54 protein-coding genes (1 of these 54 only partly in view) are annotated in these 55,932 nt (G+C 64.0%); 32 read left to right on the top strand and 22 right to left on the bottom strand.

Annotated elements, in window-relative coordinates; translation table 11 throughout:
- From AC25MA_RS19935 to tldD, 5 genes are all read left to right on the top strand, one after another.
- A protein-coding gene (locus AC25MA_RS19935; RefSeq protein ID WP_028689642.1) for a Maf family protein crosses the window boundary here: on the top strand, window positions 1-70 show its 3' portion. 530 nt of this gene lie to the left of the window's left edge; the window shows 70 of its 600 coding nt (coding positions 531-600); its start codon lies off the left edge, out of view; it ends in the stop codon at window positions 68-70.
- A gap of 81 nt (window positions 71-151) precedes the next feature.
- Window positions 152-1,609 (top strand): ribonuclease G, encoded by a 1,458-nt coding sequence (gene rng / locus AC25MA_RS19930; protein ID WP_028689643.1) that lies wholly within the window; start codon window positions 152-154, stop codon window positions 1,607-1,609.
- Between the two features lie 82 nt (window positions 1,610-1,691).
- A complete protein-coding gene (locus AC25MA_RS19925; RefSeq protein ID WP_197866931.1) occupies window positions 1,692-5,507 on the top strand; it encodes a YhdP family protein in 3,816 nt (1,271 codons plus the stop codon).
- 12 nt (window positions 5,508-5,519) lie between these two features.
- Window positions 5,520-6,371: a carbon-nitrogen hydrolase family protein gene (locus tag AC25MA_RS19920; RefSeq protein ID WP_028689645.1), complete on the top strand. Its 852-nt coding sequence runs from the start codon at window positions 5,520-5,522 to the stop codon at window positions 6,369-6,371.
- Window positions 6,372-6,373: 2 nt separating this feature from the next.
- A complete protein-coding gene (gene tldD / locus AC25MA_RS19915; RefSeq protein ID WP_028689646.1) occupies window positions 6,374-7,813 on the top strand; it encodes a metalloprotease TldD in 1,440 nt (479 codons plus the stop codon).
- 77 nt (window positions 7,814-7,890) lie between these two features.
- Here the strand turns inward: tldD and yjgA are convergent, their stop codons facing one another.
- Window positions 7,891-8,412 (bottom strand): ribosome biogenesis factor YjgA, encoded by a 522-nt coding sequence (gene yjgA / locus AC25MA_RS19910; protein ID WP_028689647.1) that lies wholly within the window; start codon window positions 8,410-8,412, stop codon window positions 7,891-7,893.
- 109 nt (window positions 8,413-8,521) lie between these two features.
- Between yjgA and pmbA the strand changes: the two genes are divergently transcribed.
- The 6 genes from pmbA (at window position 8,522) to AC25MA_RS19880 (ending at window position 13,863) form a co-directional block, all read left to right on the top strand.
- Window positions 8,522-9,868: a metalloprotease PmbA gene (gene pmbA / locus AC25MA_RS19905; protein WP_028689648.1), complete on the top strand. Its 1,347-nt coding sequence runs from the start codon at window positions 8,522-8,524 to the stop codon at window positions 9,866-9,868.
- Between the two features lie 219 nt (window positions 9,869-10,087).
- Window positions 10,088-10,489 (top strand): hypothetical protein, encoded by a 402-nt coding sequence (locus tag AC25MA_RS19900; protein WP_028689649.1) that lies wholly within the window; start codon window positions 10,088-10,090, stop codon window positions 10,487-10,489.
- Complete coding sequence (locus AC25MA_RS19895; protein WP_182322516.1) at window positions 10,482-11,858, top strand: class II fumarate hydratase; 1,377 nt, start codon at window positions 10,482-10,484, stop codon at window positions 11,856-11,858. Before AC25MA_RS19900 ends, AC25MA_RS19895 begins: the two co-directional genes overlap by 8 nt.
- A 25-nt stretch (window positions 11,859-11,883) precedes the next feature.
- On the top strand, window positions 11,884-12,345 hold the full coding sequence (locus AC25MA_RS19890; RefSeq protein WP_028689651.1) for a DUF2753 family protein: 462 nt from the start codon (window positions 11,884-11,886) through the stop codon (window positions 12,343-12,345).
- A gap of 1 nt (window position 12,346) precedes the next feature.
- Window positions 12,347-12,958, top strand: a complete 612-nt coding sequence (locus AC25MA_RS19885; RefSeq protein ID WP_028689652.1) for a superoxide dismutase — start codon at window positions 12,347-12,349, stop codon at window positions 12,956-12,958.
- 11 nt (window positions 12,959-12,969) lie between these two features.
- Window positions 12,970-13,863, top strand: coding sequence for a ZIP family metal transporter (locus AC25MA_RS19880; RefSeq protein WP_088852393.1), 894 nt, complete (start codon window positions 12,970-12,972; stop codon window positions 13,861-13,863).
- A 45-nt stretch (window positions 13,864-13,908) separates the two neighbouring features.
- On the opposite strand, the gene AC25MA_RS19875 is transcribed toward AC25MA_RS19880, so the two are convergent.
- The 10 genes from AC25MA_RS19875 to AC25MA_RS19830 all read right to left on the bottom strand — a co-directional run bounded on the left by AC25MA_RS19875 (window position 13,909) and on the right by AC25MA_RS19830 (window position 20,913).
- Window positions 13,909-14,181, bottom strand: a complete 273-nt coding sequence (locus tag AC25MA_RS19875) for an HPr family phosphocarrier protein (protein ID WP_028689654.1) — start codon at window positions 14,179-14,181, stop codon at window positions 13,909-13,911.
- Between the two features lie 20 nt (window positions 14,182-14,201).
- Window positions 14,202-15,056 carry an RNase adapter RapZ gene (gene rapZ / locus AC25MA_RS19870; RefSeq protein WP_028689655.1) on the bottom strand — a complete coding sequence of 285 codons (855 nt, stop codon included), beginning with the start codon at window positions 15,054-15,056 and terminating at the stop codon, window positions 14,202-14,204.
- Window positions 15,057-15,058: 2 nt separating this feature from the next.
- A complete protein-coding gene (ptsN, locus tag AC25MA_RS19865; RefSeq protein WP_028689656.1) occupies window positions 15,059-15,523 on the bottom strand; it encodes a PTS IIA-like nitrogen regulatory protein PtsN in 465 nt (154 codons plus the stop codon).
- Between the two features lie 12 nt (window positions 15,524-15,535).
- Entirely contained in the window at window positions 15,536-15,844 is a 309-nt protein-coding gene (hpf, locus tag AC25MA_RS19860) for a ribosome hibernation-promoting factor, HPF/YfiA family (protein WP_011532415.1), read from the bottom strand.
- A 78-nt stretch (window positions 15,845-15,922) separates the two neighbouring features.
- Entirely contained in the window at window positions 15,923-17,422 is a 1,500-nt protein-coding gene (locus tag AC25MA_RS19855; protein ID WP_028689657.1) for an RNA polymerase factor sigma-54, read from the bottom strand.
- Between the two features lie 173 nt (window positions 17,423-17,595).
- Complete coding sequence (lptB, locus tag AC25MA_RS19850; protein WP_088852373.1) at window positions 17,596-18,321, bottom strand: LPS export ABC transporter ATP-binding protein; 726 nt, start codon at window positions 18,319-18,321, stop codon at window positions 17,596-17,598.
- Window positions 18,322-18,846 (bottom strand): lipopolysaccharide transport periplasmic protein LptA, encoded by a 525-nt coding sequence (gene lptA / locus AC25MA_RS19845; RefSeq protein ID WP_011532418.1) that lies wholly within the window; start codon window positions 18,844-18,846, stop codon window positions 18,322-18,324.
- Window positions 18,833-19,405, bottom strand: coding sequence for an LPS export ABC transporter periplasmic protein LptC (gene lptC, locus AC25MA_RS19840; protein WP_028689658.1), 573 nt, complete (start codon window positions 19,403-19,405; stop codon window positions 18,833-18,835). The genes lptA and lptC overlap by 14 nt, the downstream gene beginning before the upstream one ends.
- 8 nt (window positions 19,406-19,413) lie before the next feature.
- Window positions 19,414-19,938, bottom strand: coding sequence for a KdsC family phosphatase (locus AC25MA_RS19835; protein WP_028689659.1), 525 nt, complete (start codon window positions 19,936-19,938; stop codon window positions 19,414-19,416).
- Window positions 19,939-20,913: a KpsF/GutQ family sugar-phosphate isomerase gene (locus AC25MA_RS19830; RefSeq protein ID WP_028689660.1), complete on the bottom strand. Its 975-nt coding sequence runs from the start codon at window positions 20,911-20,913 to the stop codon at window positions 19,939-19,941. It lies immediately after the preceding gene.
- A gap of 244 nt (window positions 20,914-21,157) precedes the next feature.
- On the opposite strand from AC25MA_RS19830, the gene AC25MA_RS19825 reads away from it, so the two are divergent.
- The 10 genes from AC25MA_RS19825 to hisC all read left to right on the top strand — a co-directional run bounded on the left by AC25MA_RS19825 (window position 21,158) and on the right by hisC (window position 29,080).
- The gene (locus AC25MA_RS19825) at window positions 21,158-21,967 is read left to right on the top strand and encodes an ATP-binding cassette domain-containing protein (RefSeq protein ID WP_028689661.1); all 810 of its coding nucleotides are present in this window, start codon (window positions 21,158-21,160) and stop codon (window positions 21,965-21,967) included.
- On the top strand, window positions 21,967-22,764 hold the full coding sequence (mlaE, locus tag AC25MA_RS19820) for a lipid asymmetry maintenance ABC transporter permease subunit MlaE (protein ID WP_028689662.1): 798 nt from the start codon (window positions 21,967-21,969) through the stop codon (window positions 22,762-22,764). The genes AC25MA_RS19825 and mlaE overlap by 1 nt, the downstream gene beginning before the upstream one ends.
- Window positions 22,764-23,249 (top strand): outer membrane lipid asymmetry maintenance protein MlaD, encoded by a 486-nt coding sequence (gene mlaD, locus AC25MA_RS19815; protein WP_028689663.1) that lies wholly within the window; start codon window positions 22,764-22,766, stop codon window positions 23,247-23,249. Before mlaE ends, mlaD begins: the two co-directional genes overlap by 1 nt.
- 9 nt (window positions 23,250-23,258) lie before the next feature.
- Entirely contained in the window at window positions 23,259-23,912 is a 654-nt protein-coding gene (locus AC25MA_RS19810; RefSeq protein WP_028689664.1) for an MlaC/ttg2D family ABC transporter substrate-binding protein, read from the top strand.
- Window positions 23,909-24,211, top strand: a complete 303-nt coding sequence (locus AC25MA_RS19805; RefSeq protein WP_213883497.1) for an STAS domain-containing protein — start codon at window positions 23,909-23,911, stop codon at window positions 24,209-24,211. Before AC25MA_RS19810 ends, AC25MA_RS19805 begins: the two co-directional genes overlap by 4 nt.
- 118 nt (window positions 24,212-24,329) lie before the next feature.
- A complete protein-coding gene (locus AC25MA_RS19800; protein ID WP_028689666.1) occupies window positions 24,330-24,569 on the top strand; it encodes a BolA family protein in 240 nt (79 codons plus the stop codon).
- Window positions 24,570-24,592: 23 nt separating this feature from the next.
- Complete coding sequence (gene murA, locus AC25MA_RS19795; protein ID WP_028689667.1) at window positions 24,593-25,858, top strand: UDP-N-acetylglucosamine 1-carboxyvinyltransferase; 1,266 nt, start codon at window positions 24,593-24,595, stop codon at window positions 25,856-25,858.
- 85 nt (window positions 25,859-25,943) lie between these two features.
- Window positions 25,944-26,579, top strand: a complete 636-nt coding sequence (hisG, locus tag AC25MA_RS19790; protein WP_011532429.1) for an ATP phosphoribosyltransferase — start codon at window positions 25,944-25,946, stop codon at window positions 26,577-26,579.
- A gap of 126 nt (window positions 26,580-26,705) precedes the next feature.
- On the top strand, window positions 26,706-28,028 hold the full coding sequence (hisD, locus tag AC25MA_RS19785; protein WP_028689668.1) for a histidinol dehydrogenase: 1,323 nt from the start codon (window positions 26,706-26,708) through the stop codon (window positions 28,026-28,028).
- 2 nt (window positions 28,029-28,030) lie between these two features.
- Window positions 28,031-29,080: a histidinol-phosphate transaminase gene (gene hisC / locus AC25MA_RS19780; protein ID WP_182322518.1), complete on the top strand. Its 1,050-nt coding sequence runs from the start codon at window positions 28,031-28,033 to the stop codon at window positions 29,078-29,080.
- Window positions 29,081-29,787: 707 nt separating this feature from the next.
- Here hisC and AC25MA_RS19775 read toward each other — a convergent pair.
- From AC25MA_RS19775 to AC25MA_RS19740, 8 genes are all read right to left on the bottom strand, one after another.
- Window positions 29,788-32,835, bottom strand: a complete 3,048-nt coding sequence (locus tag AC25MA_RS19775) for a multidrug efflux RND transporter permease subunit (protein WP_207853185.1) — start codon at window positions 32,833-32,835, stop codon at window positions 29,788-29,790.
- A 13-nt stretch (window positions 32,836-32,848) separates the two neighbouring features.
- A complete protein-coding gene (locus tag AC25MA_RS19770; protein ID WP_088852372.1) occupies window positions 32,849-33,991 on the bottom strand; it encodes an efflux RND transporter periplasmic adaptor subunit in 1,143 nt (380 codons plus the stop codon).
- Between the two features lie 220 nt (window positions 33,992-34,211).
- Window positions 34,212-35,309 carry a DUF1513 domain-containing protein gene (locus tag AC25MA_RS19765; protein ID WP_084941930.1) on the bottom strand — a complete coding sequence of 366 codons (1,098 nt, stop codon included), beginning with the start codon at window positions 35,307-35,309 and terminating at the stop codon, window positions 34,212-34,214.
- 2 nt (window positions 35,310-35,311) lie between these two features.
- A complete protein-coding gene (locus AC25MA_RS19760) occupies window positions 35,312-36,376 on the bottom strand; it encodes an imelysin family protein (RefSeq protein ID WP_028689673.1) in 1,065 nt (354 codons plus the stop codon).
- A gap of 19 nt (window positions 36,377-36,395) precedes the next feature.
- Window positions 36,396-37,817: a di-heme oxidoreductase family protein gene (locus AC25MA_RS19755; protein WP_028689674.1), complete on the bottom strand. Its 1,422-nt coding sequence runs from the start codon at window positions 37,815-37,817 to the stop codon at window positions 36,396-36,398.
- Between the two features lie 200 nt (window positions 37,818-38,017).
- Complete coding sequence (locus AC25MA_RS19750) at window positions 38,018-39,355, bottom strand: imelysin family protein (protein WP_028689675.1); 1,338 nt, start codon at window positions 39,353-39,355, stop codon at window positions 38,018-38,020.
- A gap of 148 nt (window positions 39,356-39,503) precedes the next feature.
- Entirely contained in the window at window positions 39,504-41,555 is a 2,052-nt protein-coding gene (locus AC25MA_RS19745; protein WP_486972326.1) for a putative bifunctional diguanylate cyclase/phosphodiesterase, read from the bottom strand.
- A 321-nt stretch (window positions 41,556-41,876) separates the two neighbouring features.
- Entirely contained in the window at window positions 41,877-42,473 is a 597-nt protein-coding gene (locus tag AC25MA_RS19740; RefSeq protein WP_028689685.1) for a superoxide dismutase, read from the bottom strand.
- A gap of 332 nt (window positions 42,474-42,805) precedes the next feature.
- Here AC25MA_RS19740 and AC25MA_RS19735 point away from each other — a divergent pair, with 332 nt between their 5' ends.
- A complete protein-coding gene (locus tag AC25MA_RS19735) occupies window positions 42,806-44,050 on the top strand; it encodes an MFS transporter (RefSeq protein ID WP_186597324.1) in 1,245 nt (414 codons plus the stop codon).
- Between the two features lie 92 nt (window positions 44,051-44,142).
- Here the strand turns inward: AC25MA_RS19735 and AC25MA_RS19730 are convergent, their stop codons facing one another.
- Together AC25MA_RS19730 and AC25MA_RS19725 are read right to left on the bottom strand one after the other, a co-directional pair.
- Complete coding sequence (locus AC25MA_RS19730) at window positions 44,143-45,690, bottom strand: AmpG family muropeptide MFS transporter (RefSeq protein WP_028689687.1); 1,548 nt, start codon at window positions 45,688-45,690, stop codon at window positions 44,143-44,145.
- Between the two features lie 44 nt (window positions 45,691-45,734).
- Window positions 45,735-46,040 (bottom strand): MGMT family protein, encoded by a 306-nt coding sequence (locus tag AC25MA_RS19725; RefSeq protein ID WP_050703864.1) that lies wholly within the window; start codon window positions 46,038-46,040, stop codon window positions 45,735-45,737.
- Window positions 46,041-46,240: 200 nt separating this feature from the next.
- On the opposite strand from AC25MA_RS19725, the gene AC25MA_RS19720 reads away from it, so the two are divergent.
- From AC25MA_RS19720 to groL, 5 genes are all read left to right on the top strand, one after another.
- On the top strand, window positions 46,241-47,248 hold the full coding sequence (locus AC25MA_RS19720) for a DUF481 domain-containing protein (RefSeq protein ID WP_062364493.1): 1,008 nt from the start codon (window positions 46,241-46,243) through the stop codon (window positions 47,246-47,248).
- A gap of 231 nt (window positions 47,249-47,479) precedes the next feature.
- Window positions 47,480-48,211, top strand: a complete 732-nt coding sequence (locus AC25MA_RS19715) for a HugZ family pyridoxamine 5'-phosphate oxidase (protein WP_062364491.1) — start codon at window positions 47,480-47,482, stop codon at window positions 48,209-48,211.
- Window positions 48,212-48,277: 66 nt separating this feature from the next.
- Window positions 48,278-48,739: an FxsA family protein gene (locus AC25MA_RS19710; RefSeq protein WP_028689691.1), complete on the top strand. Its 462-nt coding sequence runs from the start codon at window positions 48,278-48,280 to the stop codon at window positions 48,737-48,739.
- Window positions 48,740-49,023: 284 nt separating this feature from the next.
- On the top strand, window positions 49,024-49,317 hold the full coding sequence (locus AC25MA_RS19705) for a co-chaperone GroES (RefSeq protein ID WP_028689692.1): 294 nt from the start codon (window positions 49,024-49,026) through the stop codon (window positions 49,315-49,317).
- Window positions 49,318-49,365: 48 nt separating this feature from the next.
- The gene (gene groL, locus AC25MA_RS19700; RefSeq protein ID WP_028689693.1) at window positions 49,366-51,006 is read left to right on the top strand and encodes a chaperonin GroEL; all 1,641 of its coding nucleotides are present in this window, start codon (window positions 49,366-49,368) and stop codon (window positions 51,004-51,006) included.
- 99 nt (window positions 51,007-51,105) lie between these two features.
- On the opposite strand, the gene AC25MA_RS19695 is transcribed toward groL, so the two are convergent.
- Window positions 51,106-51,837: a phosphatase PAP2 family protein gene (locus AC25MA_RS19695; protein WP_028689694.1), complete on the bottom strand. Its 732-nt coding sequence runs from the start codon at window positions 51,835-51,837 to the stop codon at window positions 51,106-51,108.
- Window positions 51,838-52,016: 179 nt separating this feature from the next.
- Here AC25MA_RS19695 and colR point away from each other — a divergent pair, with 179 nt between their 5' ends.
- The 5 genes from colR to AC25MA_RS19670 all read left to right on the top strand — a co-directional run bounded on the left by colR (window position 52,017) and on the right by AC25MA_RS19670 (window position 55,741).
- Complete coding sequence (colR, locus tag AC25MA_RS19690) at window positions 52,017-52,700, top strand: two-component system response regulator ColR (RefSeq protein ID WP_028689695.1); 684 nt, start codon at window positions 52,017-52,019, stop codon at window positions 52,698-52,700.
- Window positions 52,690-54,018: a sensor histidine kinase gene (locus tag AC25MA_RS19685; RefSeq protein WP_028689696.1), complete on the top strand. Its 1,329-nt coding sequence runs from the start codon at window positions 52,690-52,692 to the stop codon at window positions 54,016-54,018. Before colR ends, AC25MA_RS19685 begins: the two co-directional genes overlap by 11 nt.
- Window positions 54,019-54,125: 107 nt before the next feature.
- Window positions 54,126-54,806: a class I SAM-dependent methyltransferase gene (locus AC25MA_RS19680; protein ID WP_028689697.1), complete on the top strand. Its 681-nt coding sequence runs from the start codon at window positions 54,126-54,128 to the stop codon at window positions 54,804-54,806.
- A gap of 6 nt (window positions 54,807-54,812) precedes the next feature.
- Window positions 54,813-55,514: a lipopolysaccharide kinase InaA family protein gene (locus AC25MA_RS19675; protein ID WP_028689698.1), complete on the top strand. Its 702-nt coding sequence runs from the start codon at window positions 54,813-54,815 to the stop codon at window positions 55,512-55,514.
- Window positions 55,511-55,741 (top strand): hypothetical protein, encoded by a 231-nt coding sequence (locus AC25MA_RS19670; RefSeq protein WP_028689699.1) that lies wholly within the window; start codon window positions 55,511-55,513, stop codon window positions 55,739-55,741. The genes AC25MA_RS19675 and AC25MA_RS19670 overlap by 4 nt, the downstream gene beginning before the upstream one ends.
- Window positions 55,742-55,932: the final 191 nt, after the last annotated feature.

Here is a 55,932-nt window from a genome sequence, read left to right as displayed (position 1 = left end):
GACTGCCGAGCTGCTCGAACAGTTCGCCATCCCCTGTTGGCAGCAGCAAGAGGACACGACACCGCGCTAGGGCCTTTACATTTCGTACCGAGCCTAGCCAGCCATCCCGCAGCGATCCATCATTACCCAAGACCTTTGACGAGAGCCTGCCATGAGTGAAGAGATCCTGATCAACATCACCCCGATGGAGTCACGCGTGGCGGTGGTGGAGAACGGCGTCCTGCAGGAGGTGCACGTTGAGCGCACCCAACGCCGTGGCATCGTCGGCAACATCTACAAGGGCAAGGTGGTGCGGGTCCTGCCGGGCATGCAGGCGGCATTCGTCGACATCGGCCTGGAACGGGCGGCGTTCATCCATGCCTCGGAGATCTCCCAGCGCGAAGGCTCGGCGGTGGAGAACATCACCGCGCTGGTGCACGAAGGCCAGGCGCTGGTGGTGCAAGTCACCAAGGACCCCATCGGCAGCAAGGGCGCGCGCCTGACCACCCAGCTGTCGATTCCGTCGCGCTACCTGGTGTACATGCCACGCAGCAGCCATGTCGGCATTTCCCTGAAGATCGAGGAAGAAGCCGAGCGCGAGCGCCTCAAGCAGGTGGTCACCGACTGCATGGCCCAGGAAGACATGAAGGACGCCGGTGGTTTCATCCTGCGCACCGCCGCCGAGGGCGCCCGCGCCGAGGACATCCTCCAGGACATCCGCTACCTGCGCCGCCTGTGGGAGCAGATCGGTTCGCAGATCAAGACCTGCGGGGCGCCCGTGGTCATCTACGAGGACCTTGGCCTGGCCCTGCGCACTCTGCGTGACCTGGTCAACCCCAAGATCGAGAAGATCCGCATTGACTCGCGGGAAACCTTCCAGAAGACCACGCAGTTCGTCGCCGAGCTGATGCCGGAGATCGCCGATCGCCTGGAGCATTACCCCGGCGAGCGGCCGATCTTCGACCTGTATGGCGTGGAAGACGAGATCCAGCGCGCCCTCGAGCGCAAGGTGCCGCTCAAGTCCGGCGGCTACCTGGTGGTCGACCCGGCCGAGGCGATGACCACCATCGACGTCAATACCGGGGCGTTCGTCGGTCATCGCAATCTCGAAGAAACCATCTTCAAGACCAACCTCGAGGCTGCTACCGCCATTGCCCGACAACTGCGCCTGCGCAACATCGGCGGGATCATCATCATCGACTTCATCGACATGGAAGATGAAGAGCACCAGCGTCAGGTCCTGCGCACCCTGGAAAAGCAGCTCGAACGCGACCATGCCAAGACCAACATCATCGGCATCACCGAGTTGGGCCTGGTGCAGATGACCCGCAAGCGCACCCGCGAAAGCCTCGAGCAGGTGCTGTGCGAGCCCTGCGCGGCGTGCCAGGGGCGCGGCAAGCTGAAAACCCCCGAGACGATCTGTTACGAAATTTTCCGCGAGATCCTGCGCGAGGCCCGCGCCTATCAGGCCGAGGGCTATCGGGTACTGGCCAACCAGAAAGTGGTGGACCGCCTGCTCGATGAAGAGTCGGGCAACGTCGCCGAGCTGGAAGCGTTCATCGGGCGAACCATCCGCTTCCAGGTGGAGTCCATGTATTCCCAGGAACAATATGATGTGGTGCTGCTCTGACCTTCGCTAAAGGCGGTCGCCCCATGGACGGGCTGGCAAATCGCTATTCACCGGCCATAGTTAAGGGACGACTTGGAGGGCCATGGCCATGGAACGTCTGACCCGCGTTCTGGGCGCCTTGACCCGCTGGGGGCTGGGGATCTGCGCCCTGCTGGCGGTGCTGGTGGCGCTGTATGTCAGCCTCGGTCGGCAACTGGTACCCCTGGTCGCCGAATACCGTGCCGACGCCGAACTCAAGGCCGAACAGGCCTTGGGCATGCCCGTGCACGTCGGTGCCCTGGAAGGGCGCTGGAGTGGCCTGGCGCCGGTGTTGCGCGTGCGCGACCTGCAGCTGGGCGAAGGCAAGGCGGCCTTGCGCCTGGACGACGTCAAGCTGGTGCCCGACCTGTGGGCCAGCCTCAAGGCCCGCGAAGTGCGCCTGGCGCGCATCCAGCTCAGTGGGCTGCAACTGATCCTGCGCGAACGCGAGCAGGGCGCCTGGACCCTCGAAGGCCTGCCGCAGCAGGATGATGCGCCGCTCGACCCGGCCGATGTGCTCAAGCGCCTGCGCCAACTGGGGCGGATCGATGTATTCGACAGCCAGGTCACCCTGCATCCGTGGCAGCGCGATCCTCTGACCCTCACCTATGTCAGCCTGGGATTGCAGGCCGGAGCGTCGCGCCAGAGCGTCGACCTGCGCGCCACGCTGCCCGATGGCCAGCCCCTGGCCCTTAGCCTGAACAGCCGCGCCACCGCCAGGACCTGGCGCGACGGCCGCGTGCAGGCCTACCTGAGCCTGCCACAAAGCGATTGGGCGCGCTGGCTGCCGCCGCAGCTGCTGGGCCAGTGGCAGGCCGACACCCTGCGTGCCGGTGGCGAGTTCTGGATCGACTGGAGCAAGGGGCAGTTGCAGCAGGCGATGGTTCGCCTCAACGCCCCGCAGCTCAAGGGCGCCTACACCGGGCGCAAGGCCATTACCCTGGACAACCTGGCCTTGTCGGCCTGGTTCCAGCGCCAGGACCAGGGCTTTGACGTCGTCGTCGACTCCCTGGCCATGAGCCTGGGCAAGACCCGCTGGGAGTCGCACCTGCAACTGGCGCAGCGTCCTGGCCAGAGCCCGGCCGAGGAAAGCTGGCAGGTGCAGGCCGATCGCCTCGACCTGACCCCGCTGACCCCGGTGATCGACGCCCTGGCGCCGTTGCCGGACAAGCTGATGACGGTGGTCGACGCGCTCAAGGTGACCGGCGCCCTGCGCAACGTGCGCCTGGACATCCGCCCCAAGGCCGAGGGCGACCAGCGCCTGCAGTTCGCCGCCAACCTGGAGAAAGTCGGCTTCGACGCCTATCACGGCGCGCCGGCCGCCGGCAACGTCAGCGGCGCCATCAGCGGTGATCTCGGGCACGGCGAACTGCGCCTGGATACCCAGGCCTTCATGCTGCATCTGTATCCGATCTTCGGCAAACCCTGGCATTACCCGAAAGCCAACGCGCGGCTGACCTGGACCCTGGACAAGGAAGCCTTCACCCTGGTCGCCCCCTACATCAAGGTGCTGGGTGACGAGGGCAAGATCGCCGCGGACTTCCTGATTCGCATCCATCTGCAACCGGGCCATGAAGACTACATGGACCTGCGCGTCGGCCTCACCGAGGGCGACGGTCGCTACACCGCCAAGTACCTGCCCGAGGTGCTCAGCCCGGCCCTGGACGAATGGCTGCGCAGCGCCATCGTCAAGGGCAATGTCGACGAGGGCTACTTCCAGTACCAGGGCTCGCTGCACCACAATGCGCCGCCCCATGCCCGCGATATCAGCCTGTTCTTCAAGGTCCACGACGCCGCGCTGGATTTCCAGCCGGGTTGGCCGCAGGTGCAGCAGGTCGACGGCAATGTCTACATCGAAGACACCGGCGTGCGCATCCACGCCCGCAAAGGGCTGCTGCTGGACACTCGGGTCAGCGATGTCAGTGTCGACATTCCCCATGTCGAGGGCGACCAGCACAGCCACCTGTTCCTCGACGGAGACTTCGACGGCAGCCTTGGCGATGGCCTGAAGATCCTCAAGGAGGCGCCCATCGGCACGGGAGAGATCTTTGCAGGTTGGGAGGGTGAAGGCCCGCTCAAAGGCAAGGTCAAGCTCGATATCCCCCTGGCCCATGGGCAACGGCCCAAGGTGCTGGTGGACTTCTCGACCAGCGACGCAACCCTGAAAGTGGCGCCGCCAAGCCTGGAACTGACCCAGCTCAAAGGCGATTTCACGTTCGATTTCGACAAGGGCCTTAGCGGCAACGGCATTAGCCTGCATGCCTTCGGCAAGCCGGTGACCGCGCAGATCACCGCCGAAGGACAGGGCGGGCAGATCCAGACCCGCATCAACGCCAATGGCCAGGTCGGCCTTAAGGTCCTGACTGACTGGTTGCAGTACCAGCAGCCGCTGCCGGCCTCGGGCGAGTTGCCCTATCAGTTGCAGGTGACATTCGGCGGCCGAGACAACCGCTTGAGTGTCAGCTCCTCGCTCAAGGGCCTGGCCATCGACTTGCCGGCCCCCTTTGGCAAGGCCGCCGGGGAAACCCGTGACAGCCGCTTCGGCCTGACCCTGCAAGGCCCCGAGCGGCGCATCGACGCCAGCTACGCCGACCTTGCCCGCTTCGCCTACGCCGCGCCCGCCGACAAGCTGGCCCAGGGGCGTGGCGAACTGTTGCTGGGTACGGGCGACGCCAGCCTCCCAAGTGGCCAGGGCCTGCGTGTGCGTGGCCGGCTCGAGACCCTGGACCTGGCGCCCTGGCAGCAACAGATGGAGCGCCTGGCCGGCAAGGACCCGGGCGGCAGCGCCCGGCAGAACCTGCAGAGCGTGGACCTGAGCATCGGCCAGCTCAAGGCCTTCGGCATGGACCTCAACCAGGCGGTGATCCGCCTGATGCGCGGCGGTCCGGCCTGGGACCTGCGCCTGGACAGCAAGGAAGTCATCGGCAACGCGCGCATTCCCGATGCCAAGGTCACGCCCATGACCATCCGCCTGCAGAGCCTGCGTCTGCCGCCCGCCGACCCGAACGAAGCCCAGGACGAACATGCGCCGGATCCGTTGGCCGGGGTCGACCCGCGCAAGGTGCCGCCGCTGGACCTGACCATCGACAAGCTGTACCGCGGTGACGACCTGTTCGGCAGCGCCAACCTGAAGCTGCGCCAGACGCCCAAAGGCATGGCCATGAACGATATCGACCTGGACCTCAAGGGCCTGCACATCGATGGCAGCGGTGGCTGGGAAGGGGAGCCGGGCAGCAGTTCGAGCTGGTACAAGGGCCGGCTGGATGGCAAGAACCTGGGGGATGTGCTCAAGGCCTGGGGCTTCGCGCCTACCGTCACCAGCCGCGACTTCCGCATGGACGTGGACGGCCGCTGGCCGGGCTCGCCGGCCTGGGTCAGCCTCAACCGTTACTCCGGCAGCCTCGACGCGGCGTTGCGCAGTGGCCAGTTCGTCGAGGTCGAGGGCAGCGCCCAGGCCTTGCGGGTGTTCGGGCTGCTCAACTTCAACTCCATCGGCCGGCGCCTGCGCCTGGACTTCTCCGACCTGTTCAGCAAGGGCCTGGCCTATGACCGGGTCAAGGGGTTGCTGGTGGCCAGCGAAGGGGTCTACGTGACCCGTGAGCCGATCACCGTCACCGGGCCGTCGAGCAACTTCGAGCTCGACGGCACCATGGATTTTGTCCGTGATCGGATCGATGCCAAGCTGTTGGTGACGCTGCCGGTGACCAACAACTTGCCGCTGGCCGCGCTGATCGTCGGCGCGCCGGCGATCGGTGGCGCGTTGTTCCTGGTCGACCGCCTGATCGGTGACCGGGTGGCGCGTTTCGCCAGTGTGCACTATCGCGTCGAAGGTCCGGTCAAAGAGCCTAAAATCACCTTTGTGAAACCTTTCGACAAATAACCTGGGGTGGTCATGACGTCAGCTGTGATCCAGATGGTCAGCCAGGACGATGTGCTGGCCAACCTGCAACGTGCCACGGCACTGCTCGAGCAGGCCGCCGCAGGTGGCGCGCGCCTGGCGGTGCTGCCGGAGAACTTCGCCGCCATGGGCCGTCGCGACGCGGCGGCCATCGGTCGGGCCGAAGCGCTGGGCGAGGGGCCGATCCTGCCCTGGTTGAAACGCACCGCCCGCGACCTCAGGTTATGGATAGTCGCCGGTACCTTGCCGCTGCCCCCGGTCGGCCAGCCGCAAGCCAAGGCCCACGCCTGTTCGCTGCTGGTCGATGAGCACGGCGAGATCGCCGCCCGCTACGACAAGCTGCACCTGTTCGATGTGGATGTGGCCGACAACCGCGGTCGTTACCGCGAGTCGGACGACTACGCCCACGGCAGCCAGGTGGTGGTGGCCGACACGCCCGTGGGCCGGCTGGGCCTGTCGGTGTGCTACGACCTGCGCTTCCCTGAGCTGTACAGCGCCTTGCGTGCCGCCGGGGCCGAACTGATCAGCGCGCCGGCGGCGTTCACCGCGGTGACCGGAGCGGCGCATTGGGAAGTACTGATTCGCGCACGGGCCATCGAGACCCAGTGCTATGTATTGGCGGCCGCCCAGGGCGGCCTGCATCCGGGGCCGCGGGAAACCCACGGCCAGGCGGCGATCGTCGACCCCTGGGGGCGGATCGTCGCGCAACAGGCGCGGGGCGAAGCGGTATTGCTCGCCACGCGCGACAGTGAAGAACAGGCGTCCATCCGGGCGCGCATGCCGGTGGTTACGCACCGGCGCTTTTTCTCGCAGGACGCCTTGCGGCCTGCGCACACCTCGGAGTGACTATGAGCGAGATTTTATCCACCGTCAGCGAGCAGCTCCTGGTCCCGGGCGGCCTGACCCTCGACAGCCTGCAGACGGTGCTGGGCGAGCTGGCCGGCCCCGGCATCGATGCCGCCGACTTGTATTTCCAGGGCCAGATCTCGGAAACCTGGGCGCTGGAGGACGGCATCGTCAAAGAGGGCAGCTTCAACCTCGACCAGGGCGTGGGCGTGCGCGCCCAGTCCGGCGAGAAGACCGGCTTCGCCTACAGCAACGCGATCAACCTCGAAGCCCTGACCTCGGCGGCCCGCGCCGCCCGTTCGATCTCCCGTGCCGGGCAGGATGGCAAGGTGCAGGCGTTCCGCAGCCAGGATGTGACTGCCCTGTATGCGTCTGACAATCCCCTGGATGTGCTGAGCCGCGCCGAGAAGGTCGACCTGCTCAAGCGCGTCGATGCCGCCACCCGCGCCCTCGATCCGCGCATCCAGCAGGTCAGCGTGAGCATGGCCGGGGTCTGGGAGCGGATCCTGGTCGCCGCCGCCGATGGCAGCCTGGCCGCCGATGTACGTCCGCTGGTGCGTTTCAACGTCAGCGTGATCGTCGAGCAGAACGGTCGTCGCGAGCGCGGCGGGCAGGGCGGTGGCGGGCGTACCGACTACCGCTACTTCACCGAGGAGCGGGTGATGGGCTATGCCCGCGAGGCGTTGCGCCAGGCGCTGGTCAACCTCGAGGCCATTCCGGCGCCGGCCGGCACGCTGCCGGTGGTGCTTGGCCCGGGCTGGTCCGGGGTGCTGCTGCACGAGGCGGTCGGTCACGGTTTGGAAGGCGACTTCAACCGCAAGGGCAGTTCGGCGTTCAGTGGGCGTATCGGCGAGCAAGTGGCCTCGAAGCTGTGCACCATTGTCGACGACGGTACCCTGGAGGGCCGCCGCGGCTCGCTCAGCATCGACGACGAAGGCACCCCGACCGAATGCACCACGCTGATCGAGAACGGCATCCTCAAGGGCTACATGCAGGACAAGCTCAACGCCCGCCTGATGGGCATGGCGGTGACGGGCAACGGCCGGCGTGAATCCTACGCCCACCTGCCGATGCCGCGCATGACCAACACCTACATGCGTGCTGGCGACAGCGACCCGGAGGAAATCATCCGCTCGGTGAAGAAGGGCATCTATTGCGCCAACCTTGGCGGTGGCCAGGTGGACATCACCAGCGGCAAGTTCGTGTTCTCCACCAGCGAGGCCTACCTGATCGAGGACGGCAAGATTACCGCGCCGGTGAAGGGCGCGACGCTGATCGGCAATGGTCCGGAGGCGATGAGGGGTGTGTCGATGGTCGGCAACGACCTGGCGCTGGACAGCGGCGTGGGTACGTGCGGCAAGGATGGGCAGTCGGTGCCGGTAGGCGTTGGCCAGCCGACCCTGAAGCTGGATGCGATCACTGTCGGTGGTACAGGGGCTTGATGATCAATCGCGGGGCAAGCCCGCTCCCACAGATGCCTGCAAAGGCAGCGTGGGAGCGGGCTTGCCCCGCGATGGCCTCAACGCAGACCGCGCTGGACCTCGTCGAGGTCGCGGATGTACTTGAACACTTTACGCGCAGCCGCAGGCGGCTTGTTCCGCGCCTTCTCGTGCTGGGCATGACGGATCAGCGAGCGCAGGTGCTGGCGATCGGTGTCGGGGAACTCGTTGACGAAGCGTTCGAGGTCCTCGTCGTTGCCGTCGATCAGGCGATCGCGCCAGCGCTCGAGGCCGTGAAAGCGCTCGTTGTACTGGCGGGTCGAGCTGTCGACCTGCTCGAGCACGGCATGGATGGCGTCAAGGTCCTGCACGCGCATCAGCTTGCCGACGAACGACATGTGGCGTTTGCGGGCGCCGTGGGCGGTGTGCTTGCTGGCCTCTTCCAGCGCCTTGCGCAGCTCGTCGGTCAACGGCAGGCGGGCCAGGGTGTCGGCCTTGAGGGTGGTGAGGCGCTCACCGAGCTCGACCAGCGCATGCAGCTCGCGCTTGATCTGGGTTTTGCTTTTTTCGCCGTCGAAGGCGTCGTCGTAAGAATCAACCATGGGGGCAGTCCGCAGGAAATCGCCGCCATGATAACCAGTCGGGGGCCGCTTGTCCGGCCCGGTCGTAGAATGACCCACGCCGTACGCAGAATTTTCAGTGGAGAGAACCATGAGTGCAGTCCAGAGCGTAGGCCCCAAGGACCTGCCGGCGTTGCAGGAACAGGTCGAGGCGATCGTCGCCGAGGCGCGCCGCCAGGGCGCCAGCGCGTGCGAAGTGGCGGTGTCGCTGGAGCAGGGCCTGTCCACCACGGTGCGCCAGCGCGAAGTCGAGACGGTCGAGTTCAACCGCGACCAGGGCTTCGGCATCACCCTCTACGTTGGCCAGCGCAAGGGTTCGGCCAGCACCTCGGCCAGCGGCCCTGAGGCGATCCGCGAGACCGTCGCGGCGGCCCTGGCAATCGCCAAGCATACCTCCGAGGACGCGTGTTCGGGGCTGGCCGATGCCGCCTTGATGGCCCGCGAGATCCCTGATCTGGACCTGTACCACGACTGGGACATCGAGCCGGAGAAGGCCATCGAGATGGCGCTGGCCTGCGAGGCGGCGGCGTTCGACGCCGACAAGCGCATCCTCAACGCTGATGGCACCACCCTCAATACCCATCAGGGCGTGCGGGTCTATGGCAACAGCCACGGCTTCATCGGCGGCTACGCGTCTACCCGGCACAGCCTGAGCTGCGTGATGATCGCCGAGGCCGAAGGGCAGATGCAGCGCGACTACTGGTACGACGTCAATCGCCAGGGCAACCTGCTGGCCGACCCGCGCAGCATCGGCCAGCGCGCCGCGCAACGCGCCGCCAGCCGTCTGGGCGCGCGTCCGGTGCCGACCTGCGAGGTGCCGGTGCTGTTCTCGGCGGAGCTTGCCGGCGGCCTGTTCGGCAGCTTCCTGTCGGCGATTTCCGGCGGCAACCTGTACCGCAAGTCGTCGTTCCTCGAAGGCACCCTCGGCCAGCGCCTGTTCCCCACCTGGCTGACCCTTGATGAGCGTCCACACATCCCGCGTGCGCTGGGCAGCGCGGCGTTCGACGGCGATGGCCTGGCCACCTACGCCAAGCCGTTCGTCGACAAGGGCGAGCTGGTGTCCTACATCCTGGGCACCTATTCCGGGCGCAAGCTGAGCCTGCCGAGCACCGCCAACGCCGGGGGCGTGCATAACCTGTTCGTCACCCACGGTGTGGAAGACCAGGCGGCATTGATTCGCCGCATGGGTCGCGGCCTGCTGGTGACCGAGCTGATGGGGCATGGCCTGAACATGGTGACCGGTGACTATTCTCGTGGTGCGGCGGGCTTCTGGGTCGAAAACGGCGAGATCCAGTTCCCGGTCCAGGAAGTGACCATCGCCGGCAATATGAAGGATATGTTCCAGCAGATCGTGGCGATCGGCAGCGATATCGAGACCCGCAGCAATATCCACAGTGGCTCGGTGCTGATCGAACGGATGACGGTGGCAGGCAGCTGATCGGCGCTCTGTCATCAGCAGGGAATTAGCGGTGCGTGCGAGCGGGCTTGTCCCGCGGTAATCTTACCTGCAATCGCGAGGCAAGCTCGCTCCCACGCTGCCCTGCTCATACCTTGTAAAAGACCCGGCCATCGCGCCGGGTTTCTTTTGCCCATTGCTCGACTTGAACTGATTCTAGTTATCACATAATAATGAATATCATTATCCAGTAACCCGGCGATGATGTTCATGAAATCCGTCCTCCACGAACTGCCTTACCTGGAAAACTGGCGCTGGCTCAGCCGGCGCATCCGCTGCGCGCTCGAACCCGACGAGCCGCGTCTGATCGAGCATTACCTGGCCGAAGGCCGCTACCTGGTGTGCTGCACCGAAACCTCGCCCTGGACCGTGGCGCTGACCGCCTTCCGCCTGCTGTTGGATACCGCCAACGATCGCATGCTGCCGTGGCATTGGCGCTGCCTGTGCCTGGACCAGGCCTGGCGGCCCTTGCTCGACCTGCGCAACCTCGATCGCCGCGAACAAAACCTGCGCTGGCAGCCCTACGCGATGCAGCTCGCCAACAGCGTGCTGCTGCCGTCGATTTCTCCCGAAGAACTGATGCAAGGACTTGAAGATGAGTGATACCCGTATCGAGCGTGACAGCATGGGCGAACTGCAGGTGCCGGCCCAGGCCCTGTACGGTGCCCAGACCCAGCGCGCGGTCGACAACTTCCCGGTCAGCGGCAAGCCGATGCCGGCCCAGTTCATCCGTGCCTTGCTGCTGGCCAAGGCGGCTGCGGCCAAGGCCAACGTCGAGCTGTCCCAGCTGAGCGCGGGGCAGGGCGAGGCCATCGTCAGGGCGGTGGAGCAACTGCTGGCCGGCGACTTCATCCAGCACTTCCCGGTGGATGTGTTCCAGACCGGTTCCGGCACCAGTTCGAACATGAACGCCAACGAGGTCATCGCCACCCTGGCCAGCCGCGTGCTGGGCGAGCCGGTCAATGCCAACGACCACGTCAACTGTGGCCAGAGCAGCAACGACATCATCCCCACCACCATCCACGTCAGCGCCGCCCTGGCCCTGCACGAGCAATTGTTACCGGCCCTGCGCCACCTCACCCAGGTGATCGAGGCCAAGGCGGTCGAAGTGCACAAGCACGTGAAGACCGGCCGCACCCACCTGATGGATGCCATGCCGGTGCGCATGAGCCAGGTGCTCGAAGGCTGGGCCGCGCAGGTCAAGGGCGCCCAGGCGCATATCGAAGCCACCCTGCCGAGCCTGCAGGCCTTGGCTCAGGGCGGTACTGCCGTGGGCACCGGCATCAACGCCCACCCGCAGTTCGCCGCAGGCTTTGCCCGCCAGTTAAGTGGCCTGACCCAGGTCAAGTTCACCCCCGGCGAGAACCTGTTCGCCCTGATCGGCTCCCAGGACACCGCCGTGGCCCTGTCCGGCCAGCTCAAGACCGCCGCCGTGGCGCTGATGAAGATCGCCAACGACCTGCGCTGGATGAACTCCGGCCCGCTCGCCGGCCTCGGTGAAATCGAGTTGCAGGGTCTGCAGCCGGGCTCGTCGATCATGCCGGGCAAGGTCAACCCGGTGATCCCGGAGGCCACCGCCATGGTCGCGGCCCAGGTGATCGGCAACGATGCCACCATCGCCGTGGCCGGGCAGTCGGGCAACTTCGAGCTCAACGTGATGCTGCCGGTGATCGCCCGCAACCTGCTGGAAAGCATCGAGCTGATGGCCAACGTCAGCCGCCTGCTGGCCGACAAGGCCATCGCCAGCTTCAAGGTCAACGAAACCAAGCTCAAGGAGGCGCTGTCGCGCAACCCGATCCTGGTCACTGCGTTGAACCCGATCATCGGCTACCTCAAGGCCGCCGAGATCGCCAAGACCGCCTACAAGCAGGGGCGCCCGATCATCGACGTGGCGCTGGAGCACACCGACTTGTCGCGTGACCAGCTCGAGGCGCTGCTGGATCCGGAAAAACTCACTGCCGGCGGCATCTGAGCCCGGGCCGCCCAGGAGACACGTCATGCAGCACTGGAAACACACCACGCAAGACGCCAACCGCCTGTTCGAGCAGGGCGAGCTGGTCGATGCCCGAGAACACTACCTGCAAGCCCTGGCCCTGGCCCAGGTGCTGTTCGAGCGCTGGCATGACGTCGACGAGGCGGTGGCCGCACTGGTCATCGCCCATCACAACCTGGCCGACCTGCACCTGCGCCTGAACCAGCCGCAGGAAAGCGCCGACTATCTGTGCGCGGCGCACCAGCGGCTGCTCCAGGCCAGTCAGGACCCGCGCCTGCCCCAGGCCCTGCGCGACGCCGCGTTACGCCATAGCGGGCGCACCTACACCGAGTTGCTGAGCTTCATCGCCGAATACGGCCAATACCCGCGTACCGAGCGCCTGCTCAATCGGCAGGCTCCGGTGACCAGCGAGCTGGTCGTATATACGGATATCACTGATCGCACACCTGCCTACGGAATCCACTGACATGCCGCATACCTTGCCTGCGTTGCCCTATGCCTACGATGCGCTGGAGCCGCACATCGACACCCAGACCATGGAGATTCACCACAGCAAGCATCACCAGACCTATATCAACAATCTCAACGCCGCCATCGAGGGCACCGAGTGGGCCGAGTGGCCCGTGGAGCAGTTGGTGGGCGCGGTCAGGCAACTGCCCGAGAAGCTCCAGGGCGCGGTGATCAACCAGGGCGGTGGGCATGCCAACCACACCCTGTTCTGGACCGTCATGTCGCCCAAGGGCGGCGGCCAGCCGGCAGGGCAGGTGGCCAAGGCCATCGATGCGCAGCTCGGCGGTTTCGAGGCGTTCAAGGAGGCCTTCACCAAGGCCGCGCTGACCCGTTTCGGCAGCGGCTGGGCCTGGTTGAGCGTGACCCCGCAGAACACGCTGGTAGTTGAGAGCAGCGGCAACCAGGACAGCCCGCTGATGCACGGCAACACGCCGATCCTTGGCCTGGACGTGTGGGAGCACGCCTACTACCTGAAGTATCAGAACCGTCGTCCGGAATACATTGGCGCTTTCTACAACGTGGTCGACTGGGCCGAAGTGGAACGTCGCTACCTTGAAGCCCTGAAGTGAGCCTGACCGGTATGCGTGCCGAGGTGATGTCTGTCAGCAGTGTGCGCCTGTTCCGCCTGGCGCTTGGGACCATGCTGTTGCTGGTTGGCACCGCATTGTTGGTGGCACGCGGCATCGCCTGGCTGGACCTGGAACCGCGCATGTTGCGTGCCCTTGAGGGCGGCGCATTGTGCGCACTGGGGACGGCGTTGGGCGCGGTACCGGTGCTGGTGATCCGCAACATGCCGGTGGCCGTGGCCGATACCTTGCTTGGCTTCGGTGCCGGCGTGATGCTGGCGGCCACCGCGTTCTCGCTGATCATGCCCGGGCTGGATGCGGCCCAATCCATCGGTTTCAGCCCGTGGGGCGCCGGTGGCCTGATCAGCGGCGGCCTGCTGTTCGGCGCGCTGTGCCTGTTCCTGGTCGACCTCAAGGTCTCTGGTGCTTCGCCAGAAGCCCTGGTCGGCAGCGATCAGCAACCGGTGATCGCGGCGCGAATCTGGTTGTTCGTCATCGCCATCATTGCCCATAACATCCCCGAAGGCATGGCCATTGGCGTGTCTGCTGGCGGTGGCATGCCCGATGCCGACAGCCTGGCCATGGGCATCGCGCTTCAGGATGTGCCGGAGGGTCTGGTAATCGCGCTGGTGCTGGCCGGGGCCGGCATGTCGCGGTTCAAGGCGTTCCTGATCGGCGCGGCGTCCGGGTTGGTCGAACCGCTGGCCGCGGTGATCTGCGCCTGGCTGGTGAACATCGCCGAACTGTTGCTACCGCTGGGCTTGGCCTGTGCGGCGGGGGCGATGCTGCTGGTGGTGACCCAGGAGATCATTCCCGAATCGCGCAGCAACGGGCATCACCGCCTGGCGAGCCTGGGGCTGTGTGCCGGGTTCTGCCTGATGATGGTGATGGACACGGCGCTGTCTTGAGCCCGGCACATTCCCTGTAGGAGCGTGCGCAGTCGTTAACGGCGCTTACTCGCCTTCGTCGAAGAAGTTCTCGATCAACGCGACCAGTGCATCCATGGCCTCACCGTCCTGTTCGCCCTCGGTGTGCAGGTGCACCGGCGTGCCCTTGCCGGCGGCGAGCATCATCACCGCCATGATGCTCTTGCCGTCCACCAGCTTGTCCGGTGCGCGGCCGACCCGTACCTGGCAGGGAAAGCGACCGGCCACGCCGACGAACTTGGCGGCCGCCCGCGCATGCAGGCCCAGCTTGTTGATGATGGTGATTTCGCGGGCGGGCATCGTGGGGCGGATCCTGTGGGCTAGAGGTCGCGGTGGCGGACCTGGACGTTTTTCAGGGATTGCTGGAGCAGTTGGCCAAGCCGTTCGGTGATGTACACCGAGCGGTGGTGGCCGCCGGTACAGCCGATGGCGATGGTGACGTAAGCGCGGTTGCTGGCGGCGAAGCGCGGCAGCCACTTGAGCAGGTAGCCGGAGATGTCCTGGAACATTTCCTCGACGTCCGGCTGGGCGGCCAGGTAATCAATTACCGGCTGTTCGAGGCCGGAATGCTCACGAAGTTCCGGCTTCCAGTACGGATTGGGTAGGCAGCGCACGTCGAACACCAGGTCGGCGTCCACCGGCATGCCACGCTTGAAACCGAATGACTCGACCAGGAACGCGGTGCCTGGCTCGGGCTGGTTGAGCAGGCGCAGCTTGATCGAATCGCGCAGTTGATAGAGGTTCAGGCTGGTGGTGTCGATCTTCAGGTCGGCGAGGTCGGCGATCGGGCCGAGCAGCTCGCTTTCCACGCGGATCGCCTCGGCCAGCGAACGGCTGTCGTTGGTCAGCGGGTGGCGGCGGCGGGTTTCCGAGAAGCGCTTGAGCAGGGTGTCTTCGTCGGCGTCCAGGTACAGCACGTCGCACTGGATATGGCGCGAACGTGCATCTGTCAGCAGTTCGGGGAAGCGTGACAGGTGGCTGGGCAGGTTGCGCGCATCAATGGACACAGCGACCTTCGGTTGCAGCAGCTCGGTGTTGAGCAGCGCGTTTTCCGCCAGCTGCGGCAGCAGCCCGGCGGGCAGGTTGTCGATGCAGTAGTAGCCGTTGTCTTCCAGCACGTCGAGGGCGGTACTCTTACCGGAGCCGGAGCGGCCGCTGACGATGATCAGGCGCATGTTCAGTGCTCGTTCTGTACGTCCAGGACGACCTGGTAAAGGGTCTCGCTGCTGTCGGCGGCACGTAGGCGATCGCGGACCTCCTTGCGATCTAGCATGCTGGCGATCTGACGCAGCAGTTCAAGGTGGGCATCGGTGGCAGCTTCCGGGACCAGCAGGACGAACAGCAGGTCGACCGGGGCACCATCGATGGCGTCATAATCAATGGGGGCATCCAGGTGCAGCAGGGCGCTTACTGGCGCGCTGCAACCCACAAGCCGGCAGTGCGGAATGGCGATGCCATTGCCAAAACCGGTGGAGCCGAGTTTTTCCCGAGCGATGAGCTTGTCGAAGACATCTTGCATCTCCAGCTCGGGTACTTGCTCGGCGATCAGGGTGGCGACCTTTTCCAGGGCGCGCTTCTTGCTGCCGCCCGGCACGTTCACGAGTGAACGGCCGGGGGTCAGGATGGTTTCAAGTCGGATCATGGATGAGGGGGATCAGCGGGCGGCTGCGCCTTGCAGCAGGCTTTGCTGTTTTTCCTTGTGTTTTTTCAGTTGGCGATCGAGTTTGTCGGCCAGGGCGTCGATCGCCGCGTACATGTCTTGGTGTTCGGCGTTGGCGACGACTTCGCCACCGGGAATCTGGAGTGTGGCTTCCACCTTCTGCTGCAGCTTCTCGACCTTCATGATCACCGTCGCATTGGTGATCTTGTCGAAATGACCCTCCACGCGGGCGAGCTTCTCGAGCACGTAATCGCGCAGTGGTTGGGTGACTTCTACATGCTGTCCACTGATGTTGACTTGCATACAGCTTCTCCTTTGTTGCCCGTGCATAAAGAGGCAGGTCTTGCACCTGCCACTGAAACGCTGTGGCACATCCTGGGGCTACATCAGTCGCTTGCGCTCGCTTGATGGGGCGATGCCCAACGATTCGCGGTACTTGGCGACGGTGCGACGGGCTACCTGGATGCCTTGTGCCTCCAGTAAACCAGCGATCTTGCTGTCACTCAATGGCTTTTTCTGATTTTCCGCCGCCACCAGTTTCTTGATGATCGCGCGAATCGCCGTGGACGAGCATTCGCCGCCTTCGGCGGTGCTCACGTGGCTGGAGAAAAAGTATTTCAGTTCGTAGATGCCGCGCGGGGTGTGCATGTATTTCTGCGTGGTCACCCGGGAAATGGTCGACTCGTGCATGCCCACCGCCTCGGCGATATCGTGCAGCACCAGCGGCTTCATGGCCTCGTCGCCATGGTCGAGGAAGCCGCGCTGGTGCTCGACGATCTGTGTCGCCACCTTCATCAGCGTCTCGTTGCGGCTCTGCAGGCTCTTGATGAACCAGCGCGCTTCCTGCAGCTGGTTGCGCATGAAGGTGTTGTCGGCGCTGGTGTCGGCGCGGCGAACGAAGCCGGCGTACTGCGGGTTGACCCGCAGGCGCGGTACCGCTTCCTGGTTGAGCTCGACCAGCCAGCGCTCGCTGTCCTTGCGCACGATGACGTCGGGCACGACGTACTCGGGCTCGCTGGACTCGATCTGCGAGCCGGGGCGCGGGTTGAGGGTCTGCACCAGTTCGATGACCTGGCGCAGCTCGTCTTCCTTGAGCTTCATGCGGCGCATCAGCTGGCTGTAGTCGCGGCTGCCGAGCAGGTCGATGAAGTCGGTGACCAGGCGCTGGGCCTCACCCATCCAAGGCGTCGAGGCCGGCAGTTGGCGCAGTTGCAGCAGCAGGCATTCGCCCAGGGAGCGGGCGCCGATGCCGGCGGGTTCGAACTGCTGGATGCGGTGCAGCACCGCCTCGACCTCGTCCAACTCGATGTCGAGTTCCGGGTCGAAGCCTGCGCAGATTTCCTCGAGGGAGTCCTCCAGGTAGCCCTGGCCGTTGATGCTGTCGATCAGGGTGACGGCGATCAGGCGGTCGGTGTCGGACATCGGCGCCAGGTTGAGCTGCCACAGCAGGTGACTCTGCAGGCTCTCGCCGACCGAGGTGCGGGTGGTGAAGTCCCACTCGTCGTCATCATTGCTCGGCAGGCTACTGGCGCTGGTCTGGTAGATGTCCTCCCAGGCGGTGTCGACCGGCAGTTCGTTGGGAATGCGCTCGGCCCATTCGCCGTCTTCGAGGTTTTCCGCGGTGCTGCTGGTACTGGTTTCCTGGAAGCTGTTGTCCTGGACTTCGGCGGCCGGCTTGTTCTCGGCGTTGTCCGCCATCGGGTCGCTGTTGTCGAAGTCCTCGCCGTCTTCCTGACGTTCGAGCATCGGATTGGACTCCAGCGCTTCCTGGATTTCCTGCTGGAGGTCCAGGGTGGAGAGCTGAAGCAGACGGATGGCCTGTTGCAACTGCGGGGTCATCGTCAGTTGCTGGCCCATTTTTAGGACGAGCGATGGTTTCATGGCTGGGGCTTGATACCTTGTTGCCGGCGCGCATGCGCCATCCACTACACGGAGGGCGCCTGGGCGCCGATTTTAAGCAAGTTATATGCCTGAAATTGCAGCGTTTGCCTAGAGCACTGTAACAACTTAAGCCTCGAACAGGCGCCTGCGCCAGTGCTCCGGGCAGGCCAGGGTCAGAGTCGGAACTCGTGCCCCAGGTATACTTCCTTGACCAGCTGGTTGGCCAGGATGGTCTCGGCGTCGCCTTCGGCGATCAGCTGGCCATCGTTGACGATGTAGGCGGTCTCGCAGATGTCCAGGGTCTCGCGAACGTTGTGGTCGGTGATCAGGACGCCGATACCCTTGTTCTTGAGGTGGTGGATGATCTGCTTGATGTCGCCGACAGAGATCGGGTCGACACCGGCAAAGGGTTCGTCCAGCAGGATGAACTTGGGCGCGGTGGCCAGGGCACGGGCGATCTCGACGCGGCGGCGTTCGCCGCCGGAGAGGCTCATGCCGAGGTTGTCGCGGATATGGCTGATGTGGAACTCCTGCAGCAGGCTTTCCAGCTCCTTGCGCCGACCGTCACGGTCGAGGTCCTTGCGTGTCTCGAGGATGGCCATGATGTTGTCGGCCACCGACAGCTTGCGGAAGATCGAGGCTTCCTGCGGCAGGTAGCCGATACCGGCCTTGGCGCGCCCGTGCATGGGTTGGTGGCTGACGTCGAGGCTGTCGATCAGCACGCGACCTTGGTCGGCCTGGACCAGGCCGACGATCATGTAGAAACAGGTGGTCTTGCCGGCGCCGTTGGGGCCTAGCAGGCCGACGATCTGGCCGCTGTCGATGGACAGGCTGACGTCGCGAACGACCTGCCGGCCCTTGTAGCTCTTGGCCAGGTGCTGGGCTTTGAGGGTTGCCATTTACTCGGCCTTTTTCTTCGGTTGAATGACCATGTCGATGCGCTGACGTGGTGCAGTCACGTTGCCACCGCGACCGGCGGTAGCCACCTGGGTCTTGGTGTTGTAGACGATCTTCTCGCCTTCGGTGGTGTTGCCTTCGTTCTCGACCTTGGCGCGATCGGTGAGGATCACCATGTCTTTCTGCGCCTGGTACTGGATGGTCACGGCCCAGCCTTTCATCTTGTCGGGCTTGGCGGCGCTCTGCTGTTGCTCGAAGTAGGCCAGGTTGCCCACCGAGGTGACCACGTCGATGTCGCCGGAGGCGGCGCGGGTCATGGTCACGGTGTTGCCTTTGATCATCATCGAACCCTGGGTGATGATCACGTCGCCGGTATAGGTGGCAACGCCCTGCTTGTCGTCCAGGTGGGCGTTGTCCGCCTGGATGCGGATCGGCTGGTCACGGTCGTTCGGCAGGGCGAAGGCGCTCGCGCTTCCCAGTGCTACGCCCAGGCTGAGCAGAAGGGGGATGGTTTTAACGAGCCTCATACTGTCCTCTTACGTTAGAGAGCAGGTCCATCCTGCCTTCTTTCAAATACGCTTTCATTCCTTTGCCCGTAGTCGTGCCACCGGCGCCGTCGATTCTAACGGCTTGCTCGGTCTGCGCATATTGCTTCTGCGGGAACACGGTCATGCGTGTGCTGGTGATGATGGTTTCACGTTGCTTCTCGTCGGTGCGCGCCACGCGCACATCGTCGATCAGCTCGACCTCGGTGCCGTCCGGATTGACCTCGGCGCGCTTGCTCTGCACGTGCCAGGGATACTCGGTGCCACGGTACATGTGCAGGTCGGGCGTGGTCACCAGGGTGACCTCGCTGGCCTTCAAATGCTCGACCTTGGCGGCGGTCATCTCGTACTGCAGCTTGCCGTCGGGCAGGAACTGCAGGCTGTGGGCGTTGATCGCATAGTAGTCGATGGCGCTCTGGTCGACCTGGGCCTGCGGCTGGTCGAGGAAGCTCTCCGGGCTGATATTCCAATAGCCTACTGCAACGAGCACGGCGGCGATCCCGCCTAGCAGCGCGACATTTCTGATCTTCTTGCTGAGCATGGGCAGCCTTACAGGTAATGGGCGTTGGCAGCGTCCAGGGTGCCCTGGGCCTGCATGATCAGTTCGCAGAACTCGCGGGCGGCGCCTTCGCCGCCGCGAGCCTGGGTAACGCCATGGGCGTGCTGGCGAACGAATGCCGCGGCGTTGTGCACCGCCATGCCCAGGCCGACGCGGCGGATAACCGGCAGGTCGGGCAGGTCGTCGCCGAGGTAGGCGACCTGTTCATAGCTTAGATTGAGTTCGGCGAGCAGGCCGTCGAGCACCACCAGTTTGTCCTCGCGGCCCTGGAACAGGTGCGGGATGCCGAGGTTCTTCGCCCGGCGCTCGACCACCGGGGTCTTGCGCCCGCTGATGATCGCGGTGGTCACGCCCGCGGCCATGAGCATCTTGATGCCGTGGCCGTCGAGGGTGTTGAAGGTCTTGAACTCGCTGCCGTCCTCGAGGAAGTACAGGCGGCCGTCGGTGAGCACGCCGTCGACGTCGAACACCGCCAGCTTGATGGCCTTGGCGCGTTGCATCAGGTCCTGGTTCATTTACATCACTCCGGCGCGCAGCAGGTCGTGCATGTTCAGGGCGCCGGTCGGGCGGTCTTCCTGATCGACGACCACCAGCGCGCTGATCTTGTGGTCTTCCATGATCTTCAGCGCCTCGGCGGCGAGCATCTCGGCGCGGGCGGTCTTGCCGTGCACGGTCATGACCTCGTCGATGAGGGTCTTGTGCACGTCGATGTTGCGGTCCAGGCTGCGGCGCAGGTCACCGTCGGTGAACACGCCGGCGAGCTTGCCGTCGTCACCCAGGACCACGGTCATGCCCAGACCCTTACGAGACATTTCAAGCAGCGCGTCCTTGAGCAGGGTGCCGCGCTTCACCAGGGGCAGCTCCTCGCCGGCATGCATGACGTTCTCGACCTTCAGCAGCAGGCGACGACCCAACGCGCCCCCGGGGTGGGAGAAGGCGAAATCCTCGGCGGTGAAGCCGCGGGCCTCGAGCAGGGCGATGGCCAGGGCGTCGCCCAGCGCCAGCGCGGCGGTGGTGGAGGAGGTCGGCGCCAGGTTGAGCGGGCAGGCCTCCTGGGCGACGCTGGCGTCGAGATTGACCTCGGCGGCCTGGGCCAGGGGCGAGCCCGGGTTGCCGGTCAGGCTGATCATCTGGATGCCCAGGCGCTTGATCAGCGGCAGCAGGGTGACGATCTCGGCGGTGCTGCCGGAGTTGGACAGGGCAAGAATGACATCGTCCCGGGTGATCATGCCCATGTCGCCGTGGCTGGCCTCGGCCGGGTGCACGAAGAACGCCGGGGTGCCCGTGCTGGCCAGGGTGGCGGCGATCTTGTTGCCGATATGCCCCGACTTGCCCATGCCCACCACCACGACCCGTCCCTTGCTGGCCAGGATCAGCTCGCAGGCCTTGACGAAGTCACCGTCGATGCGGGCCAGCAGGGCCTCCACGGCCTCGAGTTCGAGGCGCAGGGTGCGCTGGGCGGATTGGATCAGCTCGCTGGATTGGGTCATGTTGAAACGCAATGCCTGATGAAAAGGCGGCGATTATAGCCGTAATGTGTGAAAGGCTCATCCTTCGAATGTCATATGGATGCCACACCAGCCTGTCTGCGGCCTGAACGAGTGGGGGGACGCCCTTGGGGCGGGCCTATCAGCGGTGCTATAGTTCGCCGCTATTCGGCCCGCAGGGGACCTGTGTGCCTTCAAGATGAAGGCAGGCGTCCACATGACGAGGCTGCACTAGCAAGGAGTCTAGATGAGTGTGGATAGCGCCTACGCGGTCGAGTTGAAGGGTGTCACCTTCAAGCGCGGTTCGCGCAGCATTTTCAGCAACGTGGACATACGCATTCCCCGCGGCAAGGTCACCGGCATCATGGGGCCTTCGGGATGCGGCAAGACCACCTTGCTGCGCCTGATGGGCGCGCAGTTGCGTCCGTCCGGTGGCGAGGTCTGGGTCAACGGGCAGAACCTTCCCGCGCTGTCGCGCAGCGACCTGTTCGACGCGCGTAAGCAGATGGGCGTGCTCTTTCAGAGTGGTGCGCTGTTCACCGACCTGGATGTGTTCGAGAACGTGGCCTTCCCGCTGCGGGTTCATACGCAGCTGTCGGACGAGATGATCCGTGACATCGTGTTGATGAAGTTGCAGGCCGTGGGCTTGCGCGGCGCCATCGACCTGATGCCCGACGAGTTGTCCGGCGGCATGAAGCGCCGCGTGGCGCTGGCACGGGCGATCGCCCTCGATCCGCAGATCCTCATGTACGACGAGCCGTTCGTCGGGCAGGACCCCATCGCCATGGGCGTGTTGGTGCGCCTTATCCGCCTGCTCAACGACGCCCTGGGCATCACTAGTATCGTGGTTTCCCACGATCTCGCGGAAACCGCGAGCATCGCCGACTACATCTATGTGGTTGGCGACGGCCAGGTGCTGGGGCAGGGCACGCCGGACGAACTGATGGGCTCGGACAACCCGCGCATCCGCCAGTTCATGAAAGGCGACCCGGATGGCCCGGTACCTTTCCACTTCCCTGCGCCTGACTACCGCGCCGATCTGTTGGGGACGCGTTGATGCGCAGAAAATCCTTACTCGAACGTATCCGTCTGTTCGGCCGTTCGGCCATCGATGTACTGGCCGTGCTGGGACGCTCGTGCCTGTTCCTCGGCCATTCGCTGGGTGGACGCAGCGGCATCGGCGGCGGTTTCCAGCTGCTGGTCAAGCAACTGTACTCGGTGGGCGTATTGTCGCTGGCGATCATCGTCGTGTCCGGCGTGTTCATCGGCATGGTACTGGCCCTGCAGGGCTACAGCATCCTCACCAAGTACGGCTCGGAGCAGGCTGTGGGGCAAATGGTCGCCCTGACCCTGCTGCGCGAGCTGGGGCCGGTGGTCACCGCCTTGCTGTTCGCCGGCCGCGCGGGCTCCGCGCTGACCGCCGAGATCGGCAACATGAAGTCCACCGAGCAACTGTCGAGCCTGGAGATGATCGGCGTCGACCCGCTCAAGTACATCGTCGCCCCCAGGCTGTGGGCCGGTTTCATCTCGCTGCCGCTGCTGGCGCTTATCTTCAGCGTGGTCGGCATCTGGGGTGGCTCGTGGGTCGCCGTGGACTGGCTGGGCGTCTATGAAGGTTCGTTCTGGGCCAACATGCAGAACAGCGTTTCGTTCAGCGACGACGTGATCAACGGGCTGATCAAGAGCCTGGTGTTCGCTTTCGTCGTCACCTGGATCGCCGTATTCCAGGGGTACGACTGTGAGCCCACCTCAGAAGGGATCAGCCGTGCCACCACCAAGACCGTGGTCTATGCCTCGCTGGCAGTCCTGGGTCTGGACTTTATTCTGACCGCCTTGATGTTTGGAGATTTCTGATGCAAAACCGCACCCTGGAAATCGGTGTCGGCCTGTTCCTCCTGGCCGGGATCCTGGCGCTGCTGCTGCTGGCCCTGCGTGTCAGCGGGCTGTCGGCCAGCCCGAGCAGCGACACGTATAAAGTTTATGCTTATTTTGACAATATCGCCGGTTTGACGGTCAGAGCTAAGGTGACCATGGCCGGTGTGACCATCGGCAAGGTCACGGCCATCGATCTGGACCGCGATTCCTACACTGGCCGGGTTACGCTGCAGCTGGACAAGCATGTCGACAACCTGCCGACCGACTCCACTGCCTCGATCCTGACCGCAGGCCTGCTGGGCGAGAAGTACATCGGTATCAGCGTGGGCGGCGAGGACGCGGTACTCAAGGATGGCAGCACCATCCACGACACCCAGTCGGCACTGGTGCTGGAAGACCTGATCGGCAAGTTCCTGCTCAACTCGGTGGGCAAGGAACCGAAAGAAGCGCAACCGGCTAATTAAGGAGTTTCCATGATTTCGATCCTGCGACGTGGCTTGCTGGTTCTGCTGGCGGCCTTCCCCCTGCTGGCCCTGGCGGCGCCGGGGCAATCCGCCCGTGATGTGATCCAGGGCACCACCACGCAGTTGCTCAGCGACCTGAAGGCCAACAAGGAGCAGTACAAGGCCAACCCCGAGGCCTTTTACAGCGCGCTTAACAGCAACCTTGGCCCGGTGGTCGATGCCGACGGTATTTCCAAGAGCATCATGACCGTCAAGTACTCGCGCAAGGCGACCCCTGCGCAGATGCAGCGCTTCCAGGAGAACTTCAAGCGCAGCCTGATGCAGTTCTACGGCAACGCCTTGCTGGAGTACAACAACCAGGGCATCACCGTCGATCCGGCCAAGGCCGAGGGTGATGATCGCACCAGCGTCGGCATGAAGATCACCGGCACCAACGGCGCGGTCTATCCGGTGCAATACACCATGGTCAAGCTGGACGGCGAGTGGAAGGTGCGTAACGTCATCGTCAACGGCATCAACATCGGCAAGCTGTTCCGCGACCAGTTCCAGGACGCCATGCAGCGCAACGGCAACAACCTGGACAAGACCATCGACGGCTGGGCCGGCGAAGTGGCCAAGGCCAAGGAAGCGGCGGACAGCTCGCCGGATAAGGAAGTCAAATGAGTGACGCCGCCGTGAGCATGGCCGAGCCGGGCGTCCTCGCCCTGGCAGGCGTGCTGGACTATCGCAGCGGTCCGGCCCTGCGCAAGCAGGGCAAGGCGCTGGTCACGGCGTGCCGCGAACCACGCCTGGTGCTCGACTGCTCCGCGGTGGAGAAGTCCAGCAGCGTCGGCCTGTCGTTGCTGCTGGGCTTCATGCGCGATGCGCAGGCGGCCGGCAAGACCTGGGAACTGCGCGGTATCCCCGAGGATATGCGGGAAATCGCCGGGGTCTATGACCTTGATGAAGTGCTGGCAGGCTGATGCCCTGCCGTTCGCGAAAGGCCCCTCGGTCAGCGCGCCCACTCATGGGCTTCGCAGGCGAGGGGCTTTTTTGTATGATGGCCGACCCGCGCGCGTTGGGCGCCGATCGAGGTTGAGCATGCAGGCCGTAGAAGTCAAAAGCTTTCTGGAAGAGAAATTGCCGGGAACCCGGGTCGAAGTTGAAGGCGAAGGCTGCAACTTCCAGTTGAACGTGATCAGCGATGAGCTGGCCGGCCAGAGCCCGGTCAAGCGCCAGCAGGCGATCTATGCTCACCTCAATCCGTGGATCGCCAACGGCAGCATTCACGCGGTAACCATGAAATTCTTCAGCAGCGCAGCCTGGGCTGAGCGCACCTGAGCCAACTTGGCGGCGAGATACGTATGGACAAACTGATTATCACTGGCGGCCCGCGCCTCGACGGCGAGATCCGCATTTCCGGCGCGAAGAACGCTGCCCTGCCGATTCTCTCGGCCACCCTGCTGGCCGATGGTCCGGTTACGGTCGGCAACCTGCCGCACCTGCACGACATCACCACCATGATCGAGCTGTTCGGTCGCATGGGCATCGAGCCTGTGATCGACGAGAAGCTCTCGGTGGAAATCGATCCGCGCACCATCAAGACCCTCGTCGCGCCCTATGAGCTGGTCAAGACCATGCGCGCCTCGATCCTGGTGCTCGGTCCGATGGTCGCCCGCTTCGGTGAGGCCGAAGTGGCGCTGCCGGGCGGTTGCGCCATCGGTTCGCGTCCGGTGGACCTGCACATCCGTGGCCTGGAGGCTATGGGTGCGAAAATCGACGTTGAAGGCGGCTACATCAAAGCCAAGGCACCCGAGGGCGGCCTGCGCGGCGCACACTTCTTCTTCGACACCGTCAGCGTCACCGGTACCGAGAACATCATGATGGCCGCCGCCCTGGCCAAGGGCCGCAGCGTGCTGCAGAACGCCGCCCGCGAGCCGGAGGTGGTCGACCTGGCCAACTTCCTGATCGCCATGGGTGCGAAGATTCAGGGCGCTGGCACCGACACCATCACCATCGATGGCGTCGAGCGCCTGCACTCGGCCAACTACCGGGTCATGCCTGACCGTATCGAAACCGGCACCTACCTGGTCGCCGCTGCCGTGACCGGCGGCCGCGTCAAGGTCAAGGACACCGATCCGACCATCCTCGAAGCCGTCCTCGAGAAACTCAAGGAAGCCGGCGCCGATATCACCACCGGTGAAGATTGGATCGAGCTGGACATGCACGGCAAGCGTCCGAAGGCCGTGAACCTGCGTACCGCCCCGTACCCAGCGTTCCCGACCGACATGCAGGCGCAGTTCATCTCGCTCAATGCCATCGCCGAAGGCACCGGCGCGGTGATCGAGACCATCTTCGAAAACCGCTTCATGCACGTCTACGAGATGCACCGCATGGGCGCGCAGATCCAGGTCGAGGGCAACACCGCCATCGTCACTGGCGTCAAGGCGCTCAAAGGTGCTCCGGTGATGGCCACCGACTTGCGCGCTTCCGCCAGCCTGGTACTGTCGGCGCTGGTCGCTGAAGGCGACACCCTGATCGACCGCATCTACCACATTGACCGTGGCTACGAGTGCATCGAGGAAAAACTGCAGATGCTGGGCGCGAAGATCCGTCGCGTACCGGGCTAGTCTGCATGGCGCAGGGACGCGCCCCGAATTTTATGCGGCCGGGCAGTGCCCGGCTGGCTATAGCTGCTTAAGGACCGACGTTCCAATGTTGACCATCGCGCTATCCAAAGGCCGGATTCTCGACGATACCCTGCCACTGCTGGCCGAAGCCGGTATTGTGCCGACCGAGAATCCGGACAAGAGCCGCAAGCTGATCATCCCGACCACCCAGGATGATGTCCGCCTGCTCATCGTGCGTGCCACCGACGTGCCGACCTATGTCGAGCATGGCGCCGCCGACCTCGGTGTGGCCGGCAAGGATGTGCTGATGGAATACGGCGGCCAGGGCCTGTACGAGCCCCTGGACCTGCAGATCGCCCAGTGCAAGCTGATGACCGCCGGCGTGACCGGCGCGCCCGAGCCCAAGGGCCGCCTGCGCGTGGCCACCAAGTTCGTCAACGTAGCCAAGCGCTACTACGCCGAGCAGGGCCGCCAGGTCGACATCATCAAGCTGTACGGCTCCATGGAGCTGGCCCCGCTGATCAACCTCGCCGATAAGATCATCGACGTGGTCGACACCGGCAACACCCTGCGCGCCAACGGCCTCGAGCCCCAGGAACTGATCGCCACGATCAGCTCGCGCCTGGTGGTCAACAAGGCTTCCATGAAAATGCAGCACGCCCGTATCCAGAGCCTGATCGACACCCTGCGCAACGCCGTCGAATCGCGACACCGCGGCTGACCTCTGCGCGCGACCTCCGCTGTCGCGCCCGTCTATCCGCGTCATAGCCAATTTTCTCAGGTGCCCGCGCGGATGGAGTGGTAGCTTTAGGGCGCCTGAACATCCGCTAATAACGAGGCCCTCGCCATGACCGTGTCCACTGCAATTGCCCGTCTCAACGCCGCTGACCAGGATTTCGCCCGACATCTGGATCATCTGCTGAGCTGGGAAAGCGTGTCCGATGACGCGGTCAACCAGCGCGTGCTCGACATCATCAAGGCCGTGCGCGAGCGCGGCGACGCGGCGTTGGTGGAGTTCACCCAGCGTTTCGACGGTGTCGATGCCACATCGATCAATGATCTGATCCTGGACCGCGCACGCCTGGAGCTGGCCCTGACCCGCATTACCCCGGTGCAGCGCGAAGCCCTGGAAAAAGCCGCCAACCGTGTGCGTATCTACCACGAACGGCAAAAGCAGGATTCCTGGCAGTACACCGAGGCCGACGGCACTGTGCTCGGCCAGAAAGTTACCCCGCTTGACCGCGCCGGCCTGTACGTGCCGGGCGGAAAAGCATCGTACCCGTCGTCGGTGCTGATGAACGCGATTCCGGCCAAGGTCGCCGGTGTGGCCGAGGTGGTGATGGTCGTGCCGACCCCGCGTGGCGAGGTCAACGAGCTGGTGCTGGCCGCGGCCTGCATCGCCGGGGTCGACCGGGTGTTCACCCTCGGTGGCGCCCAGGCGGTCGCGGCCTTGGCCTACGGCACCGAAAGCGTGCCGCAAGTCGACAAGATCGTCGGTCCGGGCAATATCTACGTGGCCACCGCCAAGCGCCATGTGTTCGGCCAGGTCGGCATCGACATGATCGCCGGCCCTTCGGAGATCCTGGTGGTGTGCGACGGCCAGACCGATCCGGACTGGATCGCCATGGACCTGTTCTCCCAGGCCGAGCACGACGAGGACGCCCAGGCCATCCTGGTTAGCCCGGATGCCGAGTTCCTCGATCGGGTGGCCGCCAGCATCGACAAGCTGCTGCCGACCATGGAGCGCGCCGAGATCATCGAGAAGTCGATCAACGGCCGAGGCGCGCTGATCCAGGTGCGTGACATGCAGCAGGCCATCGAGGTGGCAAACCGCATCGCCCCCGAGCACCTGGAGCTGTCGGTGGCTGATCCACAGGCCTGGTTGCCGCAGATCCGCCACGCCGGCGCGATCTTCATGGGCCGCCACACCAGCGAGGCGCTAGGCGACTACTGCGCCGGCCCCAACCACGTGCTGCCGACTTCCGGCACTGCGCGCTTCTCTTCGCCACTGGGCGTGTATGACTTCCAGAAGCGTTCGTCGATCATCTTCTGCTCCGAGCAGGGCGCGTCCGAGCTGGGTCACACCGCTTCGGTGCTGGCCCGGGGCGAATCGCTGACCGCTCATGCGCGCAGCGCCGAATACCGCATCCTCAACGAGAAGGGGAACTGAGCATGAGTCGTTTCTGGAGTCCCTTCGTCAAGGACTTGGTGCCTTACGTGCCGGGCGAGCAGCCCAAGCTTGCGCGGCTGGTCAAGCTGAACACCAACGAGAACCCTTATGGACCGTCGCCCAAGGCGCTGGAGGCCATGCGCGGCGAGCTTAACGACAACCTGCGGCTGTATCCGGACCCGAACGGTGACCGCCTCAAGCAGGCGGTGGCCGAGTATTACGGCGTGACGCCGGCGCAGGTGTTCGTTGGCAATGGCTCGGACGAGGTGCTGGCGCACATCTTCCACGGCCTGTTCCAGCATGACCGTGGGCCGCTGCTGTTCCCGGACGTGAGCTACAGCTTCTACCCGGTGTATTGCGGCCTGTACGGTATCGCGTTCGAGCAGGTGGCGCTGGATGAGCAGTTCCAGATTCGGGTTTCTGATTACAGCAAGCCCAATGCCGGGGTCATCTTCCCCAACCCCAATGCGCCGACCGGTTGCCTGTTGCCGCTTGAGGCGGTCGAGCAACTGCTGCAGGCCAACCGGGATTCGGTGGTGGTGGTCGATGAGGCCTATATCGATTTCGGTGGCGAGACGGCTATCAGCCTGGTCGATCGCTACGACAACCTGCTGGTGACCCAGACCTTGTCCAAGTCACGGTCGCTGGCGGGGCTCAGGGTTGGCCTGGCGGTGGGACATCCTGACCTGATCGAGGCGTTGGAGCGGATCAAGAACAGCTTCAACTCCTATCCGTTGGATCGCATGGCGATTGTCGGGGCGGCGGCTGCGTTCGACGACCGTGAGTATTTCGATGAGACCTGCCGCAAGGTTATCGAAAGCCGGGACGTGCTGGTTGCCGAGTTGGTGGCGCGTGGGTTCGAGGTGTTGCCTTCGGCGGCGAACTTCATCTTTGCCCGCCATCCCGGGCAGGATGCTGCCGGGATCGCGGCGCGCCTTCGTGAGCAGGGGGTGATTGTTCGGCACTTCAAACAGGAGCGGATTGCGCAGTTCCTGCGGATTACCGTTGGGACGCCGGAGATGAACCAGGCTTTGCTTGATGCTTTGAATTGATTTCAGGGGTTTGACTGGGGGCGGATTGGGGTTGGTTATTTTGACTTCTGATTCGCCCCTTGTTGTTATTGTTGTTTGGTGGTTTTGGAAGTTGTATGCGCATTCATTTTTGATGTCGACGCTTATTCACCTTTCCGCCCTTACGGCGGGTCCCTTTTTGAAGGATCAAAAAGGAACCAAAAAATCCTCGCTCCATTCATCCGGCCCTGCGCTTCGCTCCGGGTTCCCTCACTCCGGCCTTGCTCCCGGGAGGACCGCGCTGAACGCCCCATCCTGGGGCGCAGCGCTTGACGGGCATCCATGCCCGTCACCTCCCTTCGCAAGACCTGCGTTCGGCCTCCTGAAGTCGCGAAGTTACGGGCGGCGACTGGACTGGCGCAGCTGTCGCTAGTTGAAGCGGAATTAATCTCTCGATTGTTTCGCGGGGCAAGCCCGCGATAGGCCGGAACAGCCAATATATAACTAATTTTCAAACAGTAAACTTCGCATTTTCCTGTTCTTGCTCTTGCTTCTAAGCGCGCGACAGTTCAGGCACCGCCAATTGCGACTTCAGGAGCGAGGGAGCCCCGGAGCGAAGCGCAGGGCCGGATGAACGGAGCGGAACGGTTTTGCCTACTTTTCCCTAGAGAAAAGTAGGTCGCCGTAAAGGCGAAAAGGTGACTAAATGTCGGTATATTCTACGAATGCGCATAAAAAACCAAAACAAATCACCCGCGAACATCAACAATACCGTGCCCCCCCTTATGCGCCAAAACACTATAAATGCAAGGCAAAACAAACAACGTAAACAGCGTCCCAACCGACATCCCGGTCGCAATCACCATCCCGATATCAAACCGGCTGACCGCCCCGGCCCCGGAGGCCAAAATCAGGGGCACCATGCCAAACACCATGGCCGCCGTGGTCATCAGCACAGGCCGCAGGCGAATCGCGGCGGCCTCCTCGATCGCCTCCCGCACCCCAAGCCCTCGCTCGTCCCGTAGCTGATTGGCAAACTCGACAATAAGAATCCCGTGCTTGGTGATCAGCCCGATCAGGGTCACCAACCCCACCTGGGTATAGATGTTCATGCTCGAAACCCCCAGGAACAACGGCAACAACGCCCCGCAGATCGACAACGGCACCGTTACCAGAATCACCAGCGGATCCCGGAAACTCTCGAACTGCGCCGCCAGCACCAGGAAGATGATTGCGAGCGCCAGGCCGAAGGTCACCCACAACGCACTGCCCTCCTGGACGAACTGCCGCGCCGTCCCGGCATAGTCCAGCGAGAACCCCTCGGGCGCCTCCTCGCGAGCGATGGCGCGCACGGTTTCCAGGGCCTCGCCCATGCTCACCAGCGGCACCCCCTGGATGATCGCCGAGTTCAACTGCTGGAACTGGTTGAGCTGGCGCGGCCGGGCACGGTCGTTGAGGGTGATCAGGGTCGCGAGCGGCAGCAACTGGCCCTGCTCGTTCTTCACGTAGTAGTTGTTCAGCCAGCCAGGATTGGCCCGGTAAGGACGCTCGACCTGGGCGATTACCTTGTAGCTGCGACCCTCCAGGGTGAAGCGGTTGATCTCGGCCTCGCCCAGCAAGGTCGCCAGGGTGCTGCCCAGGGTGTCCATCGACACCCCCATCTGCGCCGCCTTGGCGCGGTCGATGTCGATCACCACCTCGGGTTTATCGAAGGCCAGGTCGATGTCGAGGAAAGCGAACTTGCCCGACGCCTGGGCGCGTTCCTTGACCCGCTGGGCCACCTCCAGCAGGGCTGGGTAGTCACCGGCGGTGTTGATCACCAGTTGGAACGGCAGGCCCTCGCCGGTGCCGGGCAGCGACGGCAGGTTGAAGCCGAAGATCTGCAGCCCGCCAATCTGCTCAAGCTCGGCCTGCACCAGCGGCAACAACTGCATCTGCGTGCGCTCGCGCTCGTTCCAGGGCTTGAGCAGGAAGCCACCGATCCCGCTCTGCACACCGTTGAAACCGTTGATCTGGAACGACGAGTAGTACTCGGGGAAGCGCTTGAAGATCGGCGTGAACTGGTCGGTGTAGGCGTTGAGGTAGTCCAGGTTGGCGGTCTGCGGCGAGCTGCTTATCATGAAGATCACCCCCTGGTCTTCCTCCGGCGCCAGTTCGGTGCGGGTGAACATCAGCAAGGCCGGGATCAGGCACAGAATCAGCACGGCGAACACCAGCACCACCGGGCGGCTGTTCAGGGTGCCGTGCAGCAGGCGCTGGTAGCGCACCTTGAGCGCGTCGAAGATCAGGTCCAGGCGATGGGCCAGGCCGCTGGGGTTCTGCTCGTGGCGCAGCAGCAGGGCGCACATCATCGGTGACAGTGTGAGGGCGACGATGCCGGAAATGACCACCGCCCCGGCCAGGGTCAGGGCAAACTCCTTGAACAGGGCACCGGTCAACCCGGTGAGAAAACCGATGGGCGCGTACACCGCGGCCAAGGTGATGGTCATCGACACCACCGGCAGGGCGATCTCGCGGGCACCTTCCAGGGCTGCGTCGAAGGGCGACTTGCCCTCCTCGATATGACGGTGGATGTTCTCCACCACGACGATCGCGTCGTCCACCACCAGGCCGATGGCCAACACCATGGCCAGCAGCGTCAGCAGGTTCAGCGAGTAGCCCATCATCTGCATGAAAAACAGCACGCCGATCATCGATAGCGGGATGGTCACCACCGGGATCACCACCGAACGCAGGGCGCCGAGGAACAGGAACACCACGACGATGACGATCAGCACCGCTTCGCCGAGGGTCTTGATCACTTCGTCGATGGACGCCTGGATGAACAGGGTGGCGTCGTAGGCGATGGACACCTTGAGGCTGGCGGGCAGCGCCTCTTCGAGCTGCGGCATGATCCGCCGCACCTCCTTGATCACCTCCAGCGGGTTGGCTGCCGGCGTGGCCTTGATGCCGATGTACACCGACGGCGTGCCGTCGAACGAACTGACCGTGTCGTAGTTTTCCGCGCCCATTTCCACCCGCGCCACATCGCCCAGCAACACCCGGCTGTCGCCACTGGTCTTGACCGGCAGGGCGGCAAAGGCCTCGGCGGATTTCAGCTCGGTGGTGGCGTTGATGCTGGTGGCCACGTACTGGCCCTTCACCTCACCGGCGGCGGAGAGGAAGTTGTAGCGGCGCACGGCGTTGGTCACGTCCACCGCCGACAGGCCGAAGCCGGCCAGCTTCACCGGGTCGATCCAGATGCGCATGGCGAACACCTGGTTGCCAAGGATCTCGGCCTCGGCCATGCCGGGCAGCGTGGCCAGCTTGGGCTGGATGACCCGGGACAGGTAGTCGGTGATCTGCGGGTTGCTCATTTCGTCGCTGTAGAAGCTGATGTACATCAGCGCTGAGGCATCGGCGGCCTCCTTGCTCAGCACCGGGTCCTCGGAGTCCTGGGGCAGCTTGTTGCGCACCTCGTTGGCCTTGGCCAGCAACTGGGTGAACAGACGGTCGGTGTCGGCGCCGATTCGCGCATAGACCGAGATCACCGAAAAGTTCTGCCGGCTCACCGAGGTCATGTAGTCGATGCCGTCGGCGCTGGCCAGGCTCTGCTGCAAGGGTTGGGTGATATAGCCCTGGATGGTTTCGGCATTGGCCCCGGGGTAGGCGGTGGTGACGGTAATCAGTGCGTTTTCCATCTGCGGGTACTGGCGGATCTGCAGCTTGTTCCAAGCCTGCAGGCCGAGCAGCAGGATCAGCAGGCTGACCACGCAGGCCAGCACCGGGCGGCGGATGAACGGGTCGGTGAACGCCATGGCCGCCTCCCGTTCACTTCGCGCCGGGCGCGGCGGGCTTGAGGGCGTTGTCGGCGCTGATGCGGATCGCCGCGCCGGGGCTCAGTTTGAGCTGGCCGGCAGTGACCACCTGATCGCCGGCCTGCAGCCCCTTGAGCACCACGACCCAGCCTTCACGGCGCTCGCCCGTCTGCACGGTGAGCTGTTCGGCAATCAGCTTTGGCTGGCCGTTGGCGTCACGCTGGGGCTGGCCGTCCTCGCCCTTTTTCTCGCTGACCCGGTACACCGAATTACCGTAGAGGGTATAGGTGATGGCGTTCTCCGGCACCACCACCAGCGGCTGCGGGTCGGGCAACAGCACTTGAAGGCTCGCGAACATGCCCGGCAGGAGCTTGCCTTCGGGGTTGGCCAGGGTGGCGCGGACCAGCAGGTTGCGGGTGCTTTCCTCGACCTTGGGGTTGATCGCACTGAGGCTGGCGGAGAAGGTCTGGTCGGGGTAGGCGGCCACTTGTGCCAGTACTCGCTGGCCCAGGCTCAGGTGCGGCAGCGCCTGCTCGGGCACATTGAAGTCGACATAGAGGCTGGACAGGTCCTGCAGGGTGGCGATCACCGTACCGCTGGCCAGGTAGGCGCCGACGTCCACCTGACGAATGCCGATGGTGCCGCTGAACGGGGCGCTGATGCTCTTTTTCGCCAGCGAGGCCTTGAGCTGTTCGACCACTGCCTGGTTACGCCGGTACTGGGCGGTCAGGCGGTCGAACTCGCCGCGGGAGATGGCCGAATCGCCGACCAGTTGGCTACCCCGGCCGAAGTCGACCTTGGCCAGCCCCAGGTCGGCCTGCGCAGTGCCGAGCAGGGCGATTTCCTGGTCGCTGTCCAGTTGCAGCAGCAACTGGCCGGCTTTCACTTGTTGCCCGGATTCGAAGTGCAGCGACTTCACGGTACCGGCAACTTCCAGACTCAGTTCCACGCCCTGATAGGCCTTGAGGCTGCCAACCGCTGGCAGGCGCTCCTGCCATTGGCGCCGCTCGGCTTGGGCCGCGGCCACGCTGACCGGCGGCCGGGGCTGCGAGAACATCTGCACCTGCTTGTAGATGGAAAAGGCCTTGATGCCCCCCAGGATCAATACGATCAGCAGGACGACGGCCAACATGATCAGCATGCGGCGGCGCAACATGGTCCGGTTCCCTGGAGGTGGGTTTGTTATTTATCGGGCACGACCTCGGGCGATCCGGCCCACGTGCGGTGAGGGAAAGTATTGTCGGTTTTCTGGAAAAGAGGAGGGACAAACGTGTGCCGGCCAAATCGCGGTGCAAGTCGCATCGGCGCACCGCCGCTCACGCGTCAGGACGTGGGAGCGGCGGTGCGACTTGTACCGCGATAGCTTTTACGACAAATCAGACCAGATGCAGGTGGTTATCCCAGAAGCCTGAAGGCAGGTTCATCGGCTGGCCGATCAGCTCTGCCTTGCGGCAATCGTAGAACCGGCAACGCCCCTGCCCGGAGGTAACGACGAAGCCATCCTTCACCGCCCCGACCCCGGCGCAATCGGGCATCGGTGCATCGAGCTTCACCGCGCCGCTGTCCAGATCCCAGATGAACAGGCGATTGGCCCGTGGCGCGGTCAAGGCCACCAGGCGCAGGTCGCTGTGGATGGCGACGCTGGCGGTGTACTGGGCCATCGACTGCAGCTGGCGCTCCGGCACCGGGAAGGCCTTGAACGGCTCGCCCGGACGCTTGATCGCCAGTAGCTCGGCGGTCTCCTCGGAGCCGCCCATGAACTGCTGGCAGGCGGCGATGGTGCCATCGTCGCCCACCGCCAGGTGGCGCACGCTGTTCATCTGCTGGGCCAGGGTCTCCTTGCTCAACAGGGTGCCGTCGCGCTGCATCAGCACCAGGCTCGGCTCCATGGCGTCGAGGTTCATCTCCACCCGGCTTTCGGCCTCGGTGCGGATACCGCCGTTGGCCACCACCAGGGTTTCGCCATCGGGCAGCCAGGCCACCTCATGGGGGCCGATGCCGTGGGTGGAAAGCTCGCCGCTGTGCACCAGACGTTCGCCTTCGAACCGATAGACGCCCAGCACGCCGCGACCGGGGTCGGTGGTGTCGTTCTCGGTGGTGTACAGCCACTCGCCGTCCTTGTGGATCACCGCATGGCCGTAGAAGTGCCGCTGCGGTTGCGAGGCGAGGGTCTGCAGCAGCCGGCCGTCGCGCAGGTCGACCAGGTAGCTCTCGGTACCGGGGCGGCGCGCGACGAACAAGGCGATCGGCAGCGTCGGGTGGTTGATGATCGCATGGCAACGCTGGGCCACCTGGGTGCTGAACACCTGGGTGCCGTCCAGGCGAAAGCCCACGGCGTAGTGCTTGCCGTCGCCGTCGTCGCGCGCCGACAGCAGCAACGGTTCGCTGCCTTTGCCGCGGAACAGGCTCCAGCCGCCCAGGGTCAGGGCGCTGAGCAACACGCTACCGAGTTTCAGGGCCTGGCGTCGCAGCATGATCAGTCACCGTCGTTGGCATTGAAGCCCAGCTGGATGTTCAACGCCTTGGCCAGCTCGCCTTCGTGCAGGCGGTGGACGACGTTGAGTGCGTCGTAGATCTGGTTGAGGGTCTGCTTGCCGGCGTCGTCGGCCAGCAGTTCGCCCAAGGTCTTCTGGTTGTCGGCCAGCAGCTTGATCGCCGCAGCGTAGGCGTCGTCGATCTTTTGCGCCAGTGCCGCCTGATCCTTGCCCAGCAGGCCGCGCAGGCCCTGGTTGTCGACCCCGACCCAGACCGTCTGGGCGGCCTTGAGCGAGGCTTCCAGGCTCTTGATCGACGAGTGGCTGCGCCAGGCCTCGGCCTGCAGCGGCTGCGCGATCCCCTTGCTCTGGCGGCCCATCGGCGCGCCGAGTTTCTTCTTCAGGGTGTCCAGGGCGGTGACCTGGGCCCGCAGCAGGTCGGCGATCGCCTCGTGGGAGTCGGCGTAGCGCTGGTTGGGGAACTTGGTCATCTGCGACAGCATGCCGTCGGTGCTGTTCCAGCCCTTGAGGATTTCCTCGGCCAGGGCCTTCTGGTGTTCGCCGATGGCCACCAGCAGCGGGCAGTAGCGGGCTTTCTGCTCGGCGCTGGCGATGTCCGGCTTGCTGTCGAACAAGATGTATTCGTAGGCCGACAGGCCACGCACCACCACGCTGGCCTTGCCCAGCGACTCGGCGGTGACCGCCTGTTCGCCGTTGACCAACTGCTCGACCTGGCGGCCGACCAGGTTCTTCTTGTCCGGCCAGAACTGCACCTGCCACGGGCGGTTGCCCTCGGCCAGCGGGCCGACCAGCAATGGCTGCAGTTCGGCCCAGGCCTTCTGGGCGTGGAGGAAGTCGGTGCGGGCGGTCTCCAGGGACTGTTTGCCTTCGCAGTAGGCCAAGGCGCTGGCGGCCAACTGCCGGTCGGCCTCGACCCAGCGGCTGTAGGTCGGCAGGATCACTTGCTTGGCGATGGCAGCGGAGGTCACCGCCTGCGGATCTTGCGGCGAGCAGGCGCCGAGGGCAAGTGCGGCGAGGCTGGTGAACAACAGTTTGGGTCGGAACATGCCCGGCTCCTTGTGCGGTTTAAAGGGAATTCAGGAACGCCAGCAGCGCGGCGCGCTGCTCGGCATTGAAGGTCAACACGTGATCGCGCGCCGCCTGGGCCTCGCCACCGTGCCAGAGCACGGCTTCAAGCAGGTTGCGGGCGCGGCCGTCGTGGAGGAACTGGCTGTGGCCGCTGACGGTCTCGCTCAGGCCGATGCCCCACAGTGGCGGGGTGCGCCAGTCCTGGCCATTGGCGGCGAACTCGGTGCGTTCATCGCTCAGGCCCGGGCCCATGTCGTGAAGCAGCAGGTCGCTGTAGGGACGGATCACCTGGCCGGCCAGTTCCGGTTCGGACGCATCGGCGGCGGTGGTGAACTGCGGGGTGTGGCAGCCCTGGCAGCCGGCCTGGTAGAACAGGTTCTTGCCCGCCAGCACTTCGGGCGTATCCACTTTGCGTCGGGCCGGCACGGCGAGGTTGCGGGTGTAGAAGGTGACCAGGCGCAGGATGTTGTCGCTGACTTCCTTCTCGCCGTCCTGACCGTCACCGTTCGGCGCGGCCAGGCAATCGACCTGCGCGGCGGTGCAATCGTCCTTCGGCATCAGGGTGGTGGTCAGGCCCATGTCGCCGGCAAATGCGTGCACGTTCTGCTGGTTGACGTTGGGTTGCCCGGCCTTCCAGCCGAAGCGGCCGACCACGGTCTTGCCCTGGGCGTCGTCCCATACCCGGTTGGCGCGGCCGCGGATGCCATCGCGGTTGAGGTCGTCCGGGTCTTCGTTGGCCAGCAGGTCGGCTTCGGGGATGGCCTCGAGCAGCCCCAGGCCGATCATCGGCGGGGCGACCCGGGCCGAAAAGCGAGTGTCCGGGTGCAGCGGGCCATAGCCGAGCTGGGTGATCTGCAGCGTCGGGCGGCGCAGTTCGACCTGGTGGCCATCCTTGAAGGTGACGCTGTGCTTGTCGTAGCTCACCCGCACCTTGCCTTCCGGGGCCACGCCGGGGATGGCCATGTCCTGCAGCTGGGTGCCGTAGACCGGCTCGGGAACCACACCCAGGCGTTCGATTTCGCGGGCGTAGTAGGGCTGGTCGGGGATCGACAGGCGCACCAGCATCGACACCGCGTTGCTGTCGCCCGGCTCCGGCGGATGGCCTCGACCGTCGCGCACGTGGCAGTTCTGGCAGGCGTTGGTGTTGAACAATGGGCCGAGGCCATCGCGGGCGGTGGTGGTGGAGGGGGCGATTACCCAGGGATTGCGGAAAAAGCTGTTGCCCACGGCGAAATCCAGGCGCCGCTCGGGCGTCAGGTTGGCCGAGGGCAGCGAATAGGCGTTGCGGTCGCTGCGTTGCACCGTGGCCTTGCCGCCGGAGAGGGCTTCGCCGGGCTCGGCCTGGGTGAAGCGCGGGGCGTCGTCACAGGCGGCGAGGGCGAAGGCCAAGAGCAGGGGGCTTAGGCGGAGCAAGGACATCGAGGATCCTGGGCATGGGCGAAAAACCGGCGTGCAAGCTTATCAGGCTGGGGGTGTTTGAATAAGAGCAATTTGCAATTGCTGGATGAAATCACTGTCAGTTGGCCGTTATCGGCGAGTTCCGTACCTGTAGGAGCAGTGGTGCTGCTGGAAAACAAAAAGGCGGCCCAAGGGCCGCCTCTGCTGAACCGCGACGCTGATCAGAACTCGTGATCGGCGGTATCCGGGTTCAGGTTGTCGATGCCCAGCTTGCCAGCGGCCTGTTCGATCGCGCCGGTCTGTTTGACCAGCGAGGCGATGGCATCACGCACAATCTGGTTGCCGGCGGCGTTGTCGGCGGCGATCAGCTGGTCGTAGTGCTCGCCCTTGAGGGCGTGGTCGACGATCACCTGGATCTTGGCCTCGGTGGCTTCCAAGTCGGCCTTGAGGGTGGCGTCGGTGGCCGGGTCGGCCTTGGCCACCAGTGACGACAGACTCGGGCCGCTCAGCTTGGTGCCGTCGACACGGGTGTACTCGCCCAGGTAGACGTTGCGGATGCCCTTGGCGTCGTAGAAGTGCGAGTAGTGGGTGTTGTCGCTGAAGCAATCGTGCTCGTCTTCCGGCGAGTTGGCTTCCAGCGAGACCTTCATGCGCTCGCCGGCCAGTTCGCCCAGCGACAGGCTGCCCATGCCGAACAGCATCTTGCGCAGGCCGTCGTTGGCCGGCTCGCCTTCGAGGGTGGCGCGGTAATTGTCGGCGACGTTCGGCGCCCAGTTGCCGACCATCTCTTCGAGGTCCTTGACCAGCAGGTCGGTGACCGCTTTCAGGTAGGCGCGGCGACGGTCGTTGTGGCCGCCCGTGGCGCCCTTGCCTTCCAGGTAGTCGGATGCCGGACGGTTGCCCGCGCCAGGGCCGGTGCCATTGAGGTCCTGGCCCCAGAGCAGGAACTCGATGGCGTGGTAGCCGGTGGCGACGTTGGCTTCGGAGCCGCCCAGTTCGTTGAGGGTGGCGAGTTTCTCGGGGGTGATGTCCTTGACATCGATCTTGTCTTCGCCGACCTGGATCTCGGTGTTGGCGATGATGTTGGCGTTGGCCGCCGGGTTGCCCAGGGCGTGCTCGTAGCTCTTGTCGACGTAGTCGATCAGGCCTTCGTCCAGGGGCCAGGCGTTCACCTGGCCTTCCCAGTCGTCGATGATGGTGTTGCCGAAGCGAAACACTTCGCTCTGCAGGTACGGCACGCGCGAGGCGACCCAGGCATCACGGGCGGCTTTCAGGGTCTGCTCGTCGGGCTTGGCCAGGAACGCGTCGACGGCGGTCTGCAGTTGTTTGGCGGTGCTCAGCGAGTCGCTGTACACGGCATGGACCATTTCGGCGTAGTGCTTGACCACAGCCTTGGCGGCCGCCTCATCGACAGCCCCCGGCGCCGCGGCGGTGGTGCTGGCGGCGGCAGGTGCCTGGGCTTGCGGTGCGGCGGCCTTGTCGTCCTTGCCTTCGCCGCAACCGGCGAGAGCGATGGCGATGGCCAGCAGACTGGCGGAGGCCAGAGGCATTCGAATCATTGTTGGTTTCCTGCGTGGTGTGGTTGGACCGTGCGCCGTGGCACGCGAAACCAATACATCATGCGAAAGATTTGCATTTGCTGTAAAGGGGCGGGCGTGCATTTCATGCAAACGCCCGTTCAAGGTGCACCGCCAAGGCTGGCAGGGCTTACAGGGCGGAAACCTGGTTGCGTTGTGCCTGTTTGAGGAAGCTGGTCAGTTCGCGTGCCGACAACGGCTTGCTGTAATGGTAGCCCTGACCCTCGTGGCAGCCCTGGGCGATGATGTAGCTCTCCTGTTCGACGGTTTCCACGCCTTCGGCGATCACCTGCATGCCCAGGCTCTTGCCCAGTTGGATGATGGCGCGAACGATGGTGGCGTCGTCGTCATCGTCAAGCAGGTCCTGAACGAAGCTCTTGTCGATCTTGATCTTGTCCAGCGGCAGCGACTTCAGGTAGCTGAGCGAGGAATAGCCGGTGCCGAAGTCGTCAATGGCGATCAAGGCGCCCGAACGGCGCAGGCTCAGCAGGTGCTGGGCGGCGGTGCTGATGTCTTCCATCAGGCCGGTCTCGGTGACTTCCAGCTCCAGGCTGCGCGGTGGCAGACGGTAGGCCTGCAGCAGGTTGTTGACCACCCGCGGCAGTTCGTTGTGGTGCAGTTGCACCGTGGACAGGTTGACCGCCATGCGCAGCTCGCTGAAGCCCTGGTCGTGCCATTCGCGCAGCTGCCGGCAGGCCTGGTCGAGCACCCATTCACCGATGCCGATGATGCTGCCGTTCTGCTCGGCCAGCGGGATGAACTGGTCGGGCGGGACCATGCCCAGCTCCGGATGCTGCCAGCGTAGCAGCGCTTCTACGCCGACCACACGGTGGTCTCGGTAGCTGATCTGCGGCTGGTACACCAGGTACAGCTGGTTGCGTGACAGGGCCTCGCGCAGGTCTTTTTCCAATTCGCGACGGCGGCGCATCTCGCTGTCGACGCTGGCAATGTAGAACTGATAGCGGTTGCGCGAGCGGGCCTTGGCCAGGGTCATGGTCTGCTCGGCCTTCTGCAGGAGCTTCTCGGTGCTGTCGCCGTCCTCGGGGAACAGGGTGATACCGATGGTGGCGCGCAGGCGGATCTGCTGTTGGTCGAGGTCGAAGGGCGTTTCTAGGTCGTCGAGGATGCTTTGGGCCAGCTCGGCGGCTTCATAGGGTTGCTCGATGTTGGCCTGGACCAGGGCGAACTGGTCGCCGCCCAGGCGAGCCAGGGCGCCGAGCCGCCCGCTGTGGGCGCGCAGGCGGTCGGCCAGGGCCAGCAGCAACTGGTCGCCGACCTGGTAGCTGAACTGCTCGTTGATGCCCTTGAAGTCGTCCAGGCCCACGCACAGCACGGCGACACGGCGCTGCAGGCGGCCGCCGTCCACCAGGATCTTGTCCAGCTGCTGCTGTAACTGCTGGCGGTTGGGCAGGCCGGTGAGGAAGTCGTATTGGGCCATGCGCTGCAGGCTGTTCTCGGCCTCGTGGCGCAGGTGGGTGTTGCGCTCGATGGAGGCCAGCAGTTGGTTGGCGGTGTTGACCCATAGGCCCAGCTCATTGCGCTCGTGGCCCTTGAGTTGCGGAATCTGGTGCTGGCTGGGGCGGTCGGGGTTTATCTGGGTCAGGTGGTCGATGATCTTCGACAGCGGCTTGGTCAGCAGCCAGTGGTACACCAGGTACAACACCAGGCCCATGGCCAGGGCGCGCAGCACGCCGGAGATGAAGATGATCACGGCATTGATCAGGAAGTCCTCGCCGTAGGAGGAGGTGTCGAGGGTGATGCTCAGGTCGCCATAATACTCGCTGTAAGGGCCACGGCCGACCAGTTGCGTGGTGTAGGTGCGCTCCTGGCCGAGGATCAGGTCGGTCAGCCAGCGCATGGACATGTCCTGCAGCGGCCGTGACTTTTCCGCCAGCATGGTTTCGTTGGGGTGGCCGATGGAGGCCATGCGCACCGACTCGTCCTGGAACAGGCCTTCCATCACCTGCATGCCCATTTCCCGGTCGAGGCTGTACACCGCCTGGGTCGATGGGTCGCGGAACATGTCGAGGATGCGCTGGGCATCGTTGTTCACCGCCTGGCGGGTCTTGTAGGCGTCATAGACGATTTGCGCACAGCTGAGTACGACGCCGACAGCCAGCGCCGAGAGCAGTACCACCCTCAGCAGCTTGACCGATAAGCTGTTTCGAAATTCCAGCTTCAATGGGGTTTCCTTAATCCATGCGCATGCCATTATTTTGCCATCAACCATGGCGAGAGACTATCGGCCCGTGACCCCGTCAGGCAACCCGTCCGTTGATGGAAATGCCCTTGGCTCTGTATCGGTCGAGCGGTCATGCGACTTGAGTGCGCTGCGTCAACTTTCCAGATGGTTGATGTTAGCGCGCTATGCGGTCTGAGCAAGAGCGCGCGGATCGGTTGCAAATATTTCTGTCAGGTATGTCGTTGCCGAATGCGACGGCATCCTGCCGGGCAACAAAAAACCCGGCACTCAGGCCGGGTCTTTTGCATTCAAGGCGAACAATCAGGCCTTGAAGGTCTTGCCTTCGAACTGCTCGGCAACGAAGGCCCAGTTGACCAGATTCCAGAAGGCCTCGACGTACTTCGGACGCAGGTTGCGGTAGTCGATGTAGTAGGCGTGTTCCCAGACGTCGCAGGTCAGCAGCGGGGTGTCGCCGCTGGTCAGCGGGCAGCCGGCGCCGATGGTGCTGGCCAGGGCCAGGGAACCGTCGGCCTTCTTCACCAGCCAGCCCCAGCCGGAGCCGAAGGTGCCGACCGAAGTCTTGGTGAACTCTTCCTTGAACTTGTCGAACGAACCGAACGCGGCGGTGATGGCGTCAGCCAGGGCGCCGGTTGGCTGGCCGCCGCCGTTTGGCGACAGGCAGTTCCAGTAGAAGGTGTGGTTCCAGACCTGGGCTGCGTTGTTGAAGATGCCGCCCGAAGAGCTCTTGACGATCTCTTCCAGGGTCTTGCCTTCGAATTCGGTGCCTGGGACCAGGTTGTTCAGGTTCACGACATAGGTGTTGTGGTGCTTGTCGTGGTGAAACTCCAGGGTTTCCTTGGAGATGTGCGGCTGCAGGGCATCGTGGGCGTACGGCAGCGGCGGCAATTCAAAAGCCATGGTGGATCTCCTGATTCAGGTCTGTTTGCGGTTTGCGCCAGGCCTCACGGGTGGCCTGATGAGCGTCGGCGAGTTTGTACTCTTTGCGACGCGAGGGCAGGATCATAGCACCGGCCCGGGCGCTTAACCACGCAACATCTGTGGGGAATAGAGGTTCCAGAGCGGTTGGCGGGGGCCGACAGGCGGACCCTTTCAGGTGATGTGCAATCCCTGTGGGAGCCGGCTTGCCGGCGATGGGCGCGAAGCGGCCCCGTTCTTTTACACTTGTTCACAGCCAGGCGCTGCCATATCTGGCATATACCCTGATCCTGCCTTAAACCCCGATGTCCGCCATGAAACCTTTGCTGTATATCACCCCCTTGCGCGCCTTGCTGTTCGGTCTGACCCTGGCACTGTTCGAATTGCTGACCTACCTCGCCAGCGACGCGGTCATGCCCGCCATGCCGGTGGTGGTCGGCGACCTTCAGGCCAGCACCGAGTACATTCCCCACGCCCTTAACCTCTATCTGCTGGGCGGAGTGCTGCTGCAATGGCTGATCGGCCCGCTGGCGGATCGCTACGGCCGGCGCCCGTTGCTGCTGGGCGGCTGCATCTTCTTCGGCCTGGCGTGCCTGGCGACCTTCTGGGTGCAGGACATCGGCTTGTTCAACCTGTTGCGCCTGTTGCAGGGCATCGGCCTGGGTTTTGTGGTCACAGTCAGTTACCCGGCGCTCAACGAGGCTTTCAGCGAGGCCGACGCGGTGCGCATGATGGCCCTGCTGGCCAATATCGCCCTGTTGTCGCCACTGCTCGGCCCGCTGGTGGGCACCCTGATGCTGCAGTGGCTGGACTGGCGCTGGCTGTTCGTGGCGTTTGCCGCGGGCGCGGTGCTGTGCTGGCTGCTGCTCTACCGGCTGATGCCCGAAACCCTGGGGGTGGAGCGTCGCGACGGTTCGCGCCTGCCGTTCACGCCCATCCACCTGCTGCCATTGCTGGCAGGCTACGGTCAGTTGCTGGGCAATCGGCGCTTTGTGGCCGGCAGTGCGGCGCTGGGGTTGGTGGGGCTGCCGCTGATCGGCTGGATCGGCCTGTCTCCGGTGCTGCTGATCCATGACGAGGGCCTGAGCACCCTGGAATACTCGCTATGGCAGCTGCCGGTGTTCGGCGGGCTGATCCTGGGCAACCTGATCATCAATCGAATCGCTGATCGCTATCCGCTGCCGTCACTGGTGCGCGGGGCCCTGTGGCCATACCTGGCAGGGCTGTCGCTGATGGTTGCGGCGACCTGGTATCGGCCGACGGTGCCCAGCGTGGTGGCCGGCATGTCGCTGTATGCGCTGGGATTGGGCGTGGCCAACGCCGTGCTGTACCGCATGACGCTGTTCTCCAGCGAACAGAGCAAGGGGCTGGTATCGGCGATGCTGGGGATGATCACCATCGCCTTGCTGGGGCTGGGCGGCGCGGTGTTGGCGATGCTCGGCGCGGGTGCGAGCCTGATGCACTTCGCCCTGGCCGCAGGCGTGGCGGGCGCGCTGGCGCTGTGGCCGCTGTGGTTCGTGGTAGGCGGACGTTCGGGGAAAGGGGCTGTGACCCAGTAGAAACATCTCGGGGCAAGTCCGCTCCCACGCAGTCAGTCATTCAGGCTGAATATGTGGGAGCGGGTTTGCCCCGCGATCAGGCCGGAGAAGGCCTAGTTTTGTTCAGCCGCCGGACTCTCCACCGGCACCGGCTTTCCCCGACCCACCTCCTGCCGCCAGTGCAGGGCGATCAGCACAAGCGTCGGCACGCCAAGCAGCGCGGTGATCAGGAAGAAGTCGTGGTAGCCGAACTTCTCCACCATCACCCCGGAATAGCCACCGATCAAACGCGGCAGCAACAGCATGATCGAGCTCAGCAGCGCGTACTGGGTGGCCGAGAACTTCAGGTTGGTCAGGCTCGACAGGTAGGCGACGAAGGCCGATGTGGCCAGCCCCGAACTGAAGTTGTCCAGCGAGATGGTCACCACCAGCATTTCCAGGTTCGGGCCCATGTCGGCCAGCATCAGGAACAGGATGTTGGTCGCCGCCGAGGCCGCGCCGCCGATGAACAGGATCGGCAGGATGCCGAAGCGCACGATCAGCAGGCCACCGGCACCGGCGCCCACCAGGGTCATGATCAGGCCGAAGATTTTGCTGACGCTGGCGATCTGGTCCTTGGTGAAACCCATGTCGATGTAGAACACGTTGGCCATCACGCCCATCACCGTGTCGGACATGCGGTAGGTGGCGATCAGCCCGAGCAGCAGCAGGGCCTGCCAGCGGTAGCGCGTGATGAAGTCGTTGACCGGCGTGAGCACCGGCGCCAGGCCGCGGCGGCCCAGGGACGACAGGCATGCCCAGGTCAGCAGCACATAGAGGATCAGGCGCAGGAAAGCACGGTCTTCGAGCAACAGGTCGAGCATGGACGAGTCGCCGAACACCACGCTGGCCCAGTCGGTGTTGAACAGCTGGGTGAAGCTGGCCGGCACCGAGACCAGCAGGATGATCAGCACGAACACCGAGGCCAGTTGGTGCATCAACCCGTAGCGGGCCGCCGACAGCTGGGTGCGCAGGGGCACCGGCGGTTCGCGCATCACCAAGGTGGTGAACAGCGCGGGCAGCATCAGCACGCCGAACAGCACGTAAGTACCGGTCCAGGCCTCGTGCAGGTAGCTGAACCCGGTGGAACCGAACCACTCGGCGAAGAACAGCGCACCGGCGGTGGCGAGCAGGGCGGCGACCCGGTAGCCGGCCATGTAGCTGGCGGCCAGGGCGGCCTGGCGCTGGTCGTCGGCGATCTCCAGGCGGTAGGCGTCGACGGCGATGTCCTGGGTGGCCGAGGCGAAGGCCACCAGCACCGCCAGGGCGATCAGCCACGACAGGTGTTTCTGCGGGTCGCAGAAGCCCATGCCGACCAGCCCGAGCACCACCAGCACCTGGGACAGCAGCAGCCACGAACGACGACGGCCCATGCCACCGAGCAGCGGCAGGCGCCATTGGTCGAGCAGCGGCGACCAGACCCACTTGAAGGCGTAGGCCAGGCCGATCAGGCTGGCATAGCCGATGGTCTCACGCGCCACACCCGCCTCGCGCAGCCAGACCGAAAGCGTCGAGAACACCAGCATATACGGCAGGCCGGCGGCGAATCCGAGCAGCAAAAGCACCAAAGTTGACGGGCTGGCATAGGCAGCGAGCGCAGCGCGCCAGGTTTTACGGGGCATGGGCCAACATCTGCCTCAAGGTTTGCGAAAACAAAGCGCGCACTCTAACCGCTGTGCTCCATTGGACGCCAGCCATGGCGTGCCATATCCACACGATTATTGGCCACATTCACGCCTTCTGCGCGCAAGCGGGCGCGTTGTTCGTCGCCCGATGGCGTGCCCAGGGCAAGGCTCAGTCGGCCACCGGCACCCAGCACCCGGTGCCAGGGCAGGCGGGTGTCCGCCGGCAGCTGCCCTAGGGTGCGTCCGACCCAGCGCGCCGCGCGGCCGAGGCCGGCCAGTTCGGCCAATTGCCCATAGCTGACCACCTTGCCGGCGGGGACTTGGCCCAGCACCGAGTACAGTGCCATTCGTCGGGCCTCGGCATCCTCCGGCACAGCGGGCGGTGGCGTCGAGGTCAAGGGGTATTTGGCCTGTGAATGAAACCGGGCAGGCGGTCCGGGCAAATGCGAGCGGAACTCATCGGCATGGTCTGGGTCTGTCCTTGCTCAGGTTGTCGGTATCTGGATAATGCCCGGCTTTTTCGTCGAATCGAACCCAAATTGCGCTTATGTCTTCTAGAACCCTGCTTTGCCTCATCGCCGCGTCGCTCTGTACCCCTGTGCTCGCCGACACCGTGTGGATGAAGAACGGTGACCGCCTGAGCGGCAAGATCAAGGTCTTCGACGGCGGCAAGCTGTTGCTGGAGACGCCCTATGGCGGCTCGATCGCTCTGGACTGGAAACAGGTGCAGACACTGGAGAGCGATCGGGAACTGCTGGTCAAGCAGGACGCCTACTCCGGCGAGAAGGCCAAGTCGCTCAAGGCCGCCGAGCCGGGCAAGGTGACTCTGGCCAACGGCGATGCGCCGAAGACCGTCGAGCTGGCCAGCATCGAGCAGATCATGAAGCCGCGACCGCTGGTCGAGGACTTCCTGTGGAAGGGTAATGTCGATGTGGCGATGGACTACAAGCGTGCCGAGACCGACAGCGACGACTACGACGTCAGCTTCAAGACCACCGCCCGCCATGGCCGTTGGCGGCACAACGCCGAGGGCGAGTACAACCGCGAGACCAAGGACGACGTCACCACCACCAACAACTGGAGCGCCGAGTACGCCCTGGACCGCTTCATTACCGAGAAGTGGTTCTGGCAGGGGCGCTTGGAGTACAAGCGCGATCATATCGAGGACCTGGCGCGCCAGCGCACCATCGGTACCGGCCCGGGCTATCAGTTCTGGGATGACGAACTGGGTGCGTTCTCGCTGGGTTCGCTGATCAACCGCACCGATTTCGAGTACCGCGACGGTGGCAAGGACAACTTCTATTCCGCCGCCGTGAAGTGGGACTACAACCGCTACCTGATCGGCAAGAAAGTGGAGTTCTTCACCAATGGCGAATTCGGCAAGCCGCTGGGCGGCGTGGCCGACTACTCGCTGGATGCCGAGATGGGGCTGCGCTACAAGGTGACCGAGTGGGCTTCGCTCAACCTCAAGGCGGAGAAGGACCTGATCAAGGGCACGAGCGACAGCGACCTGGACAAGACTCGCTATACCGCAGGGTTCGGCGTTACCTGGTAAGTCGGCAGCGTGCTTTTGGTGTAGGAGCGGCCTTGTGTCGCGATAGGGCTGCGCAGCGGCCCCAGGATCTCAGCGACTAGGCAGACATTGCCGGGGCCGCGTTGCGGCCCTATCGCGACACAAGGCCGCTCAGGGATATGCGTAGATCTACACGGCAGCAGGCCCAGTGGCAGCGGCGGGTGATAATGCTTATCTTGTCACCCATCCAGTCCGTCGTCAGGAGCCTTTCCAGTGAGTACCAACGCCCTTCGCCCCGCCCGGGAACTGCTGCTCAAGGAGTACCGCGGCGTCCTCTCGACTCACTCCAAGTCCATGCCCGGCTATCCCTTCGGTTCGGTGGTGCCTTACTGCCTGGACGCCGAGGGCCATCCGCTGATCCTCATAAGCCGTATCGCCCAGCACACCCACAACCTGCAGAAAGATCCGAAGTGTTCACTGCTGGTGGGCGAGCGCGACGCCGAGGACGTGCAGGCGGTCGGGCGCCTGACGGTGATGGCCGAGGCGCGCAAGCTGACCGACGAAGCGGCCATCGAGGCTGCCGCGGCCCGCTACTACCGGTACTTCCCTGAATCGGCCAACTACCACAAGGCCCACGACTTCGATTTCTGGGTGCTCGAGCCGGTACGCCACCGCTACATCGGTGGCTTCGGCGCGATCCACTGGCTCGACCAGGTGACCCTGAGCAATCCCTTTGCGGGCAAGGCCGAGGCCAGCATGATCGAGCACATGAATAGCGACCACGCCAATGCCATCGCCCATTACGTCGAACTGACCGACCTGCCGCGCACGGCGCCGGCCGAAATGGTTGGTATCGACAGCGAAGGCATGCATCTGCGTATCGGCCAGGCGGTATACTGGCTGGCGTTCCCGAGCACCTGCAACACGCCGACACATGTCCGTGAAGCCTTGGTTTTTCTGGCCCGCGCTGACCAGTGGCCGGTTGCGGAAAGCGTCGAGGGTTGAAAACAGGCGTCGAGGCATCCATTTGATGGTCTTACAGGAAGATTCTCTTCCGTCGAGGAACCCTTGATGCGTGCTTTTCTACTGCTGTTACTGCTTTTCCCCGTGCTGGAGCTGTTCGTCTTCGTCAAGGTCAGCGCGGCCATCGGTTTCTTCCCGGCGCTGCTGCTGATCATCGCCGGTTCCGCCCTGGGTGTGTTGGTGATGCGCGTTGCCGGCCTGGCCACTGCCCTGCGTGCCCGGGAAAGCCTGCAGCGCGGCGAGTTGCCGGCTGAGGACATGTTCCAGGGCCTGATGCTCACCGTCGGTGGCGGCCTGTTGCTGCTGCCGGGCTTCATCAGCGATGTGCTGGGCCTGCTCTGCCTGCTGCCGTTCACCCGTCGCCTGGTGGCCGGTCGGCTGCGTCGCCGCGCCGAGGAACAGGCTCTGCGCCAGCGCGCGTTCCAGGATGATCCGTTCCAGGCGCAGCCCCGCGATGGCGGCCATCGTCCGAACGTGATCGAGGGCGAGTACGAGCGTCGCGACAAATAACACCGATTTTTCGTGGGCGCGGGCTTGTCCCGCGATGGCCTCTGGGTTGGGCTCATCGCGGGACAGGCCCGCTTCCACGATGACGTTTTGAAAAATTTTCCGCGCAAGCCTTGTAATTGTTTTTAGCGGCCTCATGTATGTGTCACCGCAAGGTTTCTGGTGGCGACACCAGACATGACATAGGTGGTTCGCCCTGTGCGGACCACCCCCGGCAACGCCGGATCGAATCAACCCGCCGGTGTCGACACCGGCCGATGAAAACCACAATTTGGGAGAGATCGACAATGAAGCTTCGTCCTCTGCATGACCGCGTCGTCATCCGTCGCAGCGAAGAAGAATCGAAAACCGCTGGCGGTATCGTCCTGCCGGGTTCGGCCGCTGAAAAACCAAACCGCGGCGAAGTCGTTGCCGTCGGCACCGGTCGTATCCTGGACAACGGCGAAGTACGCGCGCTGGCCGTGAAAGTGGGTGACAAAGTGGTTTTCGGCCCTTACTCGGGCAGCAACACCGTGAAAGTCGACGGCGAAGACCTGCTGGTCATGGCCGAGAACGAAATCCTGGCCGTTATCGAAGCCTGATTTCCCCGACTTCCCGTTACTCCAAAGAATTTCAAGGATTAAACGATCATGGCTGCTAAAGACGTAAAATTCGGCGATTCCGCCCGTAAGAAAATGCTGGTTGGTGTCAACGTTCTGGCTGACGCGGTAAAAGCGACCCTGGGCCCGAAAGGCCGCAACGTGGTCCTGGCCAAGAGCTTCGGCGCGCCGACCATCACCAAGGACGGCGTTTCCGTCGCCAAAGAGATCGAGCTCAAGGACGCCTTCGAGAACATGGGCGCCCAGCTGGTCAAGGAAGTCGCTTCCAAGGCCAACGACGCCGCCGGTGACGGCACCACCACCGCCACCGTCCTGGCCCAGGCCATCGTCAACGAAGGCCTGAAGGCCGTTGCCGCCGGCATGAACCCGATGGACCTCAAGCGCGGTATCGACAAGGCCACCGCCGCCGTCGTCGCCGAGCTGAAGAACCTGTCCAAGCCATGCGCCGATTCCAAGGCCATCGCCCAGGTCGGCACCATCTCCGCCAACTCCGACAACTCCATCGGTGAAATCATCGCCGAAGCCATGGAAAAAGTCGGTAAAGAAGGCGTGATCACCGTCGAAGAAGGTTCGGGCCTGGAAAACGAACTGTCTGTCGTAGAAGGCATGCAGTTCGACCGTGGCTACCTGTCGCCGTACTTCGTCAACAAGCCGGACACCATGGTTGCCGAGCTGGAAGGCGCGCTGCTGCTGCTGGTCGACAAGAAGATCTCCAACATCCGTGAGCTGCTGCCAGTACTGGAAGCCGTTGCCAAGGCCGGTCGTCCGCTGCTGATCGTTGCCGAGGACGTCGAGGGCGAGGCCCTGGCCACCCTGGTGGTCAACAACATGCGTGGCATCGTCAAGGTTGCCGCGGTCAAGGCCCCGGGCTTCGGCGACCGCCGCAAGGCCATGCTGCAGGACATCGCCGTCCTGACCGGCGGTACCGTGATCTCCGAAGAGATTGGTCTGTCCCTGGAAACCGCCACCCTGGAGCACCTGGGTAACGCCAAGCGCGTGATCCTGTCCAAGGAAAACACCACCATCATCGACGGTGCTGGCGAAGAAGCCGACATCCAGGCCCGCGTCACCCAGATCCGTGCCCAGGTTGCCGACACCACTTCGGACTACGACCGTGAGAAGCTGCAAGAGCGTCTGGCCAAGCTGGCTGGCGGTGTTGCCGTGATCAAGGTCGGTGCCGGCACCGAAGTCGAAATGAAAGAGAAGAAAGCCCGCGTCGAAGACGCCCTGCACGCTACCCGTGCAGCCGTCGAAGAAGGCGTGGTGCCTGGCGGTGGTGTTGCCCTGGTTCGCGCCCTGGCTGCCATTGCCAACCTCAAAGGCGACAACGAAGACCAGAACGTCGGTATCGCCCTGCTGCGTCGCGCCGTCGAAGCCCCGCTGCGCCAGATCACTGCCAACGCCGGCGACGAGCCAAGCGTTGTCGCTGACAAGGTCAAGCAAGGTTCGGGCAACTTCGGCTACAACGCCGCTACCGGTGAATACGGCGACATGATCGAGATGGGCATCCTGGACCCAGCCAAGGTCACCCGTTCGGCCCTGCAAGCCGCAGCTTCCATCGGCGGTCTGATGATCACCACCGAAGCCATGGTTGCCGACCTGCCGGAAGACAAGCCAGCTGCTGGCATGCCTGACATGGGCGGCATGGGTGGCATGGGCGGCATGATGTAAGCCAGCCTTACCCCCTGTACCCAGAAAAAGCCCCGCCTAGTGCGGGGCTTTTTCGTTTGTTCTGGCGTCATCGCAAGGATGGGTTTGCCCCGCGATTGTTCATCGAACGGCGCTGTGTTCTGCCACGGGGGCCCTGGCGGCCCCGCTGCGATACAGCACCAGGTAATACGACCCCAGCCCGATCAACCAGCAGAACACCGCCGTCCATACGTTGTGTGACAGGAAGTGCGCGCCCTGCATCATCCGTCCGACCGACAGTCCCGCGCCAGCCACGAGGGCTACCGCGAGCGCCACCCGTGCCAGGCGCGGACGGCGATCGCGCAGCATGAAGAACAGGCCGAACAGGCAGAACCCGGTCGCGGCATGCCCGCCTGGCCAGCACAGTCCGGGCTTGTCGGTCGCAGGGCGTGGCTCCAGCAGCTTGCTGTAGGTCTCCTTGCCGCCGAATTGGGTCAGGCTCCACGGGCATTGCACTTGGGTAACTTTCTTCAGCGGCGTGACGAAGGCCGTCGACAGCCCCAACGCCAGTACCAGGCAGCCGAGTTCACGGCGCCAGCCCGCCAGCCGTTGCCAGACGAAGCTCAGGGCGAAACCGACCACGGCCAGCAGTCCGAAGACGATTACGCCCTGCTTGACCCGGTCATGCAGGATGTTTTCCAGCAGGTAGCTGTGGCGACCGATGAACTGGCCGGCAGCCGGGTCGTAGAACAGGTTGGCCACATCCATGTCCAGCGGCGTCCATTCGAGCAGGATCAAGGCCATGGCGGTAACGAAAGGGATGCCCAGGTACAGCCACGGGTTGATCGGGCGAGGGCGCACGGATGACTGCATGATGACTCCAGAGGGTGGAAAAGACCGTGCATTGTCGGCTGCCCGCTATCCTGTGTGCGTGAATGATCGGTGAAAAAACTGTCAAGTTCGGTGATTTCGAGCCAGGGCATGGCACCATGCGGGCATTGGACGTAAGCTGCGCCTGCCGCGCCCGGCGAAGCGCCGCACAGGAGACCTCGATGCGCATTCTTTTGGTTGAAGACAACCGCGATATTCTGGCCAACCTGGCCGACTACCTTGGCATGAAGGGCTACACCGTCGACTGTGCCCAGGATGGCCTGTCCGGGTTGCACCTGGCCGCGACCGAACACTACGACCTGATCGTGCTCGACATCATGTTGCCGGGCATCGATGGCTATACGCTGTGCAAGCGCCTGCGCGAGGATGCCCGGCGCGACACGCCGGTGATCATGCTCACCGCCCGCGACCAGCTGGACGACCGCCTGCAAGGCTTCCGCTCGGGCGCGGACGACTACCTGCTCAAGCCGTTCGCGCTGTCCGAGCTGGCGGCGCGCATCGAGGCGGTGCTGCGTCGCGCCCAGGGTGGTGGTCGGCGTACCCTGCAGGTCGCCGACCTGAGCTACGACCTCGATACCCTGGAGGTGACTCGTCAGGGGCGCCTGCTCAAGCTCAACCCGGTCGGCCTGAAACTGCTGGCCGTGTTGATGCAGAAGAGCCCCCATGTATTGCGCCGCGAGGTGCTGGAGGAAGCCTTGTGGGGCGACGACTGTCCGGACAGCGACAGCCTGCGCAGTCACGTCCACCAGTTGCGCCAGGTGATCGACAAACCGTTCGACAAACCCCTGCTGCATACCGTCCATGGCGTCGGCTATCGCCTCGCCGAGGGCCGCGATGGAGTTTAAACAGAGCCTTGCCCAGCGCATCATCATCGCTTTCGCGCTGATGAGCGCGCTGGTGGCCGGGGCCTTCGCCTTCGGCATCGTCGCCACGGTGCACCTGGTCGAGGAACGCCTGATCTCGTCGGTGCTTGGCGGTGATCTGCAACGCCTGCTGCGCATGGACAGCGTCAGCGACTGGAGCCATCGGCCACGCCCCGACCAGTTGTTCTATTTCAGCGGCGGGCGCGATGACTTCGAGTTGCCCAAGGACCTGCGCCACCTGGATGCCGGCTTCCACGAGGTGTTTCGCGACCAGCTCTCGTATCATGCCATGGTCGAGATTGTCGACGGTCGGCGTTATGTGCTGCTGCAGGACCAGAGCGATTTCGAGGAGCGCGAGCGGGTGTTGTTCGCCGTGGTCGTGGTCGGCTTCGTGCTCAGCCTGGCCCTTGCGGTGATCCTTGGTTGGTTGCTGGCGCGGCGCGTGATGGCGCCGGTGATCCGCTTGGCGCGCCAGGTCCGCCACCGTGACCAGTTGCTGGGCCTTGCGCCGCCGTTGGCGCCGGACTACGCGGCGGACGAGGTCGGCCAGCTGGCAGTCGCCTTCGACGATACCCTGGGGCGCCTGCGCGATGCCTTGACCCGTGAGCGGCTGTTCACCAGCGACGTCAGCCATGAGCTGCGCACGCCGCTGATGGTCCTGGCGACCTCGTGCGAGTTGCTGATGGAGAACCCCGGCCTTGATGGGCGCGCGCGCAGCCAGGTTGAACGCATCGCCCGGGCGACCGAGGAAATGCGCGAACTGGTGAAGACGTTCCTGATGTTGGCCCGTGCACAGCGCGATGAAGGCGCCATCGCATCGCGGGCAACCTTGCGTGAGGTGGGCGACGACCTGATCGGTGTATGGCGCGACACCATCGAACAGAAGGGCTTGGCGCTTTACTACGAGGGGCGGGTCAGTGCCAGCCCGGTGCTGTACAACGCCACCTTCCTGCAATCGGTGATGGGTAACTTGCTGCGCAACGCGGCGCACTACACTGACAGTGGCTACATTCGCCTGAGTCTCGAGGCCAATGGCTTCTGTGTCGAGGACAGTGGCGTGGGGATTCCGGAGGAGCAGCGCGAGGCGATGTTCCGGCCGTTCGTGCGTGGCGACGAGCGCCGCGGCGAGGGCCTGGGCCTGGGCCTGTCGCTGGTGCAGCGCATCTGTGACGATCAGGGTTGGCGCGTCACCTTGACCGCGACCTTGCCCCATGGTTGCCGCTTCCAGGTCGACCTGAGCCAGGGCACGAAAGTGGTGCAGGACGGTGAAAGCCAGGATGGGCTATTGGATCCCGATTAACCTCCTGTAACACCTGCATTTGGTGCTGACAGATTTTTCACATCGACATGACCTGATTCCAACGCTTGCGTACCTATGGTGAGCGCACTGGAGTCAGGAGATGTCCAATGCGTAGCCCCATCAAACTCGAATTCTCGGACAAGTACGACCGCAATCACGCCCGGGAGTACTTCCTCAAGCACCAGGATGGCCTGGCTCGGCGCTTGTCCCACCAGCGTGACGAGCAGTTGGCCCGCCGTGCCCTGGCGCTGGCCGGTGAGCCTGGCCTGGTGCTCGACCTGCCCTGCGGCGCCGGAAGGTTCTGGCCGCTGCTGGCGGAAAAGGCCAACCGCGTGATCATCGGCGCGGACAATTCAGCGGCGATGATCGAGACAGCCTGCGCGTCACAACCGCCAGAGGTGGTTGCGCGGGTACGGCCCTTGCAGACTTCCGCGTTCGCCATCGACCTTCCGGATAACGCGGTCGACAGCATTTTTTGCATGCGCTTGTTCCACCATATTGGCGATCCGCTCCATCGGAAGAAAATTCTTTCGGAATTTCAAAGGGTTAGCCGAGACAGCGTGATCCTTTCGCTGTGGGTGGATGGCAATTTCAAGGCCTGGCGCCGCCGCAAGCTCGAAGCCAGGCGCAGTGCGCGGACGACGCAGGACGGCTATCAGAACCGCTTCGTGTTACCCGCGGCTACAGTTGAAGAAGAATTTGTGTCAGCAGGATTCAGAATTCAGGAACGACTCGACTTTCTGCCGTTCTATGCCATGTGGCGAGTTTACGTATTGCGCAAGGGGTAACGAGTGATGGCGGTAGCGCAGAATCAGTCCAGGCAGTTTGATTTTTACTGGCAGCAGCAGGGAGAGTGGGTCGAGGAACCCAACCAGCGGCGTGGCGGCGAGAGTGGCGTGCAGCGCCTGAGCGACGGCGAGGGGCATCTGCTGTATGCCAAACGCCAGGTCGGGCACATCTACCGCAGCCTGCTGCATCCGTTCGGGCGCCCCACGGTGTTGCGCGAACTCGATGCACTGAACAGTTTCGAGCAACTGGGCGTCAGGGTACCGCGGATCGTCTATGCCGGGGCCGAGCGGGACGCTGATCATCAGTGGCGGGCCTTGCTGGTCAGCGAGGCGCTCGAGGGTTTCGTCGACCTCGATGCCTGGCATGCCTCCGGGGCCCGTGAGCATTACCCGCAGGCCGTGCATGAGCGCATGCTCAAGGACCTCGCGGACAACCTGGCGCGCATGCACCTGGGGCATTGGCAGCATGGCTGCCTGTACGGCAAGCACGTGTTCGTCAAGGTGGTGGGCGAGGGCGAGTTGGCGCGGGTGGAAGTGGCGTTGCTGGACCTGGAGAAGTGTCGGCGGCGGATCAGTTGCCAGCGTGCGGCCTATAACGACCTGCGGCAGTTGCGACGCCACTCGTCGTTCAACGAGGCGGAATGGCAGACCTTGCTCTACTTTTACCAAATGGCGTTTGGCAGCGCGGTCAAAGGTTTAGAGCAATGAAACTAGAAATCGCTCGAGCTTTATTCCTGGTCGCGGCGTTGGCAGTGACCACGGCGGCGGCGGCGGCCTGGGAGCAGCCGCGGCCCACGGTCTTCAGCAAGGCTGAGGTCGGTGGGGTGTGTCCGTTGCCACGGGTGGCCAAGGTAGAGCAGGGGCGGGCTGAGCCGGATCATGATCTGCTGTTGTTCCTGTTTGGGATGAGGCAGGGGTTGCGGCCGTTTGGTTGACGTGGGTTATGTGGTGAGCGCCGGGGGTTTCTTTATGAATTTCTGGCGTTTGTTTATTTGGGGTTTATGGTTGGTTGATGTTTGTTTTTGAAGAGGGTGTCAGAAATTTTGTGTTCGGGCATAACATGAGTAAGAGGTGCATGTATGCCAACCAAAAAGAAACCCTTGCGTGACCTGCCCAAAATCCCCAA

It is taken from the genome of Pseudomonas sp. P65(2024), assembly GCF_057480955.1.
The sequence above is the reverse complement of the archived record's forward strand: the minus strand, read 5'-3'. Positions and strand labels throughout refer to the sequence as shown.

Excerpts from the sequence above, each read along its gene's own strand:
- rng (WP_028689643.1), top strand. The coding sequence starts at position 152 with ATGAGTGAAGAGATCCTGATCAACATCACCCCGATGGAGTCACGCGTG.
- AC25MA_RS19925 (WP_197866931.1), top strand. The coding sequence starts at position 1,692 with ATGGCCATGGAACGTCTGACCCGCGTTCTGGGCGCCTTGACCCGCTGG.
- AC25MA_RS19920 (WP_028689645.1), top strand. The coding sequence starts at position 5,520 with ATGACGTCAGCTGTGATCCAGATGGTCAGCCAGGACGATGTGCTGGCC.
- tldD (WP_028689646.1), top strand. The coding sequence starts at position 6,374 with ATGAGCGAGATTTTATCCACCGTCAGCGAGCAGCTCCTGGTCCCGGGC.
- yjgA (WP_028689647.1), bottom strand. The coding sequence starts at position 8,412 with ATGGTTGATTCTTACGACGACGCCTTCGACGGCGAAAAAAGCAAAACC.
- pmbA (WP_028689648.1), top strand. The coding sequence starts at position 8,522 with ATGAGTGCAGTCCAGAGCGTAGGCCCCAAGGACCTGCCGGCGTTGCAG.
- AC25MA_RS19900 (WP_028689649.1), top strand. The coding sequence starts at position 10,088 with ATGATGTTCATGAAATCCGTCCTCCACGAACTGCCTTACCTGGAAAAC.
- AC25MA_RS19895 (WP_182322516.1), top strand. The coding sequence starts at position 10,482 with ATGAGTGATACCCGTATCGAGCGTGACAGCATGGGCGAACTGCAGGTG.
- AC25MA_RS19890 (WP_028689651.1), top strand. The coding sequence starts at position 11,884 with ATGCAGCACTGGAAACACACCACGCAAGACGCCAACCGCCTGTTCGAG.
- AC25MA_RS19885 (WP_028689652.1), top strand. The coding sequence starts at position 12,347 with ATGCCGCATACCTTGCCTGCGTTGCCCTATGCCTACGATGCGCTGGAG.
- AC25MA_RS19880 (WP_088852393.1), top strand. The coding sequence starts at position 12,970 with ATGCGTGCCGAGGTGATGTCTGTCAGCAGTGTGCGCCTGTTCCGCCTG.
- AC25MA_RS19875 (WP_028689654.1), bottom strand. The coding sequence starts at position 14,181 with ATGCCCGCCCGCGAAATCACCATCATCAACAAGCTGGGCCTGCATGCG.
- rapZ (WP_028689655.1), bottom strand. The coding sequence starts at position 15,056 with ATGCGCCTGATCATCGTCAGCGGCCGCTCCGGCTCCGGTAAGAGTACC.
- ptsN (WP_028689656.1), bottom strand. The coding sequence starts at position 15,523 with ATGATCCGACTTGAAACCATCCTGACCCCCGGCCGTTCACTCGTGAAC.
- hpf (WP_011532415.1), bottom strand. The coding sequence starts at position 15,844 with ATGCAAGTCAACATCAGTGGACAGCATGTAGAAGTCACCCAACCACTG.
- AC25MA_RS19855 (WP_028689657.1), bottom strand. The coding sequence starts at position 17,422 with ATGAAACCATCGCTCGTCCTAAAAATGGGCCAGCAACTGACGATGACC.
- lptB (WP_088852373.1), bottom strand. The coding sequence starts at position 18,321 with ATGGCAACCCTCAAAGCCCAGCACCTGGCCAAGAGCTACAAGGGCCGG.
- lptA (WP_011532418.1), bottom strand. The coding sequence starts at position 18,846 with ATGAGGCTCGTTAAAACCATCCCCCTTCTGCTCAGCCTGGGCGTAGCA.
- lptC (WP_028689658.1), bottom strand. The coding sequence starts at position 19,405 with ATGCTCAGCAAGAAGATCAGAAATGTCGCGCTGCTAGGCGGGATCGCC.
- AC25MA_RS19835 (WP_028689659.1), bottom strand. The coding sequence starts at position 19,938 with ATGAACCAGGACCTGATGCAACGCGCCAAGGCCATCAAGCTGGCGGTG.
- AC25MA_RS19830 (WP_028689660.1), bottom strand. The coding sequence starts at position 20,913 with ATGACCCAATCCAGCGAGCTGATCCAATCCGCCCAGCGCACCCTGCGC.
- AC25MA_RS19825 (WP_028689661.1), top strand. The coding sequence starts at position 21,158 with ATGAGTGTGGATAGCGCCTACGCGGTCGAGTTGAAGGGTGTCACCTTC.
- mlaE (WP_028689662.1), top strand. The coding sequence starts at position 21,967 with ATGCGCAGAAAATCCTTACTCGAACGTATCCGTCTGTTCGGCCGTTCG.
- mlaD (WP_028689663.1), top strand. The coding sequence starts at position 22,764 with ATGCAAAACCGCACCCTGGAAATCGGTGTCGGCCTGTTCCTCCTGGCC.
- AC25MA_RS19810 (WP_028689664.1), top strand. The coding sequence starts at position 23,259 with ATGATTTCGATCCTGCGACGTGGCTTGCTGGTTCTGCTGGCGGCCTTC.
- AC25MA_RS19805 (WP_213883497.1), top strand. The coding sequence starts at position 23,909 with ATGAGTGACGCCGCCGTGAGCATGGCCGAGCCGGGCGTCCTCGCCCTG.
- AC25MA_RS19800 (WP_028689666.1), top strand. The coding sequence starts at position 24,330 with ATGCAGGCCGTAGAAGTCAAAAGCTTTCTGGAAGAGAAATTGCCGGGA.
- murA (WP_028689667.1), top strand. The coding sequence starts at position 24,593 with ATGGACAAACTGATTATCACTGGCGGCCCGCGCCTCGACGGCGAGATC.
- hisG (WP_011532429.1), top strand. The coding sequence starts at position 25,944 with ATGTTGACCATCGCGCTATCCAAAGGCCGGATTCTCGACGATACCCTG.
- hisD (WP_028689668.1), top strand. The coding sequence starts at position 26,706 with ATGACCGTGTCCACTGCAATTGCCCGTCTCAACGCCGCTGACCAGGAT.
- hisC (WP_182322518.1), top strand. The coding sequence starts at position 28,031 with ATGAGTCGTTTCTGGAGTCCCTTCGTCAAGGACTTGGTGCCTTACGTG.
- AC25MA_RS19775 (WP_207853185.1), bottom strand. The coding sequence starts at position 32,835 with ATGGCGTTCACCGACCCGTTCATCCGCCGCCCGGTGCTGGCCTGCGTG.
- AC25MA_RS19770 (WP_088852372.1), bottom strand. The coding sequence starts at position 33,991 with ATGTTGCGCCGCCGCATGCTGATCATGTTGGCCGTCGTCCTGCTGATC.
- AC25MA_RS19765 (WP_084941930.1), bottom strand. The coding sequence starts at position 35,309 with ATGCTGCGACGCCAGGCCCTGAAACTCGGTAGCGTGTTGCTCAGCGCC.
- AC25MA_RS19760 (WP_028689673.1), bottom strand. The coding sequence starts at position 36,376 with ATGTTCCGACCCAAACTGTTGTTCACCAGCCTCGCCGCACTTGCCCTC.
- AC25MA_RS19755 (WP_028689674.1), bottom strand. The coding sequence starts at position 37,817 with ATGTCCTTGCTCCGCCTAAGCCCCCTGCTCTTGGCCTTCGCCCTCGCC.
- AC25MA_RS19750 (WP_028689675.1), bottom strand. The coding sequence starts at position 39,355 with ATGATTCGAATGCCTCTGGCCTCCGCCAGTCTGCTGGCCATCGCCATC.
- AC25MA_RS19740 (WP_028689685.1), bottom strand. The coding sequence starts at position 42,473 with ATGGCTTTTGAATTGCCGCCGCTGCCGTACGCCCACGATGCCCTGCAG.
- AC25MA_RS19735 (WP_186597324.1), top strand. The coding sequence starts at position 42,806 with ATGAAACCTTTGCTGTATATCACCCCCTTGCGCGCCTTGCTGTTCGGT.
- AC25MA_RS19730 (WP_028689687.1), bottom strand. The coding sequence starts at position 45,690 with ATGCCCCGTAAAACCTGGCGCGCTGCGCTCGCTGCCTATGCCAGCCCG.
- AC25MA_RS19725 (WP_050703864.1), bottom strand. The coding sequence starts at position 46,040 with ATGGCACTGTACTCGGTGCTGGGCCAAGTCCCCGCCGGCAAGGTGGTC.
- AC25MA_RS19720 (WP_062364493.1), top strand. The coding sequence starts at position 46,241 with ATGTCTTCTAGAACCCTGCTTTGCCTCATCGCCGCGTCGCTCTGTACC.
- AC25MA_RS19710 (WP_028689691.1), top strand. The coding sequence starts at position 48,278 with ATGCGTGCTTTTCTACTGCTGTTACTGCTTTTCCCCGTGCTGGAGCTG.
- AC25MA_RS19705 (WP_028689692.1), top strand. The coding sequence starts at position 49,024 with ATGAAGCTTCGTCCTCTGCATGACCGCGTCGTCATCCGTCGCAGCGAA.
- groL (WP_028689693.1), top strand. The coding sequence starts at position 49,366 with ATGGCTGCTAAAGACGTAAAATTCGGCGATTCCGCCCGTAAGAAAATG.
- AC25MA_RS19695 (WP_028689694.1), bottom strand. The coding sequence starts at position 51,837 with ATGCAGTCATCCGTGCGCCCTCGCCCGATCAACCCGTGGCTGTACCTG.
- colR (WP_028689695.1), top strand. The coding sequence starts at position 52,017 with ATGCGCATTCTTTTGGTTGAAGACAACCGCGATATTCTGGCCAACCTG.
- AC25MA_RS19685 (WP_028689696.1), top strand. The coding sequence starts at position 52,690 with ATGGAGTTTAAACAGAGCCTTGCCCAGCGCATCATCATCGCTTTCGCG.
- AC25MA_RS19680 (WP_028689697.1), top strand. The coding sequence starts at position 54,126 with ATGCGTAGCCCCATCAAACTCGAATTCTCGGACAAGTACGACCGCAAT.
- AC25MA_RS19675 (WP_028689698.1), top strand. The coding sequence starts at position 54,813 with ATGGCGGTAGCGCAGAATCAGTCCAGGCAGTTTGATTTTTACTGGCAG.
- AC25MA_RS19670 (WP_028689699.1), top strand. The coding sequence starts at position 55,511 with ATGAAACTAGAAATCGCTCGAGCTTTATTCCTGGTCGCGGCGTTGGCA.